The sequence below is a fragment of the Metabacillus indicus genome (assembly GCF_046603695.1).
Taxonomy (GTDB): Bacteria; Bacillota; Bacilli; order Bacillales; family Bacillaceae; genus Bacillus_P; species Bacillus_P indicus.
Map to the genome: position 1 here is coordinate 2,122,929 of NZ_CP176757.1, position 57,671 is coordinate 2,180,599.

Sequence of the window (57,671 nt, forward strand, 5' to 3'; positions counted from 1 at the left end):
CACTTCAAGTGCCGGAGCCTGCCACGTTTTCATACAATCACCTCCCTTCAAATAGTGTAAGAAACCGGTAGAGAATCAAGCATCTCATAAGGACCCTGAATTCAAATTCGAAAATTAAGCCCGGCTTAAATTCACCGGAAATTTTTTTGAGATAGTCCTTCAGTAAAGGCTGGTTTAGCATCGACACGATTCTTGGTGCATCAAGGGCATGATTTACTTCTTGAATGAAGCTCTCCCATTCAGCTTTCATACGGTGCACACCGTCGGCGCCCTGCACACCTCTTGATTTTTGATTCAGTCTGATCTCATCGGGAAGCCAGCCGTTTGTTGCACGGCGCACCAATGATCTGTCCCGTCCATTTTGGACATATTGATCATCAGGAACAGAAAGACAGAACTGAACAACCCGAAGATCATTCGTGGGGTCCCTCTCCCATAGAGCATGTCTGAGTGACAATTTTGTGCCGATGGTGCCGTTTAATGCCCATATATGAGACTGCTCAAATTGAAGCCGTTTCATTTGATAGGCATCTGTAATGCCGATACCCGTAACATCAATTCCCCTTTCATTTAAATGGCTGAAAACATCATTTTTTTCTGCAAACTGAGAATTAATCCAAACGGGAAAACCTTCAGAAGCATCACGATCAATCCATTTTGAAACAGAAGGAAACGCTTTTTTTCTAACGAACTTCATTATTCTCATTTGATCGACGCCGATATGCTGACTGTACAGCTTTATTTCTTTATAAAGAACGAAAAAGCTGCACTTTTTCAATAGTCTTGCATAATGATCCAGGGCAGGTCCAAACGATATGGTCCAATTCCCTCTCTGCCCGTTCAGCAGGATCCCAATATTTTGAGCAGCTGCCTGTTCATAGATTCCTTTTATCCAAAACGAATTCTCAAAAAATTTGTACGGCATCTCCATAATATCCAGCCATTCATCTATTTCTGAGTACGGATTGCTTTTCGGAAAACTTGAATATTGATCATTTATGTTGCCGACGTAATCGACGGTTGATTTTATATGAGGCCGTTCATCGGCAACTCTGTACCTATGCGTCCAGTCAGAGAATCCATCAACAGGCACATAGCTGAATGTCTGGAGGGTCTGCTTTTTTTCAAGCAGAGCACGTGCTGCAAAACTGGCGACCGTTCCTGAGTCCAGTCCCCCGCTCAGCTGTGCCCCTACACCCTTTCTTGATCTGATCCTGTCTGCTACCGCCCGCTTGAACACGTCTCTGAACGCTTCTTCATATTCACCATTTGAAGCTAAGTGTAATTTGTAAGAGTAGTCGAACCAATGATACCTCTTCACCTTCATCACGCCGTTTTTTATAGATAAAGAATGGCCCGGAGGCACTTGAAACACTTCCTTGTAAACCGTCTCTTCTGCAGTGCTTGAATCGCTGGTCACAGGTATCGCGACGAATTCTGCCATCCACTTCTCGTTCACTTCTTTCTTCTGCCCAGCTGAGAACAAAGGTTCAATAATCGTGCTGAATACAAATTTCCTCGAATTATTGAAGTAATACAATGTTCTGGAACCGGAAAAATCACGTGCAGCGAATAACTTGTTTTTATGAGCATCCCATATGACGAACGCAAAGTCTCCAATTATGTATTTAGGGGCGTCTTCTCCCCATTTTCTATACGCCATCAGGATCAGCTGGCTGTCTGTTATGCCTGTAAAAGTCCGATCTTCAGACAGCATCTCGATTAATTCTGTTCTATTGTCAATGATGGCATCGGCCGTTATGGCGAATCCGGATACAGAATCATAAAAAGGAAGTACCTCTCCGACTGCTTCAGGTGTAATCCACTGTGCATGACAGCCAAAGAATACATGTTCCTTATGCCAGAGCCTGATATCATCAGAAGGGAATTTGCTGAGTACACTCATCATCTTTTCCGCTTCTTCATAACGAACATCTTTGTTATGAAGGTCCACTATTCCAACTATGGCGCTCATGGCGTCACTCCTACGAATATGCCTCTTCTAAGCGAACAGTCACATAAATTCATTCTATATTAAGAACGATACATTACTATTGATCTAATTGCAACAAGATTTTACAGGATTAATCAAATTATTTGTAATTCTTTATCCAAATACGTTTCTGTCTGGTTCATTTGCCATTTCCATGAATCTCTGCACATATCTTCTAAGCTTTTTTTTGCATTCCATTGAAGTAAGATCCTTGCTTTAGAACAATCGGCATAGCTGACAGCAGCGTCTCCCTTTCTTCGTTCCGATAATTGGAAAGGTATCTTTTTTCCAGAAACCTTTTCAAACATCCGAACAATTTCAAGGACACTGTAGCCCTGTCCAGTTCCAAGATTAAACGCCTCTATTCCATTAGAACAAGCAACAGCTTCCAATGCTTTTAAATGTCCTGCAGCAAGGTCAGCAACATGAATATAATCTCTGATCCCCGTACCATCCTTAGTGTCATAATCACTCCCAAAAATGGACAGACACGTTCTTTTACCTGCCGCAACCTGAGTTACATAAGGAAAGAGATTGTTGGGAGTACCCTTTGGACTTTCACCTAACAAACCGCTTGGATGTGCTCCTACGGGATTAAAATAGCGAAGTATTGCAATGCTCCATTCATGATCCGATGAATAAATATCTCTTAGCATTTCTTCAATAAACAGCTTTGTTCTTCCATAAGGATTTGAAGCACTAAGCGGCATATCCTCTTTCAACGGAACCTTATTATGTGATCCGTATACCGTGGCTGAAGAACTGAATACTAGTTTTTTGATTTCGTATTTCTTCATTAACTTAAATAAAGTTAAGGACCCTGAGATATTATTATAATAGTAATTTAATGGAACAGATACAGATTCACCGACTGCCTTATGGCCTGCAAAGTGAATGACGGCATCAAAATGATGCTCGAGAAAAATTTTTTCCATCTTCATCTCATCCGTTATATCTTCTTTGATAAAAATCAAATCTTTTCCGGTAATTTCCTTTACTCTTACTAATGAGCTCTCATTGGAGTTGCTTAGATTATCTACTACTACAATTTCGTGACCTGAAAGCAGCAGTTCTGCACAGGTATGCGATCCTATATAGCCTGCTCCACCTGAAACTAGAATTTTCATCGTATCACTCCTTAAGATTATGCTCTTAAAAAAAATCAGGAAGACTGATCATTAAGATGGTTCTTTATAAAGAACGATTTTATACAGCTTACCTGAATATCAATATCAATATTAATTCAATTAACAGGAAACGTTTTTCAAAAACAGACAGAGAAAAACTCACCTTTTTAATGTGAGTTTGCCGTTACTGGTTAGATTTTTTTTACAGTTACGAACAAAGGAGTTTGCATGTAATAATTTATTTGCAGCACATTTGGTGAAACGATTGTTATAACCGGATAAACAAGCTGGTTACCCTGAGCTAAACATTGAATGAATACCTCTGATGATCCCAAATTATGGTTAATTGCAGCAGAGTAGCGATTTCCTTCTGGTGTGAGATTTACTGTTGTTTTAAAGGTATTCTCTATATCATAGCTAACGAAGATGCCAGGGTCTGCAGCAGGAAAAAGAATATTAGAGACTTTGTTCTCTGAAAAGATAATGTTTTTCATGGGTTTCACATTATTATAGTAGGCTATCGTCTTTGTTCCTCCGCCTGTGTAGGTTATACTCGAATTTTTGAGAAACAGTGTGAACACTGAAGCAACAACCGGTTTGTCATGATGAGTTAAATAGGAGAAAGAAGGGTTTTTAATTGAAATTTTACTGTTTGTCACTTTTATTGATCCGCTTGGCTGGTTGATGTCCGTCGCAAATAAATAAGTCAGTGAGGTTGAACTGATCTCGCAACTTTCCAATTCGATATCGGCTTTATACCCTGGAGTGTTAATATTTCCAGCCCTCATGACAGTATCGGCTAACATGCAATTGTACAGATTCAGCTGTCTATTTTTTGTGCCGAAAATCAGATTAATCAATAGACAGTTGAAAAAGGATGATTCTTGAATATTTACTGCCTCATCTGCAGATGTTCCATTTATTGTCTGAATAGTTATTTTCAAGTTATTAAATGTACAGTTTTTGAACTCATATACTTTAGACGTACAATCTCTCCATATGGCTGAATCAATTATGCAATCTTCAAGTTTGTATGCAGTAATCGAAAAAGCCCCTGCCATATTGACATATTTTATCAGATTGTTTTTAAAAGTATTGTTCACCCTGCTCGTTCCCATGTGGATAGAAGGAACGTCTACCAAAATATTGTCTGTAAAATTCAGCTGATAGGATGAGTTGTTGCCAAAAGAAAAGTTGCCTCCCTTAAAACTGTTCTCCTGAATATTAACAAATGCATGATCGAAATTGGAAGACATCAATCCTATATTTGTGGCGCAATTATAAATAAAGTTCCCCTTAATATTTGCAAATGATAAACTGTACAGATTGATGCCGATTCCATCCATATTGTAGATGTGGTTGTTTTCAATAAAAATGGTATAACAGCCTGCCAAAATACCGTTATTGCTGCCATAGATCAAATTATTTCTAATGTAATTGCTGTCTCCGTATGAATCTTCCTGGTTGATTCCATATCTGGTAGAGTCAATAAAGGTCGGTTTGCCGTCCAGGAAGCTGCTGCTCGCCTTTCCATTATCCCGAATCGTATTGTATTGAATAGCATTATAGCTTCCACCCAGTGTAATTCCGCCTCTATGCCCGTTGAAAATTTCATTTTGTTCTACTATATTGTGATGGGGGATCAAGCCGAATTTCAGCGTGATTTGCATGTTTTTTGCAGTGTTTGTCTCATTGAAAAAGACAAATCTCATCTTTGATGCAGCTGTCGGAATCGAGATGTCCTGGTAAATCTTTCTCCTTTTCAACACCCCAATAAAAGAATTGTCTGCCCTGTAGAAAAAGATGTCTGCCTCTTTAGTGGCTAGAGCTGTCAATCTCGTATAACCAGCCCCTGCAATAAGGAATGAACTGAAAGATACATCCGATGGGATGGAAATAAAAGCTGATGTTAAAGAATCAGCTGATGCAACAGGCTTTCCTGTCGTATAATCCAGACTGTTTAACGTGAATCCAAAATTAATACCTGCTAACTCTCTGAATGATGAACTCGTAAAAGTAACATTGTCCCCCATATAATCTCTTACTGTGCAGTTTTTTAATGAAGAATATTTTGTGCTTTTAGCGAATACAACACCATATGAATGCTCCATCCTTCTTTCCTCAGGGTTAACAAAACTGCGGTCTTCCCTGCAGCCAATGATTGTGCCGCCCTTTAGATGAGCGTCTGTTACATTCTCAAACTCAATGCTGTTTCCCTTGAAATTATAAAAATCAGCACTTTTTCTGGAATCGAAAGGTGATTTTCTGTCTGAATCAAAAATCACTTTAAGAGTTGATCCATTTAAATCAAAGATGAAATTGCTTATCATCTTAATGACTCTCGGATAACAGATAGCGTAGTTTCCCTTAGGTAAAACCGCCCCGCTGTATCCGTTGTTTTTTGCAAACGCCAATGCATTGTTTATTCCCTGTATATTTGCATCTGCTTTCAAATAATCGGCATTTGTATATGGTTTAACAGGAAATCCCTGGCTGATATTCCACCTGGCAAGTTCAATAGTATACATACAAACTATCCTTTCAAAATAGTGTAGTTTGTATAAGCTATGTTTGAATAATTCAAGCTGATTGGACGAAACAAGGTGAAATAGGGATTTTTATAATAAAAAGGTCCTATCCTAAGAGAGACCAAAGTATCACTAGAAACCCTTTTCAAGCAAGAATTGGTTGCAGTAATAGAGGTGTAAATCTAGTTATTTGTCAGCCTGCTATTGAATCAGCTGTTCGAACGGCTGATTTGATGCACTTGATAATCATTTCCTGTTCATCAGGTGTCATACTCGAACCCGATGGAAGACATACTCCTCTTTTGAACAAATCTTCAGATACAGCTTTGTCTTCATGGTGTGAATAGAATGGAGCATCTTTAAACAACGGCTGCAAATGAAGGGGTTTCCATACGTGTCGAGCCTCTATGTTTTCTTCCTCAAGAAGCTGAATCAGTTCCGACGAATTCAGGCCGAATTCCTGTTTATCGAGTGTCAGCGCCGTCAGCCATCTATTTGAGACAGAGTCAGCTAATTCTGGCATAAACTGAATACCCGGAAGACCTTGAAGCTGGTCTCTGTATGCTGAAAAAATTGCTCTTCGCGACCTGACTCGATCATCCAATACTTCAAGCTGACCACGCCCCACTCCGGCTAAAAGATTGCTCATGCGATAATTATAACCAATGTGGCTGTGTTCATAATAGGGGGCTTCATCTCTGGCCTGAGAGGCAAAAAACCTGGCTTTTTCAAGCTGCTCAATGTGATTGGAGACAAGCATGCCGCCTCCGGAAGTGCTGATGATTTTATTGCCATTAAATGAAAAAATGCCAAAGTGTCCGAACGTGCCGCTTTTTTTCCCTTTATAACTTGAACCGAGGGACTCTGCTGCGTCCTCGATTATTGGAACATCATAATACTTGCATATCGTACTGATTTCGTCCATTTTTGCACTTTGGCCATATAAATTGACTACAATAACAGCTCTGGGGATCTTCATGGTCCTTTCTGCTTCTTTGAAAGCCCGCGCTAATGCCTCCGGGGACATATTCCAGCTTTCAGGTTCTGAATCTATAAACACTGGTTCAGCACTTTCGTACAAAATAGGATTTGCACTGGCTACAAAAGTAAGTGAGGAGCAGAAGACAGTATCGTTTTTTTCAACTCCGAGTAATTTTAGAGCAAGGTGAATAGCCGCAGTCCCTGAGCTTAAAGCTACCGCTCCTTTAGAGCCAGAATAATCTGCGATTTCCTTTTCAAAAAAATCCACATTAGGACCGAGGGGTGCAAGCCAATTGCTTTCAAAAGCGTCGTTAATGTATTTCAGTTCATTCCCGCTCATGTGAGGAGGTGACAAAAATATTCTTTTTCTCATGACAGTTCTCCTTCTTATCTTTCAATAGATATCTAGCCGGATTGCCTGCTGCTTTTGTATGTTTTTCAATATCATGAATTACAACAGACCCCGCCCCAATTATGGCCCATTCTCCTACTGTCCTATTAGGAATAATTGTAGCTGAGGCCCCTATATGCGCACCGGCTCTAATTGTTACACCGCCAGTCAGAGTCGCATTGGGAGAGACATGAACGAAGTTCTGAATATGGTTGTCATGCTCAATAATAGAGCCTGAATTTACAATGCAGTGACTTCCGATTTTCGTATTGGCATTGATAATGCTGCCGGGCATCACAACAGTACCGGGTCCAATCTCTGAAGTAGGGCTAATTAATGCAGACGGATGAATCAGTGCTGCAAATTGATTATGATCAATGGCTAAACGATTTACGATGTTTGCCCGCACGCGGTTGTCACCAACAGCAACAAAAAAATAGACTTCAGGAAATTTTTTTGTTAGAAATGCGTAATCGGATATTCGCCCGTAATATACCCCATCAATTTCCTTTCTATCTTCCGTTTTATCATCTAAAACACCGCCAAGCTGATAAGTATTCTGTTTTTGAATGATGTCACGTATTACTCTGCTGTGTCCCCCGTCACCAATTACTGTAAGTATAGGTTTATTCACTGCCGGCACCCTTGAATTTTTGCGCCGTTGCAAAGCCAGGCTGATTGATTCCGTCTGATTTCAATACTTTTTTTAGCGTCATCAGCATAATTTTCACATCTAACAGATATGTCTGATTTTTAACATACCAAACATCAAGTTCAAATTTCTGCTCCCATGAAAGTGCATTTCGTCCATTCACCTGAGCCCATCCAGTGATACCTGGTTTGACTAAGTGCCTTTTAGCCTGCTCATGTGTATATAAAGGCAAATATTCCATCAGCAATGGTCTTGGACCGACCAAACTCAGCTCTCCTTTAAGAACATTGAAAAGCTGCGGCAATTCGTCAAGGCTGTATTTCCTCAAAAACCTTCCATAAGAAGTTAACCTTTCCTCATCTGATAATAAAAAGCCATTTTCGTCTTTCTGTTCCGTCATGGTACGGAACTTTAAAAGAGAAAATGGCTTGTTTCGATAACCAGGTCTTTTTTGCTTCAAAATGACAGGTGAACCCAAATCAACTTTGACGCCGATGGAAATAATCAAAAGTGGAAATGAAAATAAAAGGAGCAATAAACTTGAAGCAATTATATCTGTAATTCTTTTCATTTGATCACACTCTTTTCTTTAGTCATACATTTATTTCTATCTTGCTCAAATAGACTGTCAGTTACAGGAAACTGAAAGACGGTCCTTTTAGAAAATAGATTAGAGGCTGCTGAATTACAGGGTTTCACCTGCTGATATCTTTCGTTTTCCTGTGAAAAGACTTCCTGCCCTGATTTTCCATTTTTTTCTTTCCTTTCGGCTCAAACCGAACAACCAAAATGACAGAATGTAAAAAGATAAAAGAATAGTCACATTCATCAGAAAAGCAAACCATGAGGCGGCCGGAAGAAAATCTTTCAATACGATGCCAATCGTAATCATAAAAAAATGAATAACCGCAACGGGTGAGACCTTCGCAACGTATGTCCTGAATTTGAATTTGAACACGTGAATGTAAATCATGTTAACGATAATCCAATTTAAAATGATCATGGCAATAGCTAATCCATAAGCCATTCCGACAACACCATAGTCTTGAATCAGGAAAAAGCCTCCGAGAGCTCCCAATCCGAAAATTCCAAGTTGAAGAAATGCCCTGATTCCATCTGCTTTTTTTGCTCTTAGGATTAATACACAACTGTACTGAACAGTTTGAACAATCATCGCAAACATCAGAATAAAGCTTATATTCCATGACGTCACGTACTCAGACCCAACCCATAGCAAAATAAAGTCTTTTCCGTAAACGTAATATAACGACAGGATGGCTCCCATTAAATAAAATTGTAATCTGCCAATCTTAATTGCAAAGTGTGTTAGTTCATGTTTATCAGCACCATTTGTCACCATCTTCGTAACCATAGGAAACAATTTGCTGTTTATCACCCCGGATATATACTGAAAGTAACTGATGATTGTAATGCCAACTGCAAAGACAGCCACCTCTTTTGAGCCAAGAGTTGCCCCGATTATCAATAACCCAACTCTCCATATCATCATATCAGCCAGATTCCCTACGAAAATGAATATAGAATAACTAAAAACCTCTTTCAACAGATTCTTATTGAAATATTTTAATTTAATCTTAAGGTTCAAGTGTTTTCTTGAGAAATAGAAATAGAGCAAGCCGGTACATATATTTAATACCGTATCGACGATGACGATTGAGACTGATTTATACCCCGAGCTCAGTAATACAAAGACAATTGTCAGTCTTGCTATTATTCTGAAGAAGCTAATCAAATTAATAAATGGAAACCTCTCAAATGCCTGAATGTATGCATTGATGGCTCCAATATAGAAGGAAATAAAGATATTAAATAACAGAACTGCCAATAAAAGTTTAGCTGTATTCAATTCCTCGGCAGAAAGTGAGTTTCCGAAAATTCCATCAAAACAGAAATACATCACAGTTCCTGCTAAACAGACAATTGAGGCCAGAGCAGTATATATATATAACGAAAGGCTGATGAAACGATCAATCATTTCCTTTTTTTTCTCAGCTAAGTATTGAGAGACATATCTTGTAACAGCATTCCCAAAACCGAAATCCAAAACGGCTATACTGGCAATAAGTGCTCCAATTAATGAATAGATTCCATATTCCGACTGCCCCAATGATTTAATAATATAGGGTGTAAACAAAACACCAGCTGCTAATTCTAAAAGTAAAATCCCATATGAAGAGATGATTCCAATCTTCACGTTTTTAATGTTCGAAGACATTCAACTACCCTTCCATCTATATATTAATAGGTGTGTATGGAAAATTTGAAGATTTTTGTTTTACCATTATTTTTATCTTTAAAAATGAATGTGGTGAAATAATTTTGTTTTCCACAGCAATAGATTGAGTTTGCTTCTAACGTCCATTCTATTGCTATAAAAAATACTTAACAATGTAGCATGGATAAAAGAATATCTGCTAGCTGCAAATTCATTGTAAATGTGCTTTTCTTTTGTTAAATGTGCATTGAAATACATTTTTATGATCTTTTCCATTGTAATGACTTTGAACGTATTCAGGCTCCTATTGCTTAAAGACAGCTCGTTGCGGTCGATATAGTTTAAAATTGTAAGGACAGCATAGGAATAATCTTCGAGACGTTTCCATCCTTTTTTCGACGTTATGGAGCCATTTCTAACTAAGTAGTTATACAAAGGTTTATTTACAAAAGAGATTGTGGCGCACTTTGTAATCAGTCTGAAGATCGGAAACCAATCCTGAGTATACCTATCCGGTTCAAAGTACAGTTTATGCTGATCAATGATGGACTTTTTTATTAGCTTATTCCAAACTACACCCATCAATTGGCAATTTATGACCATATCCGCTACTTCCAACCCCGAATATACCTTTTCAGGTTTTACCTTTAAAGATACTCTATTTATTTTTCGGGGATGTGAAGTGTTTACTTCGCTGTGACCACAAATCACCATATCACTCTCATCTTCGGTAATTTTCTTTATCATTAATTCAAGCATATCTTTTTCAAGGTAATCATCTGAGTCAATAAACAAAATGTAGTCGCCCTGGGCAATTTCAAGTGCTGCATTTCTCGCTACTGAAATACCCTGATTCTTTTGATCTATTAATATCAAATTATTATGGGCTGATTTGTAATCATTAATTATTTTTAGGGATTGATCAGTTGATCCGTCGTTCACTACAATAACTTCAAAATTTTTGTGAGACTGGCTGAATATACTTTGCAGACAAGTGTCGAGATAAGATTCAACATTGTATACGGGCATGATTATTGAGATCATTTCATACTCCTCAATTATTATTGAGACATAATTTCGTACAGTTTATTTAGTTCTTCCTTTTTGCTGTAGTCCTTTGCCATGCAATTGGTTGACAGGCGTTCCCTGAACGGATGATCAGATATTAGTCTTTCAATACCTTCAACTAGTCCTTCAATGGAAGCTTCAGTGATATATCCATCTTCTCCATCTATCAACTGAGCCACGGCAGTGGGATAATTAGAGATCATCACTGGTTTTGATAAGATTTGCGCCTCAAGCACTGTCACTGCTTTTCCTTCATAGCGGGAGGGCTGAACGTATAAATCTGCTGACTGAATGTAGGGATAAGGGTTATTTTTCTTTCCGAGCAAAATAAAAGAATCTTCCAAATTATACAACTGAATCAGCTTCTTCAATTTTTTTTCTTCGCCTCCGTAACCGACAATATACCAGCTAATCTTTTGATTGCCTTTATCCCTTAGGACTTTTACAGCTTCTACAGCCAGGTCGATGCCTTTTGCATATGACAGTCTAGCAACAGTAACAATTTTAAAGCGATGATCGGTCAGCAAAGGATTTATTACTTTTTCTTTGGACATATGTTTGATAAAGTCAGGAGAATTTGTATTTTCGACAACCAAGACTTTTGGTGAAAGCTGAGGATATTTAGTCAAGAAAGCATTTTTACACTCATCAGAAACAGCTACAATATGATCAAATTCTTTCCACACGATTAAGTCTTCTATAATATCTGTTTCAATTTTTGAGTAATCTGTATGGATCCAAGCCACTTTTTTGTGAGCATTCACTTTAAATGCCACGAAATCATGCGGCCATAGATAGCTGATGGCCGTATCATAGGTTTTTTCTAATTTTGGAAGGTGTTTTATAGAATATTTCCACATAAGCTGCATTTGTATATAACCTGATTCAGTCATCTTTTTCAACCTTCGTCTGTAATCGGCGATTAATTTTGCCCTTAACCTGCCAGCAGCAAGAAGAAATTTTCTTTCATTGAGCAAGTTCATGACTGGCTTTCGAAAAGATGTATAATCAGGAACTTCTTTTAGTAAGTTCACTTTTTCAGGCAATGAGTCAAGTAAATCACCTGTATGACTGTAAAGCATCAGGTCAACATTGAACTTTGTATAATCAAAATGATTCAGCAAATTTAATAAACTTCTTTCAACGCCTCCAATTTCCATGTCGTAATTCGCTATTAAGACATTTTCCATACAGAGCCTCCTATCATTTCATGACGTCTCTTATTCTGGCAATATTATTTCCGCCAATTAGTTTAGAAACACATACTTTTAAATAACTTTTCATCCTCGCTCTGAAAGGAAGCCAGCTCTTATAAAAGTAATGGATGGTATACGTGTTCTCGGTCATAAATTTTCTACTGTTAATATAATCATATGGCGAAAAATAAGTCTGTGGATAAAAGGCACCAATCTCCTCGATTATCTGAAATTTACCGTTTAACAGCAGGCTTTTGCTTTGCAATAAATTAGTGACTGCTGCTACATTTGTTAAACTATCGTAAGACCCGTCTTTCTTAAGAAAGGATTTATTTTCGTATGAGTCTAAAAATTCTTTTATAAACTTGTTTTCTCTCATTGCCCCAATTGTACTGGTAGCTATAAAGTTTTCCTGCTCAAAACCCCAAAAAGATTTGTGCATAAGCATCTTTTCATCAAATGGTTTGAAGACCTCAACATCTGTATCCAAATAAATTCCACCATAATGGTACAGAACATAAACTCTCACATAATCACTGACAAAAGCATATTTACCTGCTTTGTACGCTTCTTTTACATATGAGTTTAACTGGACATCGAACGTCTCCTCATTCCATTCCATAATTTCATACCCAATCAGGTTTTTTCTCCAGCTTTGAATGCATTTTTTTATGATTACTGGTTTTTCTTTTTTTCCAAACCAGCAATAGTGGATTAGCTTAGGTATATGAATTGTTTGTCTTGCTGCATAACTTTCCATTTCCATACTCCTTTCTGCCAATTCGGCAAACCTAAGTGTTTAGAAGTTCAAATAATCACTGCCATAATTTAATCCAAAACCTATAACGTGCTCGTAATAAAAATACAATAAGTAGCAAATGAGGATTCCGAAATAGATTAATCTTTCGTATTTTTTTTTAAACAATTTAACCAGCCAGGACAGCAGAATCAAGTTATAAAGGCCAAAATATATATTAAATCTGGCAAATATCCAGTTTTGTGTAGCAATAATCATAAAAAGCACGCTGATAATGGATAAATTTACGATGATGTCGCTGTGAGGCCAGATCTTTCTTAATTTATCCCTGCCTAAATATGCAATCATTACAGGTACAGCATTAACGAATACACGGATAATGCTGGCACCGCCTTCTTGAAACTCGCTGTATTGTGCATATTGAGTATTGCTTATGGCAGAAAATAGAAGGCTTGAAAATTCGTTAAACCCGGCTACAATCATTACTGCAGCTCCAAGGAGAATAAAAGTAACCTTTGTCCAGGCTTCTCTTCTGACAATAAAGTATATGGGCAGCATGATTAGAGCGCTTTTATGTACTGTTGATGCGAAGAGAATGATTAACAGAAATTTTTTGAGATGTCCATTTATAATGTATTTTGTGGAAGTAAAGACAATAGCTGCAGCGAGAAATTGTCTTATGCCGTTCATTGAAGTTGTAAACATCCCGGAAGCTATATACACATATATGCTTAATTCAATCATTCTTGAGTAATTTAATAGAACGATCACAATTAACAGATTTGTAATAAGTGCAGTTGTAAAAATAAGAATTTGCGGATCAGATGATAGTTGCTGTAAAAGCATTTGATAAATGTTAAATCCAAAATCTCCGCTGTAATCGATATTGTTCCAGGACAACTGATTTTCTTCAAATGAATTCATGTAAAAAAAAGTGTCTCCAATATTATTCTGAAGACCTGCAACAGCAATTAATGAAATGGCTGCAAATGCCACGAAGATCTTATTAGGTTTAATATAAGTATAGTCACCTATCGCCGGCTTGCTGAAATAACGTCCAAAAAAAGAGAATAGATAGGCCATCCCCAAATTCAACCACATAACAGTCATACTTAAATTCCTTTCACTTTACTTAAAGGCATTGACAGCTTTTTAACGGTCAGAAAATTTCAGGAACAAAAACAAACCTATACCAGCCGGTATAGCTGCTAAAGTTGTCAGTTTTCTTGGTGATTCATTTATAAATTTTTTGTTTTTTATCATCAGACTGCTGGATACATAATGCACAGATTCCCTAAATCTGTCCTTTAATGCAGGTGAATATTCCATGCTGACTTTACGAAAAAATGCAAAACCATTTGGATTTTTTTTATATTGAGTAAACATGTTTAAACTGGAGCCATCAGGTAAATATTCTACATGGCATAAAACTTCGTTCATTAACAGAAGCGGAAGAATTTGATCAATGAGCACATATTTGTAACTGAGCGGACAATATTTTTCTCCGGGAAAAATGGGATAAGGCGGTGTTTTCCTAATTAGATCTGTTCTGTATACAAGTTTCTTGTCTCCCTTTACTTTATATTTTGAGTAAAGGTTGGTTAATGTGGAGTGATGCAGCTTCTTAGGTATGCTTGTTCCTATTATTTCTCCAGAGGGTGATGCATCCAGACCGACAATTCCTGCAAAGCGGCTACTGCCATTTTTCTTCCAAAAAGAAACGATTTTTTCCACGGCATCATCAGACATATAGTCATCAGAGTCTATGCAGACATTTAATTCTGTTTCAATTCTTTCGTATGCTGCATTATGTGCACCATGCATGCCTAAATTATTTTGAAAGTGATAGTCAATTGGAACAACCTTTTCTCTTCTCCAGGCTTCAACAAGCTCTTTTGTATTATCTGTCGATCCGTCATCAATGATCATCCAGATAAAATCTTTACATGTTTGCCTTTTTAGACTTTCATAACACTTATGGAGGGTATATGCACGATTATAAGATGGGGTAAAGACCGTTAATGTTGGTTTCATATTTAAACCCCCACTGTTGTTTCTGATTTTTCAATATAGAACTCTGCCAGCCATTTTGACATACTTGTTGTGTCGTATCCTTTTTCTCTGAGAATTGAGACCGTATTGTTTCTGTTTGGTTTCACTGACAGTATTTTACTGGCCCATTTACTTGCTGGCTCTTTTAGATTTACAAAACTTATGCTTCCGGTGACATTTGTTTCCTTAGTAATGGCAGCTGATGCAAATACCGGTAATCCTGCTGCCTGAGCTTCAACCAATACCACTGGAAGACCTTCGAAAAGTGATGGGAATAGGAAAATGTCCATTGCCTGCATTATGTTAGGTATGTCTTCTCTCACTCCAAGGAATCTTACGTTATCTGAGAGTCCAAGTTTCATCACTTTTTCTTCTATTTCTTTTTTTAGCTGGCCTTCACCGGCAAGCAGCAGAACTGCGTCTGGCTTTTTGCTGCAGATTTCTTTAAAGATATCGATTAAGAATGAATGGTTCTTCTGCTTATTGAATCTTCCAATATGCCCGACAACCAATTCATTTTTTAATTTTAACTCTCTTCTTATTTCTTTCCTTTTATAAACATTGAATTGGAATTCTTCTGCGTTTACTGCATTATTCAAGACCGTGACATCACTTCTGTCTCCAAATAGCCATGTTCCGGCTTTTTTTGAGCAGGCAAAATAGTCTGTAGGTGATTTTTTCATATAATATCTTGCATATAGTCTAAAAGGAAATTTAAAATCTAGCCCTAGGTCACTTAAATGACTATGAGCGATCCTGCAAGGAACATGAGCTTCTTTAGCTGCATGCAAAACAAAACTGCTGTTTTCGTTGTTATGAGCATGTACAATTCTGTAATCTCTGTTTTTCACGAAAAAATCTTTTAGCAGATTGAAATAAAGATTATAGTTCCCGGGTCTAATAGCTGGCATTCTGAAAATCTGCCCGCCAAGCTTTTCAATTTCATCATCATAGTGTCCTCTATCCAGCCGGTGCACCATAAAATCAAACTGAATTTTACTGCGGTCTATTTTTCTGTAATAATTCATCAGCATGGTCTCAAGTCCCCCGCGATTCATGATGGTTACGACTTGAAGCACTCTAATCGGTTTCATTCTCTTCCTCCTAACGCACCTTTTTTCTTAAATATTCAATGGATGTAAGCATGATGAATAAGCCCAGTACGGATTGATTTTTGGCAAAGAAAAAAAACGTCTTCCAGGCCACCGAACAATGCGTTGTATTGAACTGCCTGAGTGAACGTTTCATATGATCACTGCTTATTATTTTTTTCAGTTGTCTTAATCTATCAACAAAAGAACTTTCGTTGGATTTATTGATAGTGTTTAAACCTAACCCAAGCGTATTGAGACTGATGCGATTTTTTAGAACTGCCTTGTATTCGCTTCCCAGATTTTTTTTTTCGATGAAATTTTCCATTAATTGATAGAGAGTAAAAAACTGATCAGTCAAATGACAGTTGTATTTTGTGGTAACCGATGATTCATTTGATCGCCAGTAATGATAAAGCGGCTTATTTATGAAGATGAATGATTCAGCATGATAGACAGCGTGTATGTTAAATAGGGTATCTTCATTGCTGCCGATCAATTTTAGATCTGTAAAGAAAAGCTCCTGTTTTTTAATCAGATCGGCTTTGTATAACTTAGACCACACGGTTCCCCATGAATCAAGATTTTCCGGGGAGGCAGCCTCTTTATCTGTCGGCCCTATAAGCCTTTTCAACAAAACAGATTTCAGTTCAGAACCTTTATATGAGATGAATGGAGGCATATTGAATTTTTTAACATTGGAATGTGTTCCAAATTCACGAACGTAAGAACACATGACAATATCTGTGTTCTCTCTTACTGCCGCTTGATAAAGTTCATGATACATTGAAGGATGAATCCAGTCATCGGGATCAACAAATCCAATATAATCTCCTTGAGCAATCCTTAATCCATCGTTACGTGCATCTGAAACACCATTATTATGTTTATGCACAACAATTATTTCAGGGTGTTTATTTTTGTAATCATTTAAGATCCTGCCGCTTTGATCAGTTGACCCATCGTTAATACAAATGATTTCAACCTCTTTAAATTGCTGATTAAGCAAACTTTCTAGGCATCTTGATAAATAGTTTTCAACATTAAATATAGGAACGATTATACTGATTTTGGGTTTCATTATCTTCCCTCTGCATGTAAGTGTTATAGATTATTTCGAGTTCGTGAATAACAGATGATCTCTCATATTTTAGAAGCCTCAATCTGCTCATCTCTCCAAAATGTTCTTTCTGCGCTTTAAAACTACTTATCTCTGCCATTTTTTCTGAAAAAGTAATTGCATTAAAATCTTGTATGATGAATCCATTCATCCCATCCCTCACAAGCTCCCGATGCCCCCTGTTGTCAGTCGCGACAATTGGGAGGCCGCATGCCATAGCCTCCATTATATTGACAGGAAGCCCTTCACGTAAACTGGAAGCGACGGCCAGGTCACACATGGGAAGGATGTCTGCGATGTCTTTTCTGAATCCAAGGAAATGGACCGTGTCTATCATTCCATTTGCTTCAGCAAACCGTTTACATTCATTCAGAAGAGGTCCCTCTCCTGCAAGCAGCAGCTTAGCGTTCGGTACTTTGTTTTTCAGGTGACAGATCGCCTGAAGGAGAAGTTTTTGATTTTTGTTTTTATTGAATTCTGCTGCGTAGAACATGAGAAAGTCATCTTTTTGATAGCCGTAAAATTTTCTTCTCTGTTCTTTCTCCTCATTAGAAATGGGACAGAATTTTTCCATATCGACTCCTACTCCATGTATGTGTTCAATAGATCCGGCTTTGAACCGGTGCTTTAAGGCGAGATGATAGTCTTCATTGTTAATTGTAAGCAGGCAATCAGTATAAGAAGAAAGCCATTTTTCAACAGGATAATACGTTAGCCAGTTTTGAAGAGGGGCTCCTTTACAGAAATGAAAACCGTGTGCTGTGTAAAGGACTTTCGTGCCTTTTTTGCGTGCATCCCGTGCTGCAAGTCTTGTGAGAACCCCCCCAACAGGAGTGTGGCAATGGATAATGCTGTAATGATTATAATCAATAATCTCTTTCAGCTGACTGTATGCTTCCGTGTTTCTTCTATTAAATGGTGATCTTTTGATCGGCAAATTGAATTTAGAATCAGTATAAGGCAGATCAATGGTTCCTTGAGCAGCTACATGAACTTCCCAGCCATTTTCCTGAAACCATTTAAGTACTGGAAGATGAAAACTTTTGAAATGGTAATCCACTGTTGCTGTAAATAGTATTTTCGGCTTCATTTTTTCATCACCTGCTCAAAACAAAAAACCCGCTGGAAGCGAGTTCTATGCTGATTTTAGTTAACTTGAAATCGACAGCAGTTCTTCCGTTTTAACACGCTGATTGGCAAGGTCTAAAAGCCGTATTCGCAGTTCATCTTTTTGCATTTCAGAAAATGAACTGATGATATCGTGAATTTCCTCGATATAAAGTGTGGCTGTTTTCCCTACATAAATTTTTGGGTACACTTGCTTATCGTGAACTTCATCTTCTTTTAATAGCTCCTCAAATAGCTTTTCTCCCGGTCTCATTCCTGTTACCTCAATATCAATATCATCCAATGTATGTCCTGACATTTTAATTAAGTTTTTAGCGAGATCCATGATTTTGACCGGCTCTCCCATATCGAGAACAAATATTTCTCCGCCTTCTGCCAGCGCACCTGCTTGCAGAACCAGCCTTGAAGCTTCAGGGATTGTCATAAAGTAACGGACCATGTCAGGGTGAGTGATCGTTACAGGACCGCCTTTTTCAATCTGTTTTTTGAATAGGGGAATGACACTTCCTCTGCTTCCAAGAACATTGCCGAACCTGACCGCTACAAATTTCGTCTTGCTGATTGTGTCAAAATGCTGTACAAGCATTTCAGCCAGTTTTTTTGTAGCGCCCATTACACTTGTAGGATTTACCGCTTTGTCGCTTGAAACCATGACAAAAGTGTCAACGTTTGCCCACCTGGCTGCACTGGCAGCGTTTCTAGTTCCGATAACATTATTTTTTACTGCTTCTTCCGGATTGCGTTCCATAAGAGGAACATGCTTGTGAGCGGCGGCATGGTACACAATGTTAGGTTTGTGCAAATCCATAATCTCGAACATTTTCTTCTCATCCTGCAGATCGGCAATTTCAGTAATAAGCTGAATTCTGTTTGATTCTGGCTCTCCTTTTAATTCCATCTCAATAGAATAAATGGAGTTTTCACCGTGACCTAAAAGGATAAGTTTTTCTGGCTGAAAAGGGATGATCTGCCTGCAGATTTCAGAGCCAATTGATCCGCCGGCACCTGTAACCAGTACGGTTTTTCCTGTAACCTTCTCGGATATACTTCTTATATCCAGTTCCACCGGTTTTCTGCCTAAGAGGTCTTCCACTCTCACTTCCCTAATCTGATTCACTGAAACTTTACCTGAAATTAAATCTTCAAGCATCGGAATAATTTGCGTTTTAGCCGTTGTTTTTAAACACTCATTAAATATATTCCTCAGCCCTTTTTTACTTAATGAGGGGATGGCAATAATGATGTTATCAACCTGAAGCTCCTTTACTTTTTCTTCTATGGACTTTACGTTTCCCACAACAGGTATACCCAGAATGTCCAGCTTGTGCTTAGCGGCATTGTCATCTATAAATGCTATAGGACAAAGATCAGTATCCGCACTTTTCAAAAGCTGTCTTGCTACCATTGTTCCTGCAGATCCTGCTCCAATAATGATTGTCCGATTCTTGGTTATTGGATTCGTTATGTATGTATCGCGAACCATTCTCCATAGAAATCTTGACCCTCCAATAAGTAGCAAGTGAACCATCCATGTTGCTGCCAGAAGCCTGAAATCAATACCAGCTTCAGCAACCACTTGTACTACTCCTGCTGCCGCAATCGAAAGCGTAACAGTTTTTAAAATAATGTTCAGTTCTCCTATGCTTGCGTATTCCCATGCTTTGTTATAAAGCTTGAAACGGATTGAAAAGAGGTGATGACAAACAAATAAAGTCAGTGAACTTATTACAAGCGGCAATGTCCACTCAAACATGTCAAGGAGGAATCTGCTGAATAAAACAGCAGAAAGGACAATTAAAGAATCAATAAACACCATGAGAAATAATCTTCTATTATAGGTCATCCACTACTCCTCCTTTTGATTTTTTTCAGTGAGAATGAGTTGAATGCTGTTCACTTTTTTCAGAACCGGAGCTTTAAATTTTCCATCTTCGTTAAGCATTAGCTCAATGACAAATACAGGCTTGAGTTCAACTGATTCCATTTGAACCTCTCCTTTTCGGTCATATAGATTTAAGCGGAGCGTTCCATAAGGTAACTCTCCGCTTAAATCTACATAAATGGGGCATTTAACCCCTCCTCACGTCACCCCAGCGACGACTTGCGTCTAAGGCTTTTCAGCCCACAGCGTGACCGAGTGCCTCCATTGATAACGGACAGGAGACATCACCGAATTCTTAATAAAGAACAAATTGATTGAAAATTTTTATTTAAATTCATTCAGTACGATGCCTAGCAGAGTTGCTCTTGCTGATGTAAGTATCCTGTTTGCTTCTGCTGCTTTTTCTTTATGGGTTTTTCCGTTTTGCACTATAAGAACCACGCCATCACACTCATTAGCCAAAATCTTTCCGTCAACAGCATCCAGCAGAGGAGGACAGTCTATCAGAAGATAATCGTATTGTTTGAGCAATGCTGTGATAAGATCCCTCATTGCCTGAGAAGCGATCAGTTCTGATGGATTATGAGGTATTGAGCCGCTTGACAATACATCCAGACGGCCTATTTCTGTATGGTGAATGGTCTCCTTTAATACTGCGTTTCCAATTAGAACATTTGTCAGCCCTTTATCATTATCCAATTTAAATAATTCGTGCAGGGAAGGTTTTCTTAAGTCTCCATCAACAAGCAAGACTTTATCACCTTGAAGTGCTAGTGAAACTGCAACATTTGCGACGGTCGTAGTTTTACCCTCTCCGTACCCGGGAGATGTAAACAGCAGAGATCTGAAAGATTTGTCGATGGATGAAAACTGCAGGTTCGTAATAATGGTTCTGTACTGATCAGCAATCACGCTGTTTGGATTCATGTATGAGATTAAGCTCTTTTTTCGTTTTGAAACACTGTTAAAAAGATTTTGCACCAAAGCCATCACTCCTTGCCTGCTTATTCTTTATATTGCTTTTTGTTGTATTGCGCTTTGATATTTTTGAGACGGTGCCGAGAACTGGTGCATCAAATATTTCTTCTGCATCCAATTTTCTGCGTATGCTGTCATCGAGAGAATCGAGAAGAAAAACAAGACCCACCGAAATAATTAAACCTGCAGCTGCTCCGAGTAAGATGTAACGGGAGTGATCTTCATTGATTGGGTAATAATTCGGCTTAGCTTCTGCCAGGACTTTCATTCCGTCAATAACAAGAAAATCAGGAATTTCGTCTTTAAAGGTGACAGCGGTTGTATTGGCAATTTGTGCAGCAGTAACTGGGTCCGGATCTATAACTGATAGGTTAATGACCTGTGATGCGCCAATTGTCTCTACGGTGATTTGTCCGCTGAGCGCTTCCCCCGATCGGTTCAGACCAAGTTTTGCAGAAACCTTTTCCAGAACAGCAGGGTCCCTGATAATAACATTCAGAGTGTTAAGTGTATCAGGAGTCGTATTAATGGCTATCCGGGTTGAAGTAGCATAAAGCGGATTTGTATAAAAAAGACTGTAGAATGCCCCCAAAAAAGTAGTCAGAGCAGTAATTACAGCAATCATCCAAATTCTTCTTTTCATCACATTGAAAATTTCCTTTAAATCAATTTCTTTCTCTTTCCCTGCTTTAAGAGGTTCATCATGGAAAGTGTGATTTTTCATAGGTTCCACCTTTCAGCCTTATAAGTTCTAAATAATGAACACAGAACAAAGATTTATATACGTTTTAGTGATTTATGTTACAATTGTAGTTCTTTATAAAGAACGTGTCAAGCGATAGATCTTTATTTTTATGAAAGTTATATAGGGAGCACATTTATATCCAGATATTCTGGTGCTAAATAGGATAAAAATGCTTTTTTTCGTTAAAAAGAACAAAAGTCCCTTGCTTTCTTTATAAAAATCATTCTATCATAGAACTATATTATTTTATATAGAACGTTTTTGTTTCTTATAAAGAAAAAGTCGGATTATTATTCTATCAGCTAAGGCTGATTAAGGAGATTTGAAATGCTTGGTGACCAAATTAGAGAACTCAGACTAGAAAAAGGGTATTCAATAAGTGAATTAGCAGACCTTGCAGGCGTGTCGAAATCTTATCTTAGTTATATTGAACGAAATATCCAGAAGAATCCCTCTTTGCATTTTTTAAAAAAAATTGCTGCAACCCTGGAGGTTGAACTTGAATATTTTCTAGGTCAGGAAAAAGGTAATCCAAATCAAATTGATGAAGAATGGAAAGAACTATTGAGTAAAGCCATCGCAGAAGGCTTAAGTAAAGAACAATTCAAAGATTTTCAAGAGTATATGAAATTCCAAAAATGGAAGCATGGAAAAAAACAGATTTATGAGTTTATGGATCACAATAAAAAAGAATAATGAAGGCCTCTTATCTAAACCTGATAAGAGGCCTTTTATTTACATTCGTTTCATCCTCACCTTCCCGCTAACAACTTCCTCCCCTTTCTGATTCCTCGCATTTACTAAAAATGAAGAAGTATCTCCATTCATTTCTTCTGCAGCTGCTTCCAGTGTAAGCACATCGCCTAAAAAAACCATTCCTTTAAAACGGACAGAATAGTCCCTGATGAACCATTCGTCTAAATAAGGAGAGAACAGCTTCCCGAGGCTGCCCATTGTCCACATGCCGTGAGCGATAACCCCCGGGAGTCCTGCTTTTTCTGCCTCTTCGTCTATGGTGTGAATGGGATTGTAGTCACCCGAGGCGCCGGCATATTTTATGAGAGCGAGTCTGTCGACGGGAGGAAGTGTGAGGCTTCCTAGCTTGGTGCCCGGCCGGAGATCAGCGATAGTCATACGGTTATCCCCTTTCTTGCGGCTTCCGTCATGATGACAGACTGCGTCATTGTGAAGATGACTTCTCCTTTTTCCGTTTCTCCCATTCTTTCAATTGTAAGGATGACCATGCTTCCGCCACTGCCAGTCCGTTCTTTGCAGTTTGATAGTCTCGAAGAGCACCAGATTATTTCGCCTGCGTAAAGAGGGCGCTCGTAGTGGAAGGTCTGTTCGCCGTGGATTAAACCTTTGGACGGCAAGTTCAGGCCTCCTATTGTGCCGTAGTTCAGAGTGACGGGAAAGGTTACCGGTGCGATATTCCGTTTGAAAGCTGACGTTTCACCTGCATCTGTGTCAGTATATAGCGGATTGTCATCGCCGATTGCGAGGGCAAATCTGCGTATGGCTCCCGGTTCAACCGTGTTTTCCACTTTTTCGGAAGCGCTTCCAATTAAGTGTTTATACATTTGACCGTCTCCCTTAAATGAATTGGCCGATCTTTACGTTTCCTTTGATCAGGTTCCTTGAGAGAATCAGGCGCTGTATTTCATCTGTTCCGTCATAGATTCTCCATAGACGTGCTTCCCGGTACCAGCGTTCGATCGGCAGCTCCCGTGTGTAGCCCATTCCGCCGTGGATCTGAAGGACGCGGTCGACTACTCTGTTGCCCATGTTGGAGCCGTAGAGTTTAGCCATGGATGCAAGGTGCCTGTTGTCTTCGCCCTGGTCCAGTGTGAACGCAGCATTAAGTACAAGCCATTTCGCTGCTTCGATTTCAGTTGCAGAGTCTGCGATTTGCCACTGGATAGCCTGGCGGTCTGCGATTGGTCGTCCAAAGGTTTCGCGCTCTTTTGAATAATCGATGGCCATTTGCAAGAGACGTTCTGCTGCGCCCACTGCCGTTGCGCCTACGATCCATCTTGCAAATCCTATCCATTCGAGGCCGAGCTTATAGCCCCCATGAAGCTCTCCCAGAATGTTTTCTTCCGGAACACGCACGTTGTCAAAGATCAGGGCTGCAGGGCCCCATTCGCCCATTGTGTGAATGTATTCAGACTTCCACCCCATATCTCTGTCAACTATAAAGCAGGTCACCCCGTCACGGCCTGTTGCACGGTGTTTTTCTTTGTCGGTAATCGCAATGACCATAACGAAATCTGCTTCATTTCCGCCTGTGATGAACGTTTTCTCGCCGTTCAACACCCATTCGTTTCCGTCTTTGACAGCGGTCATGCGGATATTGCGGGTGTCAGAGCCTGCTGCAGGCTCGGTCATTGCAAAACATGATTTTTTATCGCCATTAATCGTGGGAAGCAAGTATTTCTCTTTTTGCTCCTCGTTTGCGTAGTAAAGAATATTATCGGCCGATCCTCCAAACCTGAAAGGGACGAACGTTTTTGAAACTTCCATGTGAACGATGGCAAGCATCATTTGGCCGAGGTTAACACCGCCGTACTCTTCCGGTGTGTTGATTCCCCAGAAACCTGCCTTTTTGGCTTTTTGCTGAAGTTCTTCCAGTTTCTCTTTGGATAAGCTCGGACGTCCTTCCAGTTCATTTCTGAGGACTGTATTCTCAAGAGGCATTAATTCATTCTCTACAAATTTTCTGATTGTTTTCTGAACCATTCGCTGCTCTTCTGTTAAACGCAAATGCATGCCATTCACTCCGTTTCTTAAAAATACTAACCAGTTGGTATGTTTCTAGTTTATTTTGAAATTTCAGAAAAAACAAGTCTGAATTCAAAAAAAAGCCCTCTAATTTTCATAGAGGTGCTTTTCAAGAACATATCTGATGTCATCTGGAATGGATTCGGACTGTTTTTCATGTACATTGTAGTGGACATAAACAGCGGTCCCTTTTGCGCAAAGGGTACCCTCCTGGTGGATCTCTTCATATAATTCAAGGCTTGAATTACCGATCCGTTTAATCCAGCAGTATACGTCTGCCTTTTTTCCAAAATAAAGCTGACTTTTAAATTCAACATTCATGCTGAGGATAATCATTTTCCAGTCACTGAAAGAATGATCTGGATTAAATAACTGAAACAGGCCGTTTCGCCCCGCTTCAAACCAAACCGGTATGACGGTATTGTTGATATGACCAACACCGTCGGTTTCTGATACTCTCGGTTCAATCACTGTATGAAACATGCTCTGACACCCCTTCTGCTTTCAAATTTCCATGAAAGGCAGCGGTATAAATCCGCTTTATGTCATCACGTAATAATGGCTTGGGACTTCTTGCAAGCAGTCTCGTCTGTTTTGCCCCATTGTCTGCAAGTCTGTCAAGATCCTCTTCTTTTATTCCATATTCTTTTAAGCTCAGAGGAAGCCCTGTATCGTGAATCAGGTGCTTCATTTCAAGAACAGCAAGGCGGGCAAGTTCTTCATCTGTCCGTCCGTTGTTTTCAATTCCCAGTTTCCCTGCTAAAACGGCCATTTTTCCGCTGCAGGAGTCTCTGATCTCATCCATCACATAGGGCAGAAGGACGGCATTTGACTCGCCGTGGGGAATGCTGAAAAGCCCGCCTAAAGGATAAGCCAGCGCGTGTACTCCTGCTACACCTGCATTAAAAAAGCTTAGACCGGCAAGCATGCTTCCCCAGGACATGCTGTTTCTTGCTTCTTGATCTGAGCCATTCAGCACTGCTGTGCGAAGACTGGAAGAAATTTTACCTGCAGCCTCCAGCGCAAGTGTATCTGTCAGAACATCAGCATGAACGGACAGATATGATTCTATGGCATGTGTAAGGGCATCAATCCCGCTTGAAGCCGTTGCCCTTTTCGGTAGAGTATAAGTCAGTTCAGGATCAATGATGACCGCATCTGCAAGGAGATAAGGATGAGTGATGACATCCTTTGAATCCTCGAGGGAGAAAACGGCAATGTCCGTCATTTCCGCCCCGGTTCCTGAAGTCGTAGGAATTAATAGTTTAGGCAGCCCTTTATTTGACAGTGATTTTGTTCCCGTCAGATTCAAGTAATCCTCGACGGCACCTTCATGGCATGATAAAACAGCAGCCGCTTTGGCAAGATCAAGACAGCTGCCCCCTCCTATTCCGATAACCAGGTCAGCGCCTGACGCTGCAAGAGCTGCTTTTGCCCGGTTTCCGGCTTCAGAAGTCGGTTCAGGCTGGATATCAGAAAAGATTTCAAGTTCAATCTTTTCTTCTTCAAATGCCTGCAAGAGCGGTTTCAGCACGTTTAATCCAATCAGCACCGGATCTGCAAAGAGATGCACTTTCTTCGCCTGATGCTGTTGAACCAGTTCAAGGACCTTCTGAAAGGATCCTTCACCTGTAATAATGATTGAAGGAGATCTGAACGTACTCACAATACCCCCTCCTTATTGCCGGAGAAAAAGGTTTGAATCTGCAGTCCATCTGATGAGATGTTTGTATATTCTCCGGCCGCAAACATGGAAATGGTCTTTTCCCAAAATCTCCTGGCCGGCACGTTTCTTTCTATCTGATTAACTTCCCATTTTCCGGGATGAAGCCTGAACAGATCATGTGCAGCAGTCGTACCCAGGGAATTTCTTCTGAACTTTTTCAAAATGAAAAATTCCGCTATCGAAAACACGTTTTCGGACAAATCAAATCTTACGAGGGCAAATCCGGCATACTCGCCGTTATGCACGATCAAATACGGAAACCTTCCTTCTTCAACCCAGTATTTATCCAAATAAGCATACGGATCAAACAGACCTTTCACATTAACTGCCGCATCATTAAACTCGCTGAAATCATATAAATAGAACTGCATCAGATTTTCGAATACTGGTTTTTTCGAAACATCTGCCAATGATAGTTGATAAGACATAGATTCACCCCTTGTTAGGTGAAATTCTATTTAAACTGCGTTGTTCCTGCTTCAAAGCGGCAATTGGGCCAGTATTTGCCTGACTGTTTTCTCAGATTGAAGTCTTGCAGCTACATATGGCGGCTTTATGCGGCCTGCCCCTTCAAAAGGCTGTCCAATCCACATAACCGTGTCATCGATGGCTATGAACGGAAACGGGAGGTCTTCCTGAACCCATTCCCCTTTTATCGGCTGTTTTACAGAAGAAATAAATGTGACAGCTGCATCGGTCTTGTTCAGCTGATCTGCCCAGTCTTCGTTTAACCTTACTGATTCAGGAAGGCAAAGGACAATTTTTCTCCGGGCATTCTTAATGTCCTCAAAAACAGGCTCAAGCTTCAGAGCGTGCACCCATCTGAGCATGGGGTGCTGGTTTTTAATCCATGTCCCGATTTGCTGATGGGCAACAGTCTGCCCCTCTCTTATTTGATGATCCAAAAGCTGCCTGATTGCTTTTCCTGTGTAAACTTTCTCGCGAATGAATTGGGCATCACATATATGAATAAACTTACCTCTTGTCCTTGTAATGGCAACGTTTATCAGTCTCGAGCTGTCTTTGCCTGTCAGCAGCATGCCGGCTTTCTTTTCAGGAAAGCTGTCGACACTGTCAAAAATCATCACATCCCGCTCGCTCCCCTGAAATTTATGAACGGTAGCGGCCAAAATATCCGCGTGCTGCGCTTCAGCCTTATAAAGATCATCAAGAAGCAGCTGCATCAAGTGGGTCTGGGCTCTGTAAGGAGCTGCGTAACCAATCGATTCTGCTCCCGAGAGGACGGCTTCATGAATGCTTTGAAAAGAAAGCAAAAGCTGCCAGAGGTTAAATTTTGAGTGAGATGTCCGTTCTTTTAAACAATATTGGCCGGTGAAGCTTGCATCAAGGAGGATCGATGCTCTTCCCGGGAATGGAGCACGTTCTGAAAGACTGCTCCGTCTGCTCAGTACATCTGAGTGATCTCCTACTTTATTCTGATAGATATACCGGTTTGTAAAAGAGGATATTTCCGGATGCATTCTTCTCTGTTCGTTCAAGAGGAGCATATGGGGATGAAGTCCTCCGCTTATGTCTGAAACACCGGATCTTACAAAGATATCTTCCTTGAGCCATTTTTCAGTCAGTTCGTGACGCGATGAAGCGATTGGCGGAAGCTGTTTAAAGTCTCCGCACAGAATGGTCCTTTTTCCAAGCGACGTAGCAAATGCAGCCTGCGGAACATAGGCCATGCTCGCTTCATCCACAAATACTGCATCATAGTCGGCTTCATAAATGGCAGGATCACTTGCAGCTTTGGCAAACGTGGTTCCGATAATATTGGCTTCTTTCGCAAACTCGGTTTCCTGTCTGCGGATCTTCTCAAGCACTCGGCTGATTTTTGTTTCCAGATCAAGAAGCGCATTTGAATCTCTTTTACTGAAAGAATGGGACAAATCCGTTTTTAAAAGCTTCCTTTCGCTGAGAAGATTCTGTCTTTCTGCCGCAATGGCCGGAGATTGTTCTGCAAGCAGGTCACTCACTGTAAGAGGGACTTTAAATGAATAGCCGCTTCCGGAACCGTAGCGGACAATTTCACCCGTCTTAAATTTTTCCCGTTTCAGCACGAATTGGGCAAGCTCATTCATCAGAACATCAACTGCATTATTGCTGTGGGACAAGATTAGTATTCGTTTGCCTTTAAAATAGAGATTCGCCGCGGTTCTTGCAAGCGTATAGGTTTTCCCTGTTCCTGGAGGCCCCCACACAAACGTGACAGGGTTGCAGATCGCTCTTTGCAGCAGCTCATGAACAGCATTTTTAGCTTTTTCAGGATGTTTTGCAGGCATAGAAGGGTCCATAAGCTTTTTTATTCTAGCGCGCTTTTGTTTGCTTTTTTTCATTTCGTCAACTCTTGCTGCGAGTTCTTCAAGCAGCTCCCATGGATCGTGAAAGAGAAAAGCTTCCGGAATCAGGTCGCCAAATGTCCGTTCAAATGAAAGAATGATGCTTGTTCCTTCAGAAGACAGTACGCGGCCATTATGTTTCAAGCCGTCCCATTCAAGTTTTACCGACGAACCGACGGGAGCATTGATTTTCCCTGTGGCTTCAAAATAATAAGTAAAAGCATCTCCGGAAGAAAGCAGATGCCCGTTTATGACCCTGTATTTTGTACTGCCGTATTTTTTCAGGTAGCTGATTTCAATCCCGATGGCCTGAAGCCATTCTTTTATGTACTGTTTTGTTGTCATCATGTTTGTTTCTCTCCGTTCATGCAAAGAAGCAGGACTCTATTTTGAGCCTGCCTGTGTGAACCATTAACTATACATGATTTTTCATTCTTCGTCATGGTGAGGGTCGTATTTCCAGAAATTCATCAGAAAGATGCATGGCGTTTTTGAAAGATGCCAGGCGCACAGTGAAAAGCACTGCCCGTAACTGTGCAGTGCTTTCTTTGCTAAGCTAAAACCCTTGCAAAAAATTCTTCATACAGAGCCTGAACAGCCCTTTTTTCCTGAGCTTCTTTTACGCCAAACATCATGCTGACTTCAGACGAACCCTGATTGATCATTTCGATATTAACGCCCGCATCAGCAAGCGCCTTTGAAGCTCGTGCCGCAGTGCCGATATTGTGGCGCATACCTTCCCCTACCATCATAATCAGGGACAGATTGTGTTCAACCTTCACTTCATCCGGCAGCAGATCTGCCTCAATACGTGCAATAATTTGTTTTTCAGTATCCGGAGTCATTTGCTTTTGCCTCAGGATAATACTTAAATCATCAATGCCGGACGGACTGTGTTCATAGGTAAGGCCAAAGTCTTCCAGGATTGAGAGCAGTTTTCGGCCAAAACCGATTTCCTTGTTCATTAAATACTTGTTCACATAAATACTGCAAAAATCATCATCGCTTGCTATGCCGATGACCGGCCCGTTCGTGTTTTTGCGCTCATTTACGATGCGCGTGCCGGGAGTAGCTGGATTGTTTGTATTTTTAATTTGAACCGGAATGCCGGCTTCAAAGGCTGGAATTAATGCTTCGTCATGAAACACGGAAAATCCCGCATAGGACAGTTCACGCATCTCCCTGTATGTCAGCTCGCGGATCTCCTTTGGGTTAGGAACGGTATTTGGGTTAACAGAGTAAACCGCATCTACATCTGTGAAATTTTCATACAAGGCTGCTCCGGTCCCATTTGCGAGGATAGAACCTGTTATATCCGACCCGCTGCGGGAAAAAGTTACAACTTCGCCTGCCTCGTTGTAGCCGAAAAATCCCGGGAAAATAAGAATGCCGGGCCATTCACAAAGCGACCTGAGATTTGTGTACGCCTCTTTTAAAACAAGAGCAGTTCCATTAGTTTCTTCGACAAGAAGACCCGCAGCTTTTGGATCTACATATGCTGCCTGAACTCCCCTGCTCTGAAAATAAGCAGCAATCAGCCTGGCGTTGCAGTCTTCTCCGCTTGCTTTGATGGCATCTATGTATCTCGCTTCATTTGAGCTGTCCTTGTGAAGCAGCTGCAGCAGATGATCTTTAATGCTGGAAACGATTTCACCAGGGAGTCTCAGCTCCTCTGCAATCTGAGCATACCTCAGGACAACCGCTGCCAGGATTTCTGCTGTTTGGAGTCCCTTCAACTGTCTGTCTCCAAGCTCAATCAACAGATCCGTCACTTTGCGGTCATCTGCAAAACGTTTTCCCGGAGCAGATACAACAACAATTTTTCTGTCTGCATCTGACACCACAATGTCAAAAACCTTTTTCACCTGCTCGCCAGATGCAAGCGAGCTGCCTCCAAACTTCACTACTTTCACGCGAACATCCCCTAAAGTTTTATAGTTCAGCTGTGCTGATCATTCTTCTATAGAATCCATAACTGCCTGAATTTTAAATCTATTTTACTCCTTTTAAGCGAACAATCAAGGATTTCTTTTGATTCTTTTAAATTTTTTGATTTCAAGTGCCGTATGATATGGTAAAATACATTTCGTCTATCGAAATATCACACAAAGAAGGGACTTGTAACATGCAAAGCGCTGCAGCTGTAAATAAACACGAACCTAAACCTTCAACGACTGTCTACAACATTTTATTCATCATCGGCTTATGTCATTTGCTGAATGACGCCATTCAGTCTGTTATTCCCGCCATGTTCCCGGTGCTTGAAAAATCAATGGGCCTTACCTTTACCCAGCTTGGCCTGATTGCGTTCACCCTGAACATGGTTTCTTCTGTTCTGCAGCCTGTTGTCGGCTGGTATACAGATAAAAAGCCGATGCCTTATGCCCTGCCGGCAGGATTAACATGCAGCTTGCTCGGAATTCTGGGGCTTGCATTTGCTCCTTCTTTTCCGCTTATTCTGCTCAGCGTTTTCTTTATTGGACTCGGTTCTGCTGTCTTCCATCCTGAAGGCTCGAGAGTTGCTTATTTAGCAGCAGGGGAGCGCAGAGGACTTGCTCAGTCGATTTATCAGGTAGGCGGCAACACAGGCTCTTCTGCTGCACCGCTGATTACCGCTTTGATTCTGGTTCCCTTAGGCCAGTTTGGGGCCATCTGGTTTACCATTGCTGCTGCTCTTGCCGTCCTGTTTCTTTTTTATATTGCACGCTGGTATTCAGCCAAACTTTCCTTCATTCGAAAAACTGAGAAGAAAAAAGGAACGGCGAAAAACAATGGCCGCCTGTCAAAGGGCGTCCTCTCGGCACTGGCCGTGATCGTTTTTCTTGTTTTTGCAAGATCATGGTATGGAAGTGCCCTATCAAACTTCTATACGTTCTACGCTATTGAGAAATACCATTTAAGTATTGCAGAATCACAGGTTTATATTTTTGTTTTTCTTGTGATGGGAGCACTCGGAACATTTGCAGGGGGCCCTCTCGCTGACAGGTTCGGCAAACGGAACATTATCCTTTGCTCACTGATTGCCTCTGCTCCGTTTGCTTTGCTGCTGCCATTTGCCGGTCCGAAGACAGCCTATGTGCTCATTGCGCTGATCGGGTTTATACTCAGCTCGAGTTTTTCAGTTACGGTTGTTTATGCCCAGGAGCTTGTGCCCGGCAAGATCGGTACGATGTCAGGGCTGACTGTAGGTCTTGCGTTTGGAATGGGTGCCATTGGGTCAGTGGCTTTAGGCTCATTAATCGATGCCTTTTCGTTAACCTCTGTCATGACAGGCACTGCAGTCCTGCCTCTTTTGGGGATTCTCGCTTTCCTTCTTCCAAAGGATCAGACTCTTCTTGATTGGCAGCAATAATCGACAGCCTTTGGCGATTTCGCCGAAGGTTTTTTTCTTGTTTTTGTCGCATTATGAATGATTTAACAGATTTGTAATCTAAAAGACCCCGGTTTTATGATATAACTATAAACAGAAAGGGGTTGTTTTATGAAAGTCTCGATGCGTATGATTGCCGCGCTTTCTGCAGGATTTGTCGCTTTATCATCCTATAGCCCTGCCTTAGCGCAAACAAGCGGGGATTCACTTAAACAGGCTGAAAAACAGCTGAATGAAAACAGTGAAGCTCTTGACAGGAAAGAGAAACAAAAGCAAGCAGTACATACCGCTGTACAGAAAATGGAACACGAACTTGCAAATACGGAAGCTCTAATCAAAAAAAATGAGAACGATTACGCTTCCATCCAGAAAAAAATCCAGGAAACAAATGAATTAATTGAGGAAAAGAAAATAGAAATTGTCGCACTTCAGGATAAAGTAATAAACCGCGAAGAAATTATGTACGCCAGGCTTACTGCTCTTCAGGAAAATGATCATGCCGATATCGTTATACATACGCTTGTTAATGCCGAAAGTTTTTCAAACCTTTTCGAGCGCATCGGTGCTGTTGCAACACTATTAAATGCAGACAATGATATTCTTGAACAGCAGGAAGCCGACCTGAAGCAAATTGAGGAAGACAAAAAAGAGATCGACAAGCAGGAAGCCCTCCTGAAAGAACAGCAGCTTGCGCTTGCATCAAGCGGCGCAAAGCTTGAGGAAGCTCTCCTTCAAAGACAGACGCAAATGGCTTCACTTAAAACCGAATATGAAAAGGTCTCAGCCGAGGTAACCCTTGCAGAACAGGAAAAAAGCGTCCTGCAGTCACAAGTGAAAGCGATTGAAACAAGCATTAAAAAAGAACAGGATGCAGCAAAAGCACGTGCGGCCAAAGCTCTTGCAGAACGGAAAAAAGAAGAGTCTGCACGGGCAGCTGAAGCAAGTGCGCGTGCGGAAGCCGAGAAAGCACGCAAAGCTGCACAGGCTGCTCCGGCAAAGAAGAAGGAGACCGCAGCAGTCCCGGCAGTGTCAAAGCCTGCTGAAAAACCAGTGCAGGAAAAGCCTGTCCAGGATGAAAGCAAGGTTTTCTATGTCACAGCTACTGCCTACAGTCATGAAGATACAGCAAGCGACTTCACGGCAATCGGCATTAACATTAAAGAAAATGCCAATATGAAGCTGATTGCAGTTGATCCGAAAATCATTCCGCTCGGAAGCAAAGTCTGGGTGGAAGGATACGGGGTAGCCATTGCAGGCGATACAGGCGGCGCCATCAAGAATCATAAAATTGACGTACTGATGCCTAACAGTGCTGAAGCGCGAAAATGGGGCCGGAAAACGGTAAAAATTGAAATCCTTGATTGAAAAAGAGAACCCGCGGGTTCTCTTTTTATTTGCTTCTTGTTCTATTGTAATAGCAATTAATTATTCTGCTAAATCTTTTCAGATAAGACGGGCTTTATGAGAAGATCTTTAATATAATCAGCCATTTCTTCATTATCAGTATGGGACTTGCTGTATAGCCTCCTCATTCTGAAGCCTGATGCCATAAGAACAAGAAATTCCGCTGTTTTTAATGCATCTACTTCGTCAGATATGACCCCGTTTTTCTGACCGGAAAGTATCCAGAACTTCGCGAATTCAACCATATAGTGGTCAAAGTCCCTGAGTGCGTTTCTGGCTGTCTTATGATCATAGCGTCCGATAAAATAGACTAGGATCCTGTTAACAACACCCTCCGGATTGTTCATCGCAGCAAAGCTCATAGAAATTACCTCAGCAGGATCCTTCATTTCCTCTTTGCTTTTCCCCATCTTCTCAAAAAAAGCTTCATTGATTTCCTGGATTTTTTCATCTAGGACCATTGCAAGCAAGTCATCCTTGCTCTTTATATAGTGATAGATGGCACCTTTTGATAATCCGGTTTTCTTCATAATCATTGCAAGAGTCGTTTTTGAACATCCTGCCTCATTTATGAGCTCTGCCGCGGCATGAAGCAGAGCTTTTTCAGAACGGACTCTCCTTTCAAACTGCTTCATTTCTCGACACCTCCTTTCTTCATAATAAAAACAGACCATTGGTTTGTAAAGCGGTTTATTGTCAGTTTCTGAGTTATTTTGCCGAGATTGATTGAGCATATCCTTTTCCTTTTTGGACAAACATTCTTAAAATGAAGTGGACATTCCAAATAGGAGATGAGCGCATGACCACACTGCTTGAACAAATCAAAGAGTACAAAGAACAGTTTAAGAAGAAAGCACCTGCCGAAAAACAGGAATTGATGAAAAGAGCAACAGAAGAGCTTCGAGCTTCAGGAACTGCTCAAGGCTTGAAAGCGGGAGAAAAAGCGCCTGATTTTACCTTGCCTGATGCTGCAGGAAAAAAAGTAACCTTATCAGAGGAACTTAAAAACGGACCGGTTATCCTTACTTTTTACAGAGGCGGATGGTGCCCGTACTGCAATCTTGAACTGAAGGCATATCAAAGAGAGCTGGATGCGATTAATGAAGCCGGCGCAAACCTGATCGCGGTAAGCCCTGAAACACCGGATGCATCCCTGTCCACGAAAGAGAAAAACGAGCTGGACTTCCTTGTATTAAGTGACGAAGGCGGGAATGCAGGAAAAGCATATGACCTGGTGTTTGACATGCCTGATTATTTAATTGAAGTTTATAAGGACTCTGGCCTGGATGTTGCCGCTCATAATGGAAATGATGATTGGCGGCTGCCTAAACCTGCAACCTTTGTCATCGGACAGGACGGAGTCATTCTATTTGCGGAAGTGGATTCAGATTACACAAAACGGACAGACCCGAAAAAGGTTGTCTCCGTTGTGCAGAATTTAAATAAATAATGAAAAAGGGCAGAATGTTCTGCCCTTTTTTCGTCTCTTTTTCTTTACGTATAATTATTTTTATAAAGCAATAAAAATAGCAATTTTGCCGATTTTTTTTGACAATTCAATTTTAATAGTAGTATTATTATACATGGTAAAAAGGAGGCTTCTTGTAACATGTCATCACTTGACAAAGACAAAATTGTACAAAGTGTACCGCAAAAAGGTTTTTTCGGTCATCCTAAAGGGTTATTCACCCTGTTCTTCACAGAATTCTGGGAGCGTTTTTCCTACTACGGGATGAGAGCAATTCTTCTGTATTATATGTACTACTCGATGAAAGACGGCGGACTGGGTCTTGATCAGCCGACTGCCCTTTCGATCATGTCCATTTATGGATCATTGGTTTATATGTCAGGAATTATCGGAGGATGGATTTCCGACCGATTGCTCGGCAATACGAGAACCGTTTTTTACGGCGGCGTTCTCATTATGCTCGGCCATATTATTCTTGCGCTGCCAGGAAGCATTCCGGCATTTTTTGTTTCCATGTTCTTTATCGTAATCGGTACAGGTTTGCTTAAACCGAATATTTCGAATATTGTGGGTGATCTCTACAGCAAAGAAGATAACCGCCGTGATTCCGGTTTCAGTATTTTCTACATGGGGATCAACCTTGGCGGTCTGCTTGCACCGCTTATCGTTGGTACTCTCGGGCAGAAATACAATTTCCACCTAGGATTCGGAGTAGCAGCTGTAGGTATGTTCCTTGGACTTGTTGTGTTCATGCTCACTAAAAAGAAAAACCTTGGACTTGCTGGAACGAGCGTTCCAAATCCGCTTACTCCTGCTGAAAGAAAAAGTGTTTTCGGCAGATTGGCGATTGGCCTTGCCGTCATTCTTGTTTTAGGTGCTGTATCCATTTCTACCGGATTCCTGACAATTGACCGCTTTACATTCATGATCAGTATTCTTGGTATTTTGATTCCAGCAGCATACTTTATCGTGATGTACCGCAGCCCGAAATCAACAGATGTTGAGCGTTCACGCCTGATCGCTTATATTCCGCTGTTTATCGCGGCCATGATGTTCTGGGCAATTCAGGAACAGGGTGCGACCATTCTTGGCGCTTATGCAGATAAACGCACACAGCTGACGTTCGGAAACTTTGAAATTCAGTCGTCATGGTTCCAGTCGCTGAATCCGCTGTTTGTTGTTCTTTTGGCTCCGCTTTTTGCGTGGCTTTGGATTAAGCTTGGAAACCGTCAGCCGTCGACATCCAAAAAGTTTGCTTTCGGACTTTTCTTCGCCGGGTTATCATTCTTAGTCATGATTATTCCTGCATATACAAACGGCACAGATACTCTTGTTCATCCAATGTGGCTTGTGCTCAGCTTCTTCCTTGTTGTTCTTGGAGAGCTTTGCCTGTCTCCTGTCGGATTATCGGCAACGACCAAGCTTGCTCCGGCTGCTTTCTCAGCCCAGACCATGAGTTTATGGTTCCTGACGAATGCATCGGCTCAGGCAATCAACGCACAAATCGTAAAGTATTACACACCTGAAACCGAAATTGCCTACTTCGGAATTATCGGCGGACTCGCCATTCTTTTAGGGGCAATCATGCTGATTCTTTCACCGAAGATTCAAGCGTACATGAAAGGTGTAAGATAATACAAAAAAGCCTGTCCTCACAATGGACAGGCTTTTTTTGCGTATTAAACAGTAGTCTCTTGAACGGCTTTCTCTCTGCATATCTTCGCTGCTCTCACCATAATCTTCAATGCCTCAACGGCCTCTTTTTCCCCTCTAGTTTTAAGGCCGCAGTCAGGGTTCACCCAAAATTGGCCAGCATCCAGCACCTGCAGCGCCCTTTCAATATTACGGATCATTTCCGTTTCTGAAGGTATTCGCGGACTGTGAATATCATATACTCCAAGGCCTATACCCTTGCTGTAAGAGTATGTTTCAAACGAATGAATCAATTCCCCGTGGCTTCTTGAAGTTTCAATGGAGATGACATCTGCATCAAGCGCATCAATTGCTTCAATCATGTCTTCAAAGCTTGAATAGCACATATGTGTATGAATTTGCGTCTCTGGTTTCACAGAAGCTGTTGACCGTTTAAAAGCCTTGACTGCCTCTTCCAAGTATTGTTCCCTCATCTTTTCTTTAAACGGAAGGCCTTCTCTAAGCGCAGGTTCATCTACTTGAATCATGCCTATGCCAGCGTTCTCTAATGCTTCAACTTCTGCTCTAATTGCGAGAGAAAGCTGATTTAACACGGCTGCTCTGGGGACGTCGGATCTGACAAATGACCAGTTTAATATCGTAACCGGCCCTGTCAGCATGCCTTTTACCGGCTTGTCAGTCAGCCTTTGGGCGAACAGGGTTTCTTTTAATGTCATCGGCTCCTCAAAAAACACATCCCCGTAGATAACAGGCGGCCTTACGCACCGTGAACCGTATGACTGTACCCACCCATTTGAAGTGATGGCCATTCCTTTAAGTTTTTCTCCAAAATATTCGACCATGTCTGTCCGTTCGAACTCACCGTGAACAAGGACATCAAGCCCCAGAGTTTCCTGGATATCAATCCACTTTTTTATTTCTCCTTCAATAAACTGAGAATAGTCCGAATCCGAGAGAGTTCCTTTTTTGTACTTCAGCCTTGCAGCACGCACTTCATTCGTTTGCGGAAAACTTCCGATTGTTGTAGTCGGAAGCACCGGAAGGCTGAATTTTCTTTGCTGAGCCTCTTTTCTTTGAGCTGCGCTAACTCTGTCAGTGCTGTACTCATCAAAAGAAGCATGTACAGAATGCCGGTTTCTTAAGTCTGAAGCTGCAAGTTCTGATATCCCCTGATCATAAGCTGAAAGAGTCTCTTCTTCAAAATTCATAAATTTTGTCAGCAGGGTGATCTCTTGCAGCTTTTCATCCGCGAATGCCAGCGCGCTTTTAACAAGAGGGTGTAAATTCCCTTCACTCCCTGCAGTTACAGGCACATGAATCAGGCTGCATGAAGGCTGAAGAATCAGCCGGTCTCTTCCGACCTTCTCCAGAATTCGGTTTACCAATTTGACTGTTTTCTGAAGCTCTGCCTTCCAAATATTGCGGCCGTCGATGACGCCTGCCGCAAGCACCATGTCCTTTGGAAAACCGAATGCATTCAAATGCTCCAGTGTTTTGCCGCTGTCATGAACAAAATCAAGGCCTATGCCGTCAACAGGCAGCTGAATGAGCTCTTCATATTGCTCTGGACATTCAAAGTAAGTTTGCAGAAGAAGTTTTGTGCTGCCTAACCCTTTTTTGATTGTTTCATAGATTTTTTTCGTTTTTTTCATAAAGGCTGCATCCGCTGCAGATGTAACAAATATTGGCTCGTCTATTTGTATCCACTCTGCACCTTCTTCTTCAAGCTCCTTGAAAACCTGAACATATAAAGGGACGAGTTTTTCGAGAATTTCTTCTTTCTTTTCTCCTTTTGAAAGGGCTGTTAGAGTCAGCGGGCCGACAAGTACCGGTTTCCCCGTAATCCCGGCCTCATCCTTTGCTTCTTTAAATAGCTCAAGCAACCGGTTATGGATAAGGCGGGGTTCTGTTCCGTCAAGCTCAGGAACAATATAATGGTAGTTTGTATTGAACCATTTTGTCATTTCTGATGCTACTATGTCTTTGCTGCCCCTGGCAATCGAAAAATACGTTTGGAGTGATGACGGGTCCTGGTCCCTGAATCTTTCCGGAATCAGTCCGAACATAACGGCCGTATCAAGTACATGATCGTAATAGCTGAAGTCGCCTACCGGGACAAGGTCAATCCCCGCCTCGCGCTGTTTGACCAAATGAGAGAGCCTGATTTTCTTCATATCCAAATGAAACTCCCGCTCCGTCAGATCTCCTCTCCAAAACGCCTCAAGAAGCTTTTTCCATTCTCTTTTTTCTCCAATTCTCGGATATCCAAGGTTTGAATTTCTCATTTTCATTGCGGTTCCCCCGTTTTCATAGTTTCTCAGCTCTAAACATGAAAAAACTCTCCTTTTTTAAAAGAGAGTTTAATGGACACAGCTAACTAGAGTTGAGACACAACAAAGGTTTCAACATACCGCATCACCCTCCCTATTTCGCGTAGGCTTAAAGTGCATACGACAGGCAGGTCTCCTGGCTCTGGTTCGTTGCATGCTGCTGCCTTCCCATTCCATTGCAGAACAGTGGCTTCGTGCAGAATGCTCCCCATTACAGTGGCGCGACCGCACCGGATTTTCACCGGCTTCCCTTTTAAGCTTCCGCGTATAGCGTCAGCACCCATCGCTTGTCAACATATTATGAATATTTTTGTGATTGTTTTTAACAATAGCTGATGTTTTTCAATCTTGCAAGACATTTCTTATTATTCAGAAAGAAATTCCGATTACTTTCCATTTGGCAGCCTCATAAAATCCAAGCTTTTTATACAGTTCTCCTGCATCTGGATTGTTGTAGAATAAATAGAGTTCTTTTTCATCTCCATAATCCCTGCATATTCTCGCAATGACTTTTGAGGCATATCCTTTTCTTCTGTATTTGGGAGGAGTTGCAACGCCGGCAATAACAGCAGTCTTCTCGTGATCTGTATAAATTCCTGCAGTTGCTGCCATCGTGCCGTTTTCCTCAAAGTAATAGACACTGAGTTTTCCGGAGAGGATGCTTTCATACTGTTCATCCGCAAAAATTTCTTCACTCGGACCAGCCATTTTATATTCTTCTACTTGAATAAATAAGCGGTAAAGCCTGCGGCAATCCTCAAGACTTGTGATTTTGCAGACTTCGCCGGATATGCTGCCGGCTGCTCTATTATCGTATTTCATCATGACTGAGTCACTTTCAATCTCGGTTTTCACAATCCTTTTAATTGACTCAATAAGCTCCTGTTTCCCGAAAATTCTCCTGATGCCTGTTTCCTGAATGACAGGAATAAAAGCCTCTACATCAGCAGGCATTACAGAACTGCAGCAATACATTTTATCAGGATAATTGATAAGCAAAGCCGTCAATTCAGCATCTTGATACTGACCGAAAACCCTGACCTGTTCATCTTTCAGGTCTTCTGCAATCAAAGCGTTTACATCATGGTTTTTATCTAAAAAAGCGACTGCCTGAGGATATTGATCTTGTTTAAGCAATTTTATCGCCATTTCGCATCTCCCGGGAAAAATTTTGGCCAGTCTATAGAATATTCTAACATTCTCCGTCCATTTGATATATATTTTAATAGAGAAGAAATTTCACTATTTGGAGAATTAGGTGTGTGCCCATGGAAATGAAGGATGTACTGTTGAATTTATTGCTCGTTTTGTCACCGCTTCTCATCATCCAGTTATTGTATATGAGAAAAGAAACGAACAAAAAAATGAACAAATGGCTGTTTGCCCTTCTTCCTGCGCTTGCCATTGTCTTCAGCATGCTGTATCCCTTTATGATTGATGGAGAGTTTTTCTTTGATTTCAGACGGATTCCATATGTTATGGGGCTTTTGTACGGAGGATATCCGCTTGGAATCTTTTTATTTATCGTCACAGTCGGAACAAGGGTGCTTATTGGCGGCAGCGGCATTTATCCGACAATTGTCATGGCAGGAATACTCGTTTTGTTTGTCCCGATGCTGTCTTCGTATTATTTGAAAAGCAGGCTGAGAATGAAGCTCTCTCTTGTGACTGCATTTGTTCTGGGTTCTCTGCTGTTATCGATTATCCAGATTGAAATGATGTATAAAACGGCTTTTCATCCATCGCATTATTTGGAGCTGATTATCTTTCACATTTTTGCAGCGGTCATCGGCACGATTTTGTTTGAAACAATCATTCAAAATTTTTATTTGCTGAAAAGGGTTATAAAAGCGGAAAAGCTTGAAGTTGTCAGCCATCTTGCAGCAAGTATTTCACATGAAGTGCGCAATCCCCTGACAACAACAAAAGGTTTTCTTCAGCTGCTCAGAGATGATGAAATAAGCAGGGAGAAACGGGACGAATATATCAAAATCTCATTAGATGAATTGGACCGCGCTACGAATATCATTAAAGATTACTTAACCTTTGCGAGACCAGAGGCTGAACATCAAAATCCGATTTCCATACACAGCGAGCTGAAAAACTGCATGAACGTTCTGACACCGCTCGCCCAAATGGAAAATGTCCAGTTTAAAGAGGATTTCTGCGAGGAAGAGCTCTTTGTGCTTGGTGATTCGCTTAAATTCAAGCAATCCATCATCAATATTTTAAAAAATGGCATAGAGTCCTATCATGCCGGTGGCCTGATCCAGCTTTCTGCTGAAAAAGAAGATACATATGTAAAGATCACTATTTCTGATTTTGGAAAAGGCATGACGGAGGATCAGGTGCTGCGGCTTGGAGAGCCATATTTTTCTACGAAATCAAACGGTACTGGACTTGGGATGATGGTCACCTACAGCATTATCCATTCGATGAACGGGCATATTTATGTAAACAGCGCACCTGGTCAGGGCACTGTTTTCCGGATTTTTCTGCCCCTTCATGTAAAGTAAGTCGTTCTGACATTGAGTTGCAAGCGTAAGGCCGGCCTCCCGCTTGGGTGACCGGCCTTTTGATTATACTGTCTGCTTTGCATCCATTAATCGCTTAATCGCAAGCTCTACTCCATCCTGATCATTCGTGAGGGTGATATCTGAACAAATCGCCTTAATTTCTGGACGCGCATTTCCCATGGCAATGCTTTTTCCTGCTGCCTCAAGCATGGATTGATCATTTATGCTGTCTCCGATCGCAGCGGTTTCTGAAAGGTCAATGCCTAAATGGCCGGCGAGTTTCTTCAAAGCAATGCCTTTTGAGGCCAATTTATGTTCAAGTTCAAAGTTATGGTCTGCCGACGTAACCAAGGTCAGATTTTCACGGTCTTTAAACTTCTCCCATCCGGCGTCCAGCTTTTCCTGGTGGAATGAAAAGGCAAGAATATTATAAATATCCTCGTTTAAGATTTCCTTGAAGCTCTCAATAAAGACAAATCCTGACTGGCTGTACTGTTTGCTGGCAGCATGAAGGAGCTTTGAGCGGTCGGCTTCCGGATTTGCACTTTTGATCCGGTCTATTTCAATCGACAGAAGCTCTCTTCCGTGCTGCGGGGTGAAGATTGCATTTTGTCCGAAAACTTCATAGTAGTAGTCGTTTTCTTCAAGAAACTGCAATGCTTCTGCAGCCATTTCTTTTTCCATAGGCTGAGATTGAAACAGCGTTCCGTCAGGCTGGTGGATTGTCGCGCCGTTCGCAGCGATCACCCAGGTTTTCACATTCGCATTCTTGAAAATTTCCTTCACATCAAAATGGGCTCTCCCTGTTGCAATGACCACTTCTATCCCTTTTTCCTGCGCCTGTCTCAGCGCATTCAAATTTTCTTCACTCACTTTGTTTTCACTGTTCAAAAGTGTACCGTCAAGGTCAATCGCGATTAATTTTGTCATGTTGTTTCCTCCTCGGCTACAAGCAGCTCTACATTGTTTTTATCAAGCAGATCTCTAAATGATTTATCAGGCTCTTTGTCTGTAATTAACAGGTCGATCTCATGCAGATCGGCATAGAGAAAAAAATCGGTCACTCCAAGCTTTGAATGATCGGCAAGTGCAATTACCTGACTAGCCTGGCTGATCATCTTCCTCTTTACCATCCCGTCCTCCTCGTGTGCTATAGATAATCCCCTTTCAGAGATGCCGACAACTCCAATAAATACTTTGTCCACATGATATTTAGAAAGTTTTTCAACGACAGATGATCCGTAGAGAAAGCGGTGCTCCTTCTGCAGTTCTCCTCCAAGGAGATGAATCTGAATCCCGGGCTTTGATGAAAGAATATCTGCCTGATTGATTGAGTTTGTAATGACAGCTGCATTCGTGACATTCATAAATTCGGCGCATGCCTGAACTGTAGTGGAGGCATCAAGGATTATCCGGTCTCCTTCACGGATGAGACTTGCTGCTTTTCTGCCGATCAGCTCTTTTTCATAAGAAACGGTTTCAAGGCGGTTCTGATAATCTTTTATCTCTGTATGAGAGCTCGGCAGGATCGCTCCGCCCCGCGTCCGGATAATGAGCTTTTGCTCCTCAAGCTTTACGAGATCGCGCCTTGCCGTGTCCTTTGAAACATCATAATGCGAACAAATCTGATCAGCCGTGATTCGTTTATGCTCTTTTAAATAATCCAATATCGAAATCAAGCGTTCTTCCTGGTACAAATGACCCGCCTCACTTTTCAGAAATATTTGTAAAATAACACCAGGTTCAAACCTTATATAAGTGATTATAAGTATTATACATCAAAAATTCAAGTATTTATAAGTTTATACAAGTTGTTTTATGCGATTGTAAGTGATATGCAAGTTTTAAGAGGGCGTTCCGGCAGGTATACAAAAAGACGGCAAAATCATTTGTCGATTTTGCCGTCTTTCTATTAGATTATGATTGCAGAAGATCTGCCTGCAGAAAGCGGATTATTCACGCTGCCAAATTCAGAAGCGTGAGGTCTGTCGTCACCGTCACCATACCCATAGTCAATCATGCGGTTCCGGTTCAGACAAAGCTTTTTAAAAGTTGGCCTCAGGAGATCGAACAGTTCAAACCGGTCGTTCAGTTCAGGGAATTTTGCCTGATACGAGAGAATGGCATCCCTGAGCATGTTCCAGAAAACAGCTTCATCCAGTTCGCCGCTGCGGTGAAGAATGTCTGCAAAATATCTGAAGTGGCAAACGAACAAACCTGTAAAGATAAATTGACAGAGACCTTCCGGCGCTTCGCTTCTTAACACACTTCTCAGTTCCTCTGACAGGTGCTGAAGTTCAGGAAGCTTCTGGTCACTGATGTTTACATCGTCTACAAAATCTTTCACGGCCAGACGGTTCGGTTTACTGTCTTTCAGGATGAGCACTGTATTCTGTCCGTGCGGCGAAAAGACCGTTCCGTACTGATACAAATAATGAAGCAGCGGCGGAAGGATCACATCAAACATCTGTTTTATCCACTCTTCTGCTGTGAGGCCGGCCTTTTTCGCAAGTTCAAGAGCATAGGACTTACCGTCTTCACCGACATATAAAAGGGCCGCAAGAGTGATGGCCTCCTCCCCTTCCTCAAGAAATGAACAGAGGTTTTCTCTCCAGATAACCCCGAGCATCTCAAGAAATTGATAAGGTGCCCCATTCAGATTCGAATAATCCGGATGATCGTAATTCATGCTTGCGATCTCACCGGGCAGAACGACTTTGCACACATCCCGAAGAAAAGGGTCATTGTCCCTTATTCCCTGAATATGCCTGGTGATCTCAGGAGCCAGCACCACTCTCTCCGACGGGAGTCCTCTGTATACGAGAGTATTTAATATACTCATTGGAAGCTTAACGTTGTGTTTCTTTTCGTCATCCATGTTGACAAAGGTGCGGATTGATTGCTGCGGCAGGTATTCGTCCTCCCCTTTTCCCAGATACAAGATGTTCTGTTCAGCCAGCTCTTCAGCAAACTGCGGGACGAGCACATTGTCCCACTGCCATTCGTGCACTGGCATGAAGAAATAATCTTCAGGTTCAACACCAGCCTCGCTCAGTCTCCGATTGAACATTTCCCAAGCATTCAAACCAATTTCATCTTTTATTAAATGCTCATATTCAACTTCTTCAATAGAATGAAACGTGCCTTTGCCTTTGGAAACAGCGATCCAGTCCAGGCGCACAGCCTTTTTTTGTTCCGGGGCATAATGAAGGTAATCAGAATAGGAAAATCCGATTCGCCCTTTGTTGTATGTGATCCATGGATGCCCTGTCATCTCCCCTTCCAGCTCGGCATATCCCAGTTCAAGCAGGGATTCTGTCTGTCTGTGTTCCTCTTTTGCCATAATGTGAACATCTGCAAGGAGTGTCCGTTTGTATTCTTCAATCAAATAAGCTGCTGTAAACGGCTTAATTCCAAGATCCTGCTGGATCATGATCAAGAATTCGACCGCGCTTACCGTTTCCACCCATTGATTACCAGATTGGACTTGTATAGATTCTGGATTCACCCAATAGCTGTCCATCAATCTTTCTTCAGCTTTGAACCTCATTTTCTTCCCGCCTGAACATTCAAGATAATAAAAGTCTTCCGATTTAACAGCAGCAATCATATCTTCATACAAAAACTCTGCAATCATTTTGGCGGTCAGCCGTTTATTTGCTATTTCCCAATGTTTCTTATTGATGTTCGCTTCCATATCTCTCACTCTCCTAAACCAGTTGTTTCTTTCCGGCAACATGTTTTGTTCCAAAGTGCTGAAACACATTTTTGTCAGACAGATCAAAAACCGCTTTTCCAGCAATGGTATTAATGATATGTGCATTTCTGTAAGCTCCAAGGCCGAGGTCAGGCGCTCCTACTCCGTGCGTGTGAAGCTCTCCGTTTTGAATAAATACACTGTGCAGAGCCCGGGGCGTGTTCATCTCAGCCTGATAGTCCCTTGAAATGACCGGGCGCCCTGCCTTGTCCCATTTCATAGCTCCGGCAAGCCTTTTAAATGCTTTAGGCCAGACGGTCTTGTAGCCCGTTGCTGCAATTACGGTATCTGCTGAAAGAACAAACGATTCAGCCTGCTCTCGCTGACAGCTGGCAAGGACGAGTTCCTCCCCGCTGTATGAAATATCTGTTACAGCCGTTTTAGCGAGGAGCTGAACTTCAGGCTTGCTTCCGGCAATTGTTCTTTCATACAGCAGGTTATATATTTCTGCAATCGTATCAGCGCTTATCCCTTTATAAAGAGAATCCTGCGCCCGCACAATTTGATCCTTGAGATTCTGCGGCAGCTGATAAAAATAATCCGTGTAGTCCGGAGAAAAATGTTCAAGGCCCAGTTTTGAATACTCCATTGGGAAAAAACCATCCGTTCTCGTCAACCAGTTCAGTTTATATCCGCCGGTTTCCTGACCTCTCAGAAGCTCAAGAAAAATCTCTGCAGCGCTTTGGCCAGATCCAATAACGGCAACAGATGATCCCATGTCTTCTTTTCTTCTGTCCATAAATTCAGAAGAATGATAAAGGTTCCTGCTTCCAGAAGCTGTCCAATCCGGCATAGAGGGGGCACTTCCCATTCCAAACACTACATGTTTTGTTAAAAATGTTTCTGTTTCACCAGTTAAAACATCCTCAACAATCACTTCAAAGCCAGCAGGATGTTCAGCTGCATCAATCACTTTTTTTCCGAACCGGCACGATGAAAGCTGTTCCGACACCCACTTGAGGTAATGGCTGTATTCTCTGCGCGGAATGTGAAATGACTCCAGAAAGTAAAAATGATACAAGCGTTTCTGCTCATGCAGGTAATTCAGAAAACTGTATTTGCTTGCAGGATTCACCATCGTCACGGCATCTGCCATGAACGGGACCTGCAGAGTCGTCCCTTCAATTAACATGCCTTCATGCCATGAAAATTCGGGTTTTTGATCAAAAAACAGCGCTTCAATACCCTCTGTTTCATCAAGCAGGGCTGCCATCCCAAGATTGAACGGACCGAGCCCTGCGCCAATTACGTCATAAATCACCGTTCATCCTCCGTTCAAATTCTTCTCTTGTACATACCATAAACAGCGCCTGTTTATCAGGCAGATCTAGCTTTCTTTCGGCTGAAAAACCGCACTTTTTGAATATATGAATCATTTTTTCATTGCGGATGTCAGGCTCTGCGACAAGACGTGCCGTTCTGCTGTCTGAAAACATTTGCTGCATGATGGTCACGAGCATTGGCGCTGCCAGCCCCTTTCCAAGGTAGGACGGGTCACCAACCAGCAGATGCACGCCCTGGTCAAAGGGAGCTGCCTCATAATACCGGCCGATTGGATCTTCCATTGCCCAGTATGTTTCAAAGTAGCTCATTTCGTTCCCGTTCACTGCGCCAATCCACAGTGTTTGATGTTCATCAGCAAGCAGCGACTTTAGATGTTTTGCATACAGACTGAAGGGGAAATTCTGCTTCCAGTAAGGGATGACGTGTGGCTCATGATGCCATTTGTGCAGCATGACGGCGTCTGTTTCAAAATCGGCCTTGCGGAAAGTGATATTTGTCTTTTCTGAATGCTGAATCATGATGATGCAACTGCCTCCTTTTTTAAAAGTGGATTTGCTACATTGACGTAGACAGACTGCGTTTCAAGCGGGCCGACAAGTTCATCCAAATCGTGATAGCCAGTCATGAGATTCGCCTTGCAGGGCAGATTTTCTTTTTCAAGAAAGTTCTTGATCAGCTGCGATGGATGGTCCTCGGAAACCTCCCAACCTTCCATTTCCTCCCGAATGATCTGCAGCAGGCTTCGTTCGTCTGCGAGACCCGCCGTTCCAAATGCATTGACCAGACCAAACAAATGATTGAAAAAGAAATAATAGCTCAGTCTCTCATCTGCAACAGCATCTGAACAGAGTGTTTCACTCTTCTTACCTGCTCCGGCAAGATAGGATTCAAGGAGGGTCTTTCTAGATTCAGTGAAGTAAAAACCTTGATTATCCCTGTAATAGAATCGCTCTGGATATCCTCCCTTCAGCTGAACAATGCTGTTTTGCTGATGAGCTTCAAGCGCAATTCCCTTCTCAAGATACAGCCAGAGGACAGGCTTCATGGAGATAGCGAGGTACTTTTTCAGCCATTTTTCACTCACTTCATTTGCAGAGCGCTTTTCTGCAGCGGCAAGATTCCTGATTACACTAGAAAGTCTTGAAGAGCCTCTTTTCAGCCCGTCCTGGCATAAGGAAACAACGGCAGCTGCCTGATTTGCGTTCTCACCGTAAAAAGGATTTTCCCGAAGAATGACCTCAAAGCCGGTTTCGTTTCTGTCCGGCAATTTTAATGTTAAAAAGGCAGGATCATGCACAAAGCTGAAATTTGGAAACTTATCGGCCATTTCCTGCCCGAGGCGTGTCTCCATCAGTGCTTTCACTTCTGCCCCCCGTTCCAGTTCCTTCATTAAATTAGTCCGGACAGAATTCGTAATTTTGATGTTCAGTGAAAATTTCAGCATGAACGGGACATCCGGATGGTAAACCGTTCTTAATGAGGAGGTTGCATAGTAAGCACGTCCATGCTGCCCAAGGTTTTCTAATATGCCCTGATCTGCAAGCTTTCTAATTTCAGCATCCTGCAGAACATAGTGAGCCTGCCATGGATGAAGCGGAAGTAATGCATACCCGTCCTCCTGTGCGTACTTGCTTTTAAACGCCTCTGAAATTTCAGGATCATCATTTACCATCTTCTTTATTTGCTGAATGGCTGAATGCGTAAGCAGGGATCTTGAGTAGGCTAAATTGGCAGGAGCCCTGAAATAGTGGAGCGGAAATGCCCCCTTCAGTTCAGGTGAATAGGTCCTGATATCCTCATCGCTCATTCCTTCCCTGCTTTTTGGCGCAGGGTGCAGGAGGTGTCCGAAAAGCAGTGCCTGCTCGGCCTCAAGAAATTGAAAATCAGTCCTGTACAACTCCTCTTCATCCGCTGATCTTTCGTAAATAAATTCCGCCATCAGCTTGCAGCTCTGTGAAATACGCTCAAGCAGATCGTTCTTTTTCCCGTCCTGCTCGCCTGTGTTCAATTCATCCAGCGTTTTCTCTGCAAAAGCTAAAAAGTCCATTTTTTCAGATTGATAGTAAACAGCATGATTAAATAGATGTCTGCCAGTCTCTGAAACATAATCAACGGGAATGTAAAGCTCCTCCTGCTTCTTTTTAAGAGTCAGATGAAGCCATAATCCGGAATGGACGCTTGCAAGTTCTGATGGCGCATCCCCTGTGAATTTTCCCGTTCCGGTTTCTCTTATGTAGCAATTCAAATAGCTTTGCAGTGCAGCTTGTTCTGCAGCTTTCCTAGCTTCTTCTCTGTTCATCCGTTAATCCTCCCTGATTCAATTCTTCCAATTTCTTTTATTCGCTGCAGTATATGTGAGAGATCATCTGTTTTTACTAGAGGGTTTAACAGCGTAAATTTGAGACAGACGCGGTTATTCACTTTTGTCCGGGCAATAACCGCTTCGCCGTCATTAAGCAGCCTGTCCCTGATTCGGCTGTTAAGAAAATCCTCTGTTTCACTTGAAAACCTGCCCTCACCCGTATATCTGAAAACAATTGTGCTCAGCTCAGGTTTATGCATTGGAGTAAACGCTCCATCACTCTTAAGCATCGTGTATGCCTCTTCTGCAAGGTAAAGTGTGCGGCAAATGATATCTGACCACTCTTTTTTACCGATAAGCTGAAACGATAAAAATGGTTTTAGGGCGTCAAACCTTCTTGTCGTCTGAAGAGATTTCCCGACCAGATTCGGCACTTCGTCTTCCTCTGGATTTAAGTAATCTGCATGGCGTTTCATATACGCAAATGAGCTTCGTTCTTTGACGAGAAACGCGCCGCAGCTGATTGGCTGATAGAACATCTTATGAAAATCGACCGTTATGGAGTCTGCCTCCTCAATACCGTTTAATTTATGTTTATGAAGCTCTGTCATGATGAGGCCTCCCCCATATGCTGCATCTACATGAAACCATAGGCCGTATTGTTTCGCGGCACGGCTCATTTCCATTAGAGGATCGATTGCTCCAAAATCCGTTGTTCCCGCTGTTGCGAATAAGGCAAATGGAAACTCCCCTGCGGTCCTCAGTTCCTTGAGCTTTTTGATTAAATCCTTCATGCACATTCTGTGGGCATGATCCGTTCTAACCGGAACGACCGCATCCTCTCCGAGTCCCAATACGGCAGCTGACTGCTGTACAGAGAAATGCGCCGCATCCGAACAAAGAATTTTCAGCCGTTTCTGCTCCGGCGGGAGACCCTGCTTTTTGACGTCCCAGTTCCACAGCTTCATGCAGGCATGCTCTCTTGCAAGCATCAGTCCCATCAGATTGGATTGTGTTCCCCCGCTTGTCATGACCCCGTCACCTTCTGGAAGTCCAAAAAGGCGGCACAGCCCATCCATCATCATTTGCTCCACCATCGTTGCCGCCCCGCTTTGATCCCAGGAATCCATCGAAACATTTAACCCTGAGATCAGCGCTTCTGCTGCAAGACCCGGCAGCATGGGCGGACAGTGAAGGTGGGCGGCACATGACGGATGATGAACCGAAATGCTGTGCCTCCCGACAGCTGCGTTCAGCTTCTGAAACAGCAGTTCAGTGTTCATTGCCTCGTCAGGATGCACATTGGGGAAGTGAGATTGGATTGTTTCTTTTATATGCTGCGGCTCTGCGCCGCTAAAAGGTGTTTGTTCGAGAACAACAGATTTCAGTGTTTCCATTGCGTGATTCATGACTGACTGATATTCTTCAAGACTCTCCTTTGAGCTGGTCAGGAAATATCGGTCAAATGCCGTTTGTATGCTCGTTGTCATTAGTGTACTCCTTATACGAAACTTGGAATAAGTTCTTTTTCTGCTGCCAGGGCTGCTTCATAGAAAAGGCCGCAAACCGTTTCAAGCTGCTCTTTTGTGATAATGAGCGGAGGAAGGAAGCGTACAGTGCTGCCATGCCGCCCGCCAAGCTCCAGGATCAGCCCGCGTTTAAAGCATTCCTGCTGAATTCTTTTAGCAAGTTCAGGATAAGCAGGGTAGCTTCCCAACGCGTCAGCATCAGCCGTTTTATCCACGATTTCGGCACCGACCATGAGTCCAAGACCGCGCACGTCGCCAATACTTGAGAGCTCCTGTTTCATTTGCTTTAACCGGAGCATCAGAAAATCTCCAAGTACTGCTGCCTGTTCATCAAGCTTTTCCTTTTTAATAAACTTCATCGTAGCGGTTCCTGCTGCAATGGCCAGCTGATTCCCGCGAAATGTACCGGAGTGAGCACCAGGGCCCCATTGATCCAGATCTTTATGATAGACAACCACTGCTAAAGGAAGCGTTCCGCCAATCGCTTTTGACAGGACCACCGCATCTGGTGTAATGCCCGAATGCTCAAAAGCAAACATTTTCCCGGTTCTTCCAAAGCCTGTCTGAACTTCATCTACTATAAGCGGGATTTGCTGTTCAGCAGTAATCCTCCGCACTTGTCTTACCCATTCGTCAGGTGCAGGTATGGCCCCGCCTTCCCCCTGGACAATCTCCATGACCATGCCGGCCGGCTTAACGATTCCAGATTCAGGATCATTCAGTGTCCGGTCAATAAAGGTTGAACCGACTGCAGCTCCTTCATCTCCGCCAATGCCAAACGGGCAGCGGTAAGAATATGGATACGGCAGGAAGTGCACATCAGACATTAAATTTTGAATGCTGGACTTGGGTCCGAGATTTCCCATAAGGCTCAGAGAACCATTCGTCATGCCGTGATATCCGCCCTGGAAGGAAAGCATGCCGCCTCTGCCAGTTGCTGTTTTAACAAGCTTCATCGCAGCTTCAACAGCATCTGATCCTGAAGGTCCGCAAAACTGAATCTTTGCATTTTCTGCAAATGAAGGCGGCAATGCATTGTAAAGCTCTTCAACAAATTCCTCTTTCATGGGAGTTGTCAGATCCAGCGTATGCAATGGACGCTTCCCTTTTATCACATTCTCGAGTGCTTGGATCACAACCGGATGATTATGGCCAAGGGCAAGCGTTCCAGCCCCTGCCAGGCAGTCTATGTAGGTTTTATTTTCAACATCTTTGACAAAAATGCCCTCTGCCTCACTGATGGCGATCGGTAATCTGCGAGGATAGGATCTTGCATTTGATTCTCTTTTGTTTTGACTGTTTAAATAGAATTCATTTGTCAGCATGAATAATCACCCTTCTTTATATGATAATAATTCTCATTCTCATTTAAAAATAAAAACGGTATGACCGCCGCTTCAACATATTTGATTACATGTGAATATTAATTGAAAATGATTATCAATGTCAATGAGGTTTAGATGATTCAGTTCATCCTGCCCAGATTGCAGGATGTTCCGCTTATTTGAAATGGATCTATTTTCCTGCTTTAATCTGGCTTATACATACCATTAGGGTCATATAACCTCCCATGGCTTATGCATTATATCTGATTCTAGAACGCTTCACTTAGTTAACATAATAATATTATTTTTTCTTTTAGCCTGTGATATTCCTCCCCCTCCTTATGCATCACCTTAACATTCCGGTAATCATGTATTTATTTTTCTTTTACAAACCCTACATACGAGGTTAACGTTTAGCCGATATTCTTTAGTTATATCAATTAATTTTCGGGAGGCTAAATGATGACTTTAAACAAGAAAATCCTCGGCATTACCCTTGCCGGAACACTGGCAGCGGGATCTTTGGGATTCACGGCAGCCAATGAAAAAGCAGAAGCGAAGAAAGCTAAATCACAAGCTCAAAATGTGATTGTTCTTGTCATGGATGGCGTGAGTTCATCGACTACTACTCTTGCAAGATGGTATAAAGGCGGTCCTCTTGCTATGGATGAGATTTTAACCGGGGGGGTTCGTACATATTCTGCAGAATCAGCAATTACAGATTCTGCTCCTGCAGGCACTGCTATGGCAACCGGAAATAAATCAAATGATAAGTTTGTCGGCGTTCTGCCTGAAACAGTTTCATCACCGGGACTGGACAGTTCACTTGCCGATCAGCCCCACAAGCCCGTTGCGAATGTTCTTGAAGGTGCTAAGTTAAGCGGCAAAGCAACAGGCATTATCTCTACTTCTGAAATTCAGCACGCCACCCCTGCTGCTTTTTCATCGCATGCTTCCCACCGGGGAGAGTATGACAATATTGCCGAACAGCAAATCTATCAGGATATTGATGTTGTTTTAGGAGGAGGAAAGGATTCTCTGACAACAGGAACGGCTAAAAACAGCCGGAAAGATGGAGAAAATCTGGTTAAAGTTGCAGAAGACAGAGGTTATGACATCATTGAGTCGCGCGAGGAGCTTTTAAATTCAAGATCAAGCAAGCTTTGGGGAGCGTTCGCACCAGCTGCTCTAGCCTATGACATGGACCGTGAGACTACAAATCCGAATGAGCCGACTCTTGCAGAAATGACGAAAAAGGGAATCTCCACGCTTTCTAAAGATAAAGACGGTTTCTTCCTGATGGTAGAAGGAAGCAAACCGGACTGGGCTGCCCATGCAAATGATCCAATTGGCATGATCAGTGATACGCTTGCTTTTGATGCAGCAGTCAAAGAAGCGCTGGACTTTGCAAAAAAGGATAAAAACACAATGGTTATCGCTCTTTCTGATCACGGCAACAGCGGTATTTCAATCGGCAACCAGAATACAAGTGCAGACTACCCTTCCATCCCGGTGTCTGAGTATATAGATCCATTAAAAGAAGCAGAATTGACTCTTGAAGGTGCAATGAAGCAGTTAAAGCCGGATCAGTCAAACAAATTGGAAGTGGCAGCACTTTACGGTATTAAGAACCCGACTGCGGAAGAAACACAAGCGATTAACGACAGCAAGAATCTTGCGAAAACGCTGGTTGAGCTCCTTGCTGAGCGTGCCAACATTGGCTTTACGTCCGGCGGACATACAGGAGAAGACTTATTCATGTACTCGTATGGACCTGGTAAACCGATTGGCTTTGTTGAAAACACTGACATTGCCCATATTACAGCTTCAGCCATGGGCTTTGATTTAAAAGAGCTCGACAAAAAACTGTTTGTTGACGCAAAAACGGCATTTGAAGCAATGGGTGCAAAAGTATCTGTCAACGCTGAAGATAAAAACAACTCTGTTCTAGTAGTGAAAAAAGGTAAGACTACAGCTGAATTTCCAGTGAATAAAAATCTTGCCATTGTAAACGGCAAAGAAATCGAGCTGGACAGTGTAACGGTTCAAACGAAAGACAGATTCTATCTTTCCAAGGATGCTGTCCAACTCATTAAAAAGTCCAAATAAACAAACAGCGGGCACATCAAATTGAATGTGCCCGCTGTTTTTTATTGAACAGATCTCAGTAATTCCTCCGCTGCTCCGCATGGATCCCCGGACAGGCTGATGGCTGAAATCACGGAAACTCCGTCCCCTCCTGCTTCTATAACAGCACGGGCATTGGCTGATGTTATTCCGCCGATGCCGACAATAGGAATGGTAATACCCGCCTTTCTTACTGCTTCAATCAATAGTGTCCCTTTTACAGGTTCAGCATCTTCCTTCGTTACAGTTGGATATATGGGCCCCGCCCCAATGTAATCCGCACCATCTTTCATTGCTTTTTTCACCTCTGCCATCGTATGGGCAGAAACACCGAGAATCTTGTTTCCGATTCTTTCCCGCACCTCACCCGCATCAGCGTCATCCTGTCCAATGTGAACCCCATCAGCATCAAGTTCGACTGCAAGGTCAATATCGTCATTGACAATAAAGGGAACCTGATGCAAAGCGCATATCTTTTGAAGACTGCGCGCAAGCTTGAGCTTATCTATTCCTGTAAGTGCATTTTTTCCTTTTTCACGGTATTGAAACATCGTGATTCCGCCTTTAATAGCTTCAAGAAGCACGTCTTCAGATCCTTTCAGGCAATTCGTGCTTCCCATGATAAAATACAGGTTCAGTTTATGCCTAAGTATGCTGCTTTCCATATCGTCCCGTCCTTCTTTCCTGATATGCCCAATGATTTGTTGGACCGTGTCCGTTTCCAAGCCTGAGATCATCTTTTATCGCGGCATGAATAAAATCGGCTGCAAGCTGAACCGCATGTTGAACACTGCTGCCTTTAGCAAGCTCAGCAGTAATCGCAGCGGCAAACGTACACCCGGTTCCATGTGTATTCTTCGTCTCAATCCTTTTGTTCTCGTAATAGAAGAAATTATTTCCGTCATAGAGCATGTCGATTACCTGCTCAGTCTCCTCTGCATGCCCGCCTTTAATCACGACATATTCTGCTCCAAATGCATGCAGTTTTTCTGCCGCACGTTTCCGGTCTTCAATCGTTTCAATTTTTATGCCTGAGAGAACTTCAGCCTCTGGAATGTTCGGGGTGACAACGAGTGCGAGAGGCAGGAGATGATTGATTAAAGAGTCAATCGCTTCCTGCTGCAGGAGTGACGCGCCTCCTTTTGCAATCATAACAGGATCAACGACAACCTTTTCCCAGCCGAATCGTTTAATCTGGGCAGAAACAGCTTCAATGATTTCACTGCTGAAAAGCATTCCTGTCTTCAGCGCATCTGTTCCAAGATCTGACCCAATCGCTTCTATTTGCTTTACAACAGCCTCTGCCGGAAGCGGGAATACGCCGTGCACGCCAAGGGTGTTTTGAGCTGTCACTGCTGTTATAGCTGACATTCCAAATGCACGGAGCTCCTGAAATGTTTTTAAATCAGCCTGTATTCCTGCGCCTCCGCCGCTGTCAGAACCTGCTATCGTTAATGCTCTTGCAACACTCATGCAAGCACCTCCTCAAGCTTGATGCGTTCCTTCAAATCTTTTGGTTCAAGATGATACAGTTCATTTAAAAACTCGATTTGAAAGCTGCCCGGTTCAAGTCTGTACAGCCTTTCCACGGCTGCTTCAGCAGCGCATCCATAGACGGCGGCAGCGGCAGCAGCGGCAAAAACATACTCTTTTTCAACTGCACAAAACGCTCCGACAACTGAGCTTAACAAGCATCCTGTCCCAGTCACTTTTGTCTGAAGCTGATGGCCGTTTTTACAGCTGAAAAGCCGATCCCCGTCTGAAATAAAGTCCGTTTTTCCGGTAATCACAACAACGGTGTTCAGCTGCTTTGCAGCTTTAACGGCAAGTGCTGCAGCATCCCCTTCTCCTGCACCAGAATCGACTCCTTTTATTGCCCAGTTTTCACCGGCAAGACTTGCCACCTCTGCAGCATTGCCTCTTATCACGGCAATGTTCAGCGTTTCGGCAAGCATTTTGGCCGTTTTCGTCCTGTAAGGTGTTGCCCCTGCTCCAACCGGATCTAAAATAACCGGAACACCATGCTTATTGGCAGATGCCCCTGCAATCAGCATCGACTCTACTATTCTCTCATCCAAAGTGCCGATGTTCAGTACGACTGCCCCGGCTATCATTGCCATATCCGCCACTTCTTCTTTGGCATAGGCCATGACGGGAGAAGCCCCAAGCGCCAGAAGCCCGTTTGCCGTAAAATTTGTGACAACTGTATTTGTTATGTTGTGCACAAGCGGATTTTGATCTCTCACTTTCTCCAAAATGAATTCTGCTTGAATGGACATAATTGTTTCCCCCTCCAATATAAATAAGCACTTTGCCGCGGCAAAGTGCTTACAGGTATCCCTATAATCTCCCTGCGCTGGCATTATCCAACAGGTTCATCCGGTCTGCAGCAGTTAGCCGCACTCTCAGCCTGATTCCACAAGCTCCCGTTTTGTTATGTACTTTGTTTCAAAGTCTACTCTTACAGGGAAGATTTTGCAACTATTTCTCTTATTCAGCTGTCTTCTTTTTCTTCAGCATCTTCTTTAGAAGAAGGATTGCAAGCAGCAGCAGCGGAATGCCGAATTGTAATGGAAGGTGGATATACTTTGGAACAAATTCAAGACCGGTTATCGTATGCTCTACTATGCTTTTATCCATAAAAAAGGTGAATGCGAATCCAGCTGAAAGGACCCCGTATACGAGGTAATTATTTTTTGCCCTGGGCATAATCTCAGACAGGCTTTTTATAGCGGCATAGCAGAAGAGCACCACTTTTATAAACCCTACAAAGAAAAAAACAATGACAGACAGGATTTCAATATGCTGAAAAAAATCCAGCAAATCAATCGTTTCAATTGATTTAATGAGGGGATAGGAAAAGTAGACCGCAATTTTCGCCCCTAGCATGCCGATGATGGATTCTGTTATGGCAATAATAATGAGACCGCTGAATACAACAGCCATCCATCCTCTTTTAAGCAAATAGGACTGATCATTCACAGCGGGAAAAATCATAAGGAATGCAATCAGTTCTCCGAACGGAAACGTTATTTTTGCTGGAAAAACAGAGCCTATCACAGACCTCCAGTCAGGCTTTATAAGAGGTAGAACATTTGTCCATTCGAACATTGGGTTCAAAATGGTTATGAGTGTGGTCACCGCAATCATCATAATACTTCCGAAAAAGAGCAATTCCGATACTCTTGCAATCGCCTCTAATCCTAATATGCACGCATAACCTGCCAGCAGAATGAAAACAAAACCAATGACCCAGGTTTCAATGTTGTAAAAAAGGACCGTGCTGATGAAAAACTCAAAATCTTTCACTACTCTCATGCCGATGTAAAGAAAATAGACCGCGTAAAGGCCAATGAAACAAGTCCCTATCCACTTGCCGAAACTTGTTTTCAAAAGCTCTGTAAAGGTTTTTCTCCTGGGATCAATGCGGAGAATCCATATATACAAAAAATAAATGCCTGTACCTGTCGCCGTGGCTATCATATTTACAAGCCAGGCTTCTTCCTCAGCATCTAAGCTGAGCCCTACTACCACTGTACTGCCTAATAGAAAAAGAACCATTAAGGAAAAAACCTGATAAGGAGTAATCTGCTGATTCATCATTCATCATCCTTTGCATGAAAGGGTTACGGTATCCGGTTCACATCTCCAATATCTTCAATCTCCAAATCCACTTCTACTTCTACCGGAACCTCAGGATATAGTTCTTTCCATTTTTTGTTGATTTCCTCAAATTTATATGGGTTTCTCAAGTAGACTTCTTTTAGAAAGCCAAGAAAGTCATTGTTTTCTTCCTGACTTTTGGCAATCAGTCCTACCATCTCACTTT

At 42.0% G+C, this 57,671-nt stretch carries 51 protein-coding genes and 2 riboswitches (2 of these 53 cut by a window edge); of the genes, 7 read left to right on the forward strand and 44 right to left on the reverse strand.

Annotated features, from left to right (window positions below):
- From ACK1LH_RS10660 to ACK1LH_RS10755, 20 genes are all read right to left on the reverse strand, one after another.
- Window positions 1–33, reverse strand: partial view of a paeninodin family lasso peptide gene (locus ACK1LH_RS10660; RefSeq protein ID WP_369733318.1) — the start only. 90 nt of this gene lie to the left of the window's left edge; only the first 33 of its 123 coding nucleotides appear in the window; the start codon lies at window positions 31–33; its stop codon lies beyond the left edge, outside the window.
- 4 nt (window positions 34–37) lie between these two features.
- On the reverse strand, window positions 38–1,975 hold the full coding sequence (locus tag ACK1LH_RS10665; RefSeq protein ID WP_411332978.1) for an asparagine synthase-related protein: 1,938 nt from the start codon (window positions 1,973–1,975) through the stop codon (window positions 38–40).
- A 113-nt stretch (window positions 1,976–2,088) separates the two neighbouring features.
- Complete coding sequence (gene galE, locus ACK1LH_RS10670) at window positions 2,089–3,120, reverse strand: UDP-glucose 4-epimerase GalE (RefSeq protein WP_411332979.1); 1,032 nt, start codon at window positions 3,118–3,120, stop codon at window positions 2,089–2,091.
- A gap of 191 nt (window positions 3,121–3,311) precedes the next feature.
- On the reverse strand, window positions 3,312–5,648 hold the full coding sequence (locus ACK1LH_RS10675) for a right-handed parallel beta-helix repeat-containing protein (RefSeq protein ID WP_411332981.1): 2,337 nt from the start codon (window positions 5,646–5,648) through the stop codon (window positions 3,312–3,314).
- Between the two features lie 193 nt (window positions 5,649–5,841).
- The gene (locus tag ACK1LH_RS10680) at window positions 5,842–7,002 is read right to left on the reverse strand and encodes a DegT/DnrJ/EryC1/StrS family aminotransferase (RefSeq protein ID WP_411332982.1); all 1,161 of its coding nucleotides are present in this window, start codon (window positions 7,000–7,002) and stop codon (window positions 5,842–5,844) included.
- Window positions 6,956–7,654, reverse strand: a complete 699-nt coding sequence (locus ACK1LH_RS10685; RefSeq protein WP_411332984.1) for an acetyltransferase — start codon at window positions 7,652–7,654, stop codon at window positions 6,956–6,958. Before ACK1LH_RS10685 ends, ACK1LH_RS10680 begins: the two co-directional genes overlap by 47 nt.
- A complete protein-coding gene (locus tag ACK1LH_RS10690; RefSeq protein ID WP_411332986.1) occupies window positions 7,647–8,243 on the reverse strand; it encodes a sugar transferase in 597 nt (198 codons plus the stop codon). The genes ACK1LH_RS10685 and ACK1LH_RS10690 overlap by 8 nt, the downstream gene beginning before the upstream one ends.
- Window positions 8,244–8,357: 114 nt before the next feature.
- A complete protein-coding gene (locus ACK1LH_RS10695) occupies window positions 8,358–9,908 on the reverse strand; it encodes a lipopolysaccharide biosynthesis protein (protein ID WP_411332987.1) in 1,551 nt (516 codons plus the stop codon).
- A gap of 78 nt (window positions 9,909–9,986) precedes the next feature.
- The gene (locus tag ACK1LH_RS10700; protein WP_411332989.1) at window positions 9,987–10,952 is read right to left on the reverse strand and encodes a glycosyltransferase family 2 protein; all 966 of its coding nucleotides are present in this window, start codon (window positions 10,950–10,952) and stop codon (window positions 9,987–9,989) included.
- Window positions 10,953–10,969: 17 nt separating this feature from the next.
- Window positions 10,970–12,166, reverse strand: coding sequence for a glycosyltransferase (locus ACK1LH_RS10705; protein ID WP_411332991.1), 1,197 nt, complete (start codon window positions 12,164–12,166; stop codon window positions 10,970–10,972).
- 13 nt (window positions 12,167–12,179) lie between these two features.
- Window positions 12,180–12,932 (reverse strand): glycosyltransferase family 32 protein, encoded by a 753-nt coding sequence (locus tag ACK1LH_RS10710; RefSeq protein WP_411332992.1) that lies wholly within the window; start codon window positions 12,930–12,932, stop codon window positions 12,180–12,182.
- A gap of 39 nt (window positions 12,933–12,971) precedes the next feature.
- Entirely contained in the window at window positions 12,972–14,039 is a 1,068-nt protein-coding gene (locus ACK1LH_RS10715) for an EpsG family protein (RefSeq protein WP_411332993.1), read from the reverse strand.
- A gap of 42 nt (window positions 14,040–14,081) precedes the next feature.
- Window positions 14,082–14,963, reverse strand: coding sequence for a glycosyltransferase family 2 protein (locus ACK1LH_RS10720; RefSeq protein WP_411332995.1), 882 nt, complete (start codon window positions 14,961–14,963; stop codon window positions 14,082–14,084).
- 2 nt (window positions 14,964–14,965) lie between these two features.
- Complete coding sequence (locus tag ACK1LH_RS10725; RefSeq protein WP_411332996.1) at window positions 14,966–16,075, reverse strand: glycosyltransferase family 1 protein; 1,110 nt, start codon at window positions 16,073–16,075, stop codon at window positions 14,966–14,968.
- Window positions 16,076–16,085: 10 nt separating this feature from the next.
- Window positions 16,086–17,153 carry a glycosyltransferase family 2 protein gene (locus tag ACK1LH_RS10730; RefSeq protein ID WP_411332997.1) on the reverse strand — a complete coding sequence of 356 codons (1,068 nt, stop codon included), beginning with the start codon at window positions 17,151–17,153 and terminating at the stop codon, window positions 16,086–16,088.
- Window positions 17,116–18,282 carry a glycosyltransferase family 4 protein gene (locus ACK1LH_RS10735; protein ID WP_411332999.1) on the reverse strand — a complete coding sequence of 389 codons (1,167 nt, stop codon included), beginning with the start codon at window positions 18,280–18,282 and terminating at the stop codon, window positions 17,116–17,118. Before ACK1LH_RS10735 ends, ACK1LH_RS10730 begins: the two co-directional genes overlap by 38 nt.
- Before the next feature lie 60 nt (window positions 18,283–18,342).
- Window positions 18,343–20,163, reverse strand: a complete 1,821-nt coding sequence (locus ACK1LH_RS10740) for a polysaccharide biosynthesis protein (protein WP_411333000.1) — start codon at window positions 20,161–20,163, stop codon at window positions 18,343–18,345.
- 3 nt (window positions 20,164–20,166) lie between these two features.
- Window positions 20,167–20,304 carry a hypothetical protein gene (locus ACK1LH_RS10745; RefSeq protein WP_411333001.1) on the reverse strand — a complete coding sequence of 46 codons (138 nt, stop codon included), beginning with the start codon at window positions 20,302–20,304 and terminating at the stop codon, window positions 20,167–20,169.
- A gap of 222 nt (window positions 20,305–20,526) precedes the next feature.
- Window positions 20,527–21,192 carry a CpsD/CapB family tyrosine-protein kinase gene (locus ACK1LH_RS10750; RefSeq protein ID WP_411333002.1) on the reverse strand — a complete coding sequence of 222 codons (666 nt, stop codon included), beginning with the start codon at window positions 21,190–21,192 and terminating at the stop codon, window positions 20,527–20,529.
- On the reverse strand, window positions 21,167–21,904 hold the full coding sequence (locus ACK1LH_RS10755) for a YveK family protein (protein WP_411333003.1): 738 nt from the start codon (window positions 21,902–21,904) through the stop codon (window positions 21,167–21,169). The genes ACK1LH_RS10750 and ACK1LH_RS10755 overlap by 26 nt, the downstream gene beginning before the upstream one ends.
- A gap of 348 nt (window positions 21,905–22,252) precedes the next feature.
- On the opposite strand from ACK1LH_RS10755, the gene ACK1LH_RS10760 reads away from it, so the two are divergent.
- On the forward strand, window positions 22,253–22,621 hold the full coding sequence (locus ACK1LH_RS10760; RefSeq protein ID WP_411333004.1) for a helix-turn-helix domain-containing protein: 369 nt from the start codon (window positions 22,253–22,255) through the stop codon (window positions 22,619–22,621).
- A 39-nt stretch (window positions 22,622–22,660) separates the two neighbouring features.
- On the opposite strand, the gene ACK1LH_RS10765 is transcribed toward ACK1LH_RS10760, so the two are convergent.
- The 8 genes from ACK1LH_RS10765 to ACK1LH_RS10800 form a co-directional block, all read right to left on the reverse strand.
- Window positions 22,661–23,059 (reverse strand): MaoC/PaaZ C-terminal domain-containing protein, encoded by a 399-nt coding sequence (locus ACK1LH_RS10765; RefSeq protein WP_411333005.1) that lies wholly within the window; start codon window positions 23,057–23,059, stop codon window positions 22,661–22,663.
- Complete coding sequence (locus ACK1LH_RS10770) at window positions 23,056–23,505, reverse strand: MaoC family dehydratase N-terminal domain-containing protein (protein WP_203287303.1); 450 nt, start codon at window positions 23,503–23,505, stop codon at window positions 23,056–23,058. The genes ACK1LH_RS10765 and ACK1LH_RS10770 overlap by 4 nt, the downstream gene beginning before the upstream one ends.
- Window positions 23,506–23,518: 13 nt before the next feature.
- Complete coding sequence (locus ACK1LH_RS10775; RefSeq protein ID WP_029280889.1) at window positions 23,519–24,694, reverse strand: acyl-CoA dehydrogenase family protein; 1,176 nt, start codon at window positions 24,692–24,694, stop codon at window positions 23,519–23,521.
- Window positions 24,695–24,793: 99 nt separating this feature from the next.
- Window positions 24,794–25,189, reverse strand: coding sequence for an acyl-CoA thioesterase (locus tag ACK1LH_RS10780; protein WP_029280888.1), 396 nt, complete (start codon window positions 25,187–25,189; stop codon window positions 24,794–24,796).
- Window positions 25,170–26,372: an iron-containing alcohol dehydrogenase gene (locus tag ACK1LH_RS10785; RefSeq protein ID WP_411333006.1), complete on the reverse strand. Its 1,203-nt coding sequence runs from the start codon at window positions 26,370–26,372 to the stop codon at window positions 25,170–25,172. Before ACK1LH_RS10785 ends, ACK1LH_RS10780 begins: the two co-directional genes overlap by 20 nt.
- Window positions 26,369–26,860, reverse strand: a complete 492-nt coding sequence (locus tag ACK1LH_RS10790; RefSeq protein WP_411333007.1) for a GNAT family N-acetyltransferase — start codon at window positions 26,858–26,860, stop codon at window positions 26,369–26,371. Before ACK1LH_RS10790 ends, ACK1LH_RS10785 begins: the two co-directional genes overlap by 4 nt.
- Window positions 26,861–26,911: 51 nt before the next feature.
- The gene (locus tag ACK1LH_RS10795) at window positions 26,912–29,125 is read right to left on the reverse strand and encodes an AAA domain-containing protein (RefSeq protein WP_411333008.1); all 2,214 of its coding nucleotides are present in this window, start codon (window positions 29,123–29,125) and stop codon (window positions 26,912–26,914) included.
- A gap of 203 nt (window positions 29,126–29,328) precedes the next feature.
- Entirely contained in the window at window positions 29,329–30,690 is a 1,362-nt protein-coding gene (locus ACK1LH_RS10800) for an aspartate kinase (protein WP_411333009.1), read from the reverse strand.
- 212 nt (window positions 30,691–30,902) lie between these two features.
- Between ACK1LH_RS10800 and ACK1LH_RS10805 the strand changes: the two genes are divergently transcribed.
- Together ACK1LH_RS10805 and ACK1LH_RS10810 are read left to right on the forward strand one after the other, a co-directional pair.
- Complete coding sequence (locus ACK1LH_RS10805; RefSeq protein ID WP_411333011.1) at window positions 30,903–32,129, forward strand: MFS transporter; 1,227 nt, start codon at window positions 30,903–30,905, stop codon at window positions 32,127–32,129.
- A 129-nt stretch (window positions 32,130–32,258) separates the two neighbouring features.
- On the forward strand, window positions 32,259–33,512 hold the full coding sequence (locus tag ACK1LH_RS10810; protein WP_411333012.1) for a 3D domain-containing protein: 1,254 nt from the start codon (window positions 32,259–32,261) through the stop codon (window positions 33,510–33,512).
- A 68-nt stretch (window positions 33,513–33,580) separates the two neighbouring features.
- Here ACK1LH_RS10810 and ACK1LH_RS10815 read toward each other — a convergent pair whose 3' ends face one another.
- Complete coding sequence (locus ACK1LH_RS10815) at window positions 33,581–34,186, reverse strand: TetR/AcrR family transcriptional regulator (RefSeq protein ID WP_411333013.1); 606 nt, start codon at window positions 34,184–34,186, stop codon at window positions 33,581–33,583.
- Window positions 34,187–34,350: 164 nt separating this feature from the next.
- On the opposite strand from ACK1LH_RS10815, the gene ACK1LH_RS10820 reads away from it, so the two are divergent.
- Both ACK1LH_RS10820 and ACK1LH_RS10825 read left to right on the forward strand, forming a co-directional pair.
- Window positions 34,351–35,001, forward strand: a complete 651-nt coding sequence (locus ACK1LH_RS10820; RefSeq protein ID WP_411333014.1) for a peroxiredoxin-like family protein — start codon at window positions 34,351–34,353, stop codon at window positions 34,999–35,001.
- 159 nt (window positions 35,002–35,160) lie between these two features.
- Entirely contained in the window at window positions 35,161–36,654 is a 1,494-nt protein-coding gene (locus ACK1LH_RS10825) for a peptide MFS transporter (protein ID WP_203287317.1), read from the forward strand.
- A 44-nt stretch (window positions 36,655–36,698) separates the two neighbouring features.
- Here the strand turns inward: ACK1LH_RS10825 and metE are convergent, their stop codons facing one another.
- Together metE and ACK1LH_RS10835 are read right to left on the reverse strand one after the other, a co-directional pair.
- A complete protein-coding gene (gene metE, locus ACK1LH_RS10830) occupies window positions 36,699–38,963 on the reverse strand; it encodes a 5-methyltetrahydropteroyltriglutamate--homocysteine S-methyltransferase (protein WP_411333015.1) in 2,265 nt (754 codons plus the stop codon).
- A 147-nt stretch (window positions 38,964–39,110) separates the two neighbouring features.
- Window positions 39,111–39,301: riboswitch (cobalamin riboswitch) on the reverse strand.
- A gap of 70 nt (window positions 39,302–39,371) precedes the next feature.
- Window positions 39,372–40,151, reverse strand: coding sequence for a GNAT family N-acetyltransferase (locus ACK1LH_RS10835; protein WP_029280877.1), 780 nt, complete (start codon window positions 40,149–40,151; stop codon window positions 39,372–39,374).
- Between the two features lie 119 nt (window positions 40,152–40,270).
- On the opposite strand from ACK1LH_RS10835, the gene ACK1LH_RS10840 reads away from it, so the two are divergent.
- A complete protein-coding gene (locus ACK1LH_RS10840; RefSeq protein WP_029280876.1) occupies window positions 40,271–41,518 on the forward strand; it encodes a sensor histidine kinase in 1,248 nt (415 codons plus the stop codon).
- A 63-nt stretch (window positions 41,519–41,581) separates the two neighbouring features.
- On the opposite strand, the gene ACK1LH_RS10845 is transcribed toward ACK1LH_RS10840, so the two are convergent.
- From ACK1LH_RS10845 to ACK1LH_RS10880, 8 genes are all read right to left on the reverse strand, one after another.
- Window positions 41,582–42,448 carry a Cof-type HAD-IIB family hydrolase gene (locus ACK1LH_RS10845; RefSeq protein ID WP_411333016.1) on the reverse strand — a complete coding sequence of 289 codons (867 nt, stop codon included), beginning with the start codon at window positions 42,446–42,448 and terminating at the stop codon, window positions 41,582–41,584.
- The gene (locus ACK1LH_RS10850) at window positions 42,445–43,215 is read right to left on the reverse strand and encodes a DeoR/GlpR family DNA-binding transcription regulator (protein ID WP_029280874.1); all 771 of its coding nucleotides are present in this window, start codon (window positions 43,213–43,215) and stop codon (window positions 42,445–42,447) included. Before ACK1LH_RS10850 ends, ACK1LH_RS10845 begins: the two co-directional genes overlap by 4 nt.
- 215 nt (window positions 43,216–43,430) lie before the next feature.
- A complete protein-coding gene (locus ACK1LH_RS10855) occupies window positions 43,431–45,215 on the reverse strand; it encodes an IucA/IucC family protein (protein WP_411333018.1) in 1,785 nt (594 codons plus the stop codon).
- Window positions 45,216–45,228: 13 nt separating this feature from the next.
- Complete coding sequence (locus ACK1LH_RS10860; protein ID WP_411335089.1) at window positions 45,229–46,488, reverse strand: lysine N(6)-hydroxylase/L-ornithine N(5)-oxygenase family protein; 1,260 nt, start codon at window positions 46,486–46,488, stop codon at window positions 45,229–45,231.
- Window positions 46,489–46,525: 37 nt separating this feature from the next.
- Window positions 46,526–47,077: a GNAT family N-acetyltransferase gene (locus ACK1LH_RS10865; protein ID WP_411333019.1), complete on the reverse strand. Its 552-nt coding sequence runs from the start codon at window positions 47,075–47,077 to the stop codon at window positions 46,526–46,528.
- On the reverse strand, window positions 47,074–48,858 hold the full coding sequence (locus ACK1LH_RS10870; RefSeq protein ID WP_411333020.1) for an IucA/IucC family protein: 1,785 nt from the start codon (window positions 48,856–48,858) through the stop codon (window positions 47,074–47,076). The genes ACK1LH_RS10865 and ACK1LH_RS10870 overlap by 4 nt, the downstream gene beginning before the upstream one ends.
- Window positions 48,855–50,351, reverse strand: a complete 1,497-nt coding sequence (locus ACK1LH_RS10875) for a pyridoxal phosphate-dependent decarboxylase family protein (RefSeq protein ID WP_411333021.1) — start codon at window positions 50,349–50,351, stop codon at window positions 48,855–48,857. The genes ACK1LH_RS10870 and ACK1LH_RS10875 overlap by 4 nt, the downstream gene beginning before the upstream one ends.
- Window positions 50,352–50,362: 11 nt before the next feature.
- Window positions 50,363–51,715, reverse strand: a complete 1,353-nt coding sequence (locus ACK1LH_RS10880; RefSeq protein ID WP_203287333.1) for an aspartate aminotransferase family protein — start codon at window positions 51,713–51,715, stop codon at window positions 50,363–50,365.
- 459 nt (window positions 51,716–52,174) lie between these two features.
- Between ACK1LH_RS10880 and ACK1LH_RS10885 the strand changes: the two genes are divergently transcribed.
- Window positions 52,175–53,824 (forward strand): alkaline phosphatase, encoded by a 1,650-nt coding sequence (locus ACK1LH_RS10885; protein WP_411333022.1) that lies wholly within the window; start codon window positions 52,175–52,177, stop codon window positions 53,822–53,824.
- 41 nt (window positions 53,825–53,865) lie between these two features.
- On the opposite strand, the gene thiE is transcribed toward ACK1LH_RS10885, so the two are convergent.
- The 5 genes from thiE to ACK1LH_RS10910 form a co-directional block, all read right to left on the reverse strand.
- Window positions 53,866–54,507, reverse strand: a complete 642-nt coding sequence (gene thiE, locus ACK1LH_RS10890; RefSeq protein ID WP_282033920.1) for a thiamine phosphate synthase — start codon at window positions 54,505–54,507, stop codon at window positions 53,866–53,868.
- Window positions 54,488–55,315 (reverse strand): bifunctional hydroxymethylpyrimidine kinase/phosphomethylpyrimidine kinase, encoded by an 828-nt coding sequence (thiD, locus tag ACK1LH_RS10895; RefSeq protein WP_411333023.1) that lies wholly within the window; start codon window positions 55,313–55,315, stop codon window positions 54,488–54,490. The genes thiE and thiD overlap by 20 nt, the downstream gene beginning before the upstream one ends.
- Window positions 55,312–56,121 (reverse strand): hydroxyethylthiazole kinase, encoded by an 810-nt coding sequence (thiM, locus tag ACK1LH_RS10900; protein ID WP_411333024.1) that lies wholly within the window; start codon window positions 56,119–56,121, stop codon window positions 55,312–55,314. Before thiM ends, thiD begins: the two co-directional genes overlap by 4 nt.
- 51 nt (window positions 56,122–56,172) lie before the next feature.
- Window positions 56,173–56,282, reverse strand: a riboswitch (TPP riboswitch).
- Between the two features lie 50 nt (window positions 56,283–56,332).
- The gene (locus tag ACK1LH_RS10905; RefSeq protein ID WP_411333025.1) at window positions 56,333–57,442 is read right to left on the reverse strand and encodes a GerAB/ArcD/ProY family transporter; all 1,110 of its coding nucleotides are present in this window, start codon (window positions 57,440–57,442) and stop codon (window positions 56,333–56,335) included.
- A gap of 26 nt (window positions 57,443–57,468) precedes the next feature.
- A protein-coding gene (locus ACK1LH_RS10910) for a Ger(x)C family spore germination protein (protein WP_411333026.1) crosses the window boundary here: on the reverse strand, window positions 57,469–57,671 show its 3' end. Its footprint extends 979 nt past the window's final position; 203 of the gene's 1,182 nt are visible here — the last part of the coding sequence; its start codon lies off the right edge, out of view — the gene reads right to left on this strand; it ends in the stop codon at window positions 57,469–57,471.

What these genes read in the sequence shown, in the direction of transcription:
- thiD (WP_411333023.1), bottom strand. Translation starts at nt 55,315, where the DNA reads ATGAGTGTTGCAAGAGCATTAACGATAGCAGGTTCTGACAGCGGCGGA.
- ACK1LH_RS10730 (WP_411332997.1), bottom strand. Translation starts at nt 17,153, where the DNA reads ATGAAACCCAAAATCAGTATAATCGTTCCTATATTTAATGTTGAAAAC.
- ACK1LH_RS10705 (WP_411332991.1), bottom strand. Translation starts at nt 12,166, where the DNA reads ATGGAAAATGTCTTAATAGCGAATTACGACATGGAAATTGGAGGCGTT.
- ACK1LH_RS10845 (WP_411333016.1), bottom strand. Translation starts at nt 42,448, where the DNA reads ATGACAAAATTAATCGCGATTGACCTTGACGGTACACTTTTGAACAGT.
- ACK1LH_RS10780 (WP_029280888.1), bottom strand. Translation starts at nt 25,189, where the DNA reads ATGTTTCATACAGTGATTGAACCGAGAGTATCAGAAACCGACGGTGTT.
- ACK1LH_RS10690 (WP_411332986.1), bottom strand. Translation starts at nt 8,243, where the DNA reads ATGAAAAGAATTACAGATATAATTGCTTCAAGTTTATTGCTCCTTTTA.
- ACK1LH_RS10720 (WP_411332995.1), bottom strand. Translation starts at nt 14,963, where the DNA reads ATGAAACCAACATTAACGGTCTTTACCCCATCTTATAATCGTGCATAT.
- ACK1LH_RS10675 (WP_411332981.1), bottom strand. Translation starts at nt 5,648, where the DNA reads ATGTATACTATTGAACTTGCCAGGTGGAATATCAGCCAGGGATTTCCT.
- ACK1LH_RS10665 (WP_411332978.1), bottom strand. Translation starts at nt 1,975, where the DNA reads ATGAGCGCCATAGTTGGAATAGTGGACCTTCATAACAAAGATGTTCGT.
- ACK1LH_RS10810 (WP_411333012.1), top strand. Translation starts at nt 32,259, where the DNA reads ATGAAAGTCTCGATGCGTATGATTGCCGCGCTTTCTGCAGGATTTGTC.
- ACK1LH_RS10790 (WP_411333007.1), bottom strand. Translation starts at nt 26,860, where the DNA reads ATGTCTTATCAACTATCATTGGCAGATGTTTCGAAAAAACCAGTATTC.
- ACK1LH_RS10820 (WP_411333014.1), top strand. Translation starts at nt 34,351, where the DNA reads ATGACCACACTGCTTGAACAAATCAAAGAGTACAAAGAACAGTTTAAG.
- galE (WP_411332979.1), bottom strand. Translation starts at nt 3,120, where the DNA reads ATGAAAATTCTAGTTTCAGGTGGAGCAGGCTATATAGGATCGCATACC.
- ACK1LH_RS10875 (WP_411333021.1), bottom strand. Translation starts at nt 50,351, where the DNA reads ATGACAACGAGCATACAAACGGCATTTGACCGATATTTCCTGACCAGC.
- ACK1LH_RS10775 (WP_029280889.1), bottom strand. Translation starts at nt 24,694, where the DNA reads ATGCATTTGCGTTTAACAGAAGAGCAGCGAATGGTTCAGAAAACAATC.
- thiM (WP_411333024.1), bottom strand. Translation starts at nt 56,121, where the DNA reads ATGTCCATTCAAGCAGAATTCATTTTGGAGAAAGTGAGAGATCAAAAT.
- ACK1LH_RS10815 (WP_411333013.1), bottom strand. Translation starts at nt 34,186, where the DNA reads ATGAAGCAGTTTGAAAGGAGAGTCCGTTCTGAAAAAGCTCTGCTTCAT.
- ACK1LH_RS10680 (WP_411332982.1), bottom strand. Translation starts at nt 7,002, where the DNA reads ATGAGAAAAAGAATATTTTTGTCACCTCCTCACATGAGCGGGAATGAA.
- ACK1LH_RS10735 (WP_411332999.1), bottom strand. Translation starts at nt 18,282, where the DNA reads ATGAAGCCGAAAATACTATTTACAGCAACAGTGGATTACCATTTCAAA.
- ACK1LH_RS10860 (WP_411335089.1), bottom strand. Translation starts at nt 46,488, where the DNA reads ATGGCAGCCCTGCTTGATGAAACAGAGGGTATTGAAGCGCTGTTTTTT.
- ACK1LH_RS10700 (WP_411332989.1), bottom strand. Translation starts at nt 10,952, where the DNA reads ATGATCTCAATAATCATGCCCGTATACAATGTTGAATCTTATCTCGAC.
- ACK1LH_RS10835 (WP_029280877.1), bottom strand. Translation starts at nt 40,151, where the DNA reads ATGGCGATAAAATTGCTTAAACAAGATCAATATCCTCAGGCAGTCGCT.
- ACK1LH_RS10755 (WP_411333003.1), bottom strand. Translation starts at nt 21,904, where the DNA reads ATGAAAAATCACACTTTCCATGATGAACCTCTTAAAGCAGGGAAAGAG.
- thiE (WP_282033920.1), bottom strand. Translation starts at nt 54,507, where the DNA reads ATGGAAAGCAGCATACTTAGGCATAAACTGAACCTGTATTTTATCATG.
- ACK1LH_RS10795 (WP_411333008.1), bottom strand. Translation starts at nt 29,125, where the DNA reads ATGATGACAACAAAACAGTACATAAAAGAATGGCTTCAGGCCATCGGG.
- ACK1LH_RS10840 (WP_029280876.1), top strand. Translation starts at nt 40,271, where the DNA reads ATGGAAATGAAGGATGTACTGTTGAATTTATTGCTCGTTTTGTCACCG.
- ACK1LH_RS10885 (WP_411333022.1), top strand. Translation starts at nt 52,175, where the DNA reads ATGATGACTTTAAACAAGAAAATCCTCGGCATTACCCTTGCCGGAACA.
- ACK1LH_RS10695 (WP_411332987.1), bottom strand. Translation starts at nt 9,908, where the DNA reads ATGTCTTCGAACATTAAAAACGTGAAGATTGGAATCATCTCTTCATAT.
- ACK1LH_RS10770 (WP_203287303.1), bottom strand. Translation starts at nt 23,505, where the DNA reads ATGTATAAACACTTAATTGGAAGCGCTTCCGAAAAAGTGGAAAACACG.
- ACK1LH_RS10715 (WP_411332993.1), bottom strand. Translation starts at nt 14,039, where the DNA reads ATGACTGTTATGTGGTTGAATTTGGGGATGGCCTATCTATTCTCTTTT.
- ACK1LH_RS10805 (WP_411333011.1), top strand. Translation starts at nt 30,903, where the DNA reads ATGCAAAGCGCTGCAGCTGTAAATAAACACGAACCTAAACCTTCAACG.
- metE (WP_411333015.1), bottom strand. Translation starts at nt 38,963, where the DNA reads ATGAAAATGAGAAATTCAAACCTTGGATATCCGAGAATTGGAGAAAAA.
- ACK1LH_RS10855 (WP_411333018.1), bottom strand. Translation starts at nt 45,215, where the DNA reads ATGGAAGCGAACATCAATAAGAAACATTGGGAAATAGCAAATAAACGG.
- ACK1LH_RS10880 (WP_203287333.1), bottom strand. Translation starts at nt 51,715, where the DNA reads ATGCTGACAAATGAATTCTATTTAAACAGTCAAAACAAAAGAGAATCA.
- ACK1LH_RS10760 (WP_411333004.1), top strand. Translation starts at nt 22,253, where the DNA reads ATGCTTGGTGACCAAATTAGAGAACTCAGACTAGAAAAAGGGTATTCA.
- ACK1LH_RS10750 (WP_411333002.1), bottom strand. Translation starts at nt 21,192, where the DNA reads ATGGCTTTGGTGCAAAATCTTTTTAACAGTGTTTCAAAACGAAAAAAG.
- ACK1LH_RS10825 (WP_203287317.1), top strand. Translation starts at nt 35,161, where the DNA reads ATGTCATCACTTGACAAAGACAAAATTGTACAAAGTGTACCGCAAAAA.
- ACK1LH_RS10765 (WP_411333005.1), bottom strand. Translation starts at nt 23,059, where the DNA reads ATGACTATCGCTGATCTCCGGCCGGGCACCAAGCTAGGAAGCCTCACA.
- ACK1LH_RS10725 (WP_411332996.1), bottom strand. Translation starts at nt 16,075, where the DNA reads ATGAAACCGATTAGAGTGCTTCAAGTCGTAACCATCATGAATCGCGGG.
- ACK1LH_RS10865 (WP_411333019.1), bottom strand. Translation starts at nt 47,077, where the DNA reads ATGATTCAGCATTCAGAAAAGACAAATATCACTTTCCGCAAGGCCGAT.
- ACK1LH_RS10745 (WP_411333001.1), bottom strand. Translation starts at nt 20,304, where the DNA reads ATGGAATCAGTTGAACTCAAGCCTGTATTTGTCATTGAGCTAATGCTT.
- ACK1LH_RS10870 (WP_411333020.1), bottom strand. Translation starts at nt 48,858, where the DNA reads ATGAACAGAGAAGAAGCTAGGAAAGCTGCAGAACAAGCTGCACTGCAA.
- ACK1LH_RS10710 (WP_411332992.1), bottom strand. Translation starts at nt 12,932, where the DNA reads ATGGAAAGTTATGCAGCAAGACAAACAATTCATATACCTAAGCTAATC.
- ACK1LH_RS10905 (WP_411333025.1), bottom strand. Translation starts at nt 57,442, where the DNA reads ATGAATCAGCAGATTACTCCTTATCAGGTTTTTTCCTTAATGGTTCTT.
- ACK1LH_RS10740 (WP_411333000.1), bottom strand. Translation starts at nt 20,163, where the DNA reads ATGACCTATAATAGAAGATTATTTCTCATGGTGTTTATTGATTCTTTA.